General features: G+C 75.2%; 40 protein-coding genes and 1 pseudogene. 19 read left to right on the forward strand and 22 right to left on the reverse strand.

Translation table 11 applies throughout. From position 1 onward, the window contains the following. Positions 1-69: 69 nt before the first annotated feature. Positions 70-1,437 carry a dipeptidase gene (locus ABZ885_RS07110; protein ID WP_360184298.1) on the reverse strand — a complete coding sequence of 456 codons (1,368 nt, stop codon included), beginning with the start codon at positions 1,435-1,437 and terminating at the stop codon, positions 70-72. 301 nt (positions 1,438-1,738) lie between these two features. Between ABZ885_RS07110 and ABZ885_RS07115 the strand changes: the two genes are divergently transcribed. Next, the gene (locus ABZ885_RS07115; protein WP_360184393.1) at positions 1,739-2,887 is read left to right on the forward strand and encodes a geranylgeranyl reductase family protein; all 1,149 of its coding nucleotides are present in this window, start codon (positions 1,739-1,741) and stop codon (positions 2,885-2,887) included. 126 nt (positions 2,888-3,013) lie between these two features. Here ABZ885_RS07115 and ABZ885_RS07120 read toward each other — a convergent pair whose 3' ends face one another. Together ABZ885_RS07120 and ABZ885_RS07125 are read right to left on the reverse strand one after the other, a co-directional pair. Further along, positions 3,014-5,344, reverse strand: coding sequence for a glycosyl hydrolase family 18 protein (locus ABZ885_RS07120; RefSeq protein ID WP_360184300.1), 2,331 nt, complete (start codon positions 5,342-5,344; stop codon positions 3,014-3,016). A 244-nt stretch (positions 5,345-5,588) separates the two neighbouring features. Continuing rightward, positions 5,589-6,581, reverse strand: a complete 993-nt coding sequence (locus ABZ885_RS07125) for a helix-turn-helix domain-containing protein (RefSeq protein WP_360184302.1) — start codon at positions 6,579-6,581, stop codon at positions 5,589-5,591. Between the two features lie 85 nt (positions 6,582-6,666). Here ABZ885_RS07125 and ABZ885_RS07130 point away from each other — a divergent pair, with 85 nt between their 5' ends. Then, on the forward strand, positions 6,667-8,139 hold the full coding sequence (locus ABZ885_RS07130; protein WP_360184305.1) for an MFS transporter: 1,473 nt from the start codon (positions 6,667-6,669) through the stop codon (positions 8,137-8,139). Positions 8,140-8,150: 11 nt separating this feature from the next. Here the strand turns inward: ABZ885_RS07130 and ABZ885_RS07135 are convergent, their stop codons facing one another. Beyond that, positions 8,151-8,591 carry a RidA family protein gene (locus ABZ885_RS07135; RefSeq protein WP_360184307.1) on the reverse strand — a complete coding sequence of 147 codons (441 nt, stop codon included), beginning with the start codon at positions 8,589-8,591 and terminating at the stop codon, positions 8,151-8,153. 73 nt (positions 8,592-8,664) lie between these two features. Continuing rightward, on the reverse strand, positions 8,665-9,462 hold the full coding sequence (locus ABZ885_RS07140; RefSeq protein WP_360184310.1) for an ATP-grasp domain-containing protein: 798 nt from the start codon (positions 9,460-9,462) through the stop codon (positions 8,665-8,667). A 237-nt stretch (positions 9,463-9,699) separates the two neighbouring features. Here ABZ885_RS07140 and ABZ885_RS07145 point away from each other — a divergent pair, with 237 nt between their 5' ends. Then, positions 9,700-10,473, forward strand: a complete 774-nt coding sequence (locus tag ABZ885_RS07145) for an enoyl-CoA hydratase family protein (RefSeq protein ID WP_360184313.1) — start codon at positions 9,700-9,702, stop codon at positions 10,471-10,473. 46 nt (positions 10,474-10,519) lie between these two features. On the opposite strand, the gene ABZ885_RS07150 is transcribed toward ABZ885_RS07145, so the two are convergent. Then, positions 10,520-11,293 carry a maleylpyruvate isomerase family mycothiol-dependent enzyme gene (locus tag ABZ885_RS07150; protein WP_360184316.1) on the reverse strand — a complete coding sequence of 258 codons (774 nt, stop codon included), beginning with the start codon at positions 11,291-11,293 and terminating at the stop codon, positions 10,520-10,522. 190 nt (positions 11,294-11,483) lie between these two features. Here ABZ885_RS07150 and ABZ885_RS07155 point away from each other — a divergent pair, with 190 nt between their 5' ends. Beyond that, a complete protein-coding gene (locus ABZ885_RS07155; RefSeq protein ID WP_360184319.1) occupies positions 11,484-12,242 on the forward strand; it encodes a DapH/DapD/GlmU-related protein in 759 nt (252 codons plus the stop codon). 46 nt (positions 12,243-12,288) lie between these two features. On the opposite strand, the gene ABZ885_RS07160 is transcribed toward ABZ885_RS07155, so the two are convergent. Together ABZ885_RS07160 and ABZ885_RS07165 are read right to left on the reverse strand one after the other, a co-directional pair. Then, positions 12,289-12,741, reverse strand: a complete 453-nt coding sequence (locus ABZ885_RS07160) for a hypothetical protein (protein WP_360184322.1) — start codon at positions 12,739-12,741, stop codon at positions 12,289-12,291. A gap of 52 nt (positions 12,742-12,793) precedes the next feature. Continuing rightward, positions 12,794-14,011: a helix-turn-helix domain-containing protein gene (locus tag ABZ885_RS07165; protein WP_360184324.1), complete on the reverse strand. Its 1,218-nt coding sequence runs from the start codon at positions 14,009-14,011 to the stop codon at positions 12,794-12,796. Between the two features lie 174 nt (positions 14,012-14,185). Here ABZ885_RS07165 and ABZ885_RS07170 point away from each other — a divergent pair, with 174 nt between their 5' ends. Next, entirely contained in the window at positions 14,186-15,154 is a 969-nt protein-coding gene (locus tag ABZ885_RS07170; RefSeq protein ID WP_360184326.1) for an alpha/beta fold hydrolase, read from the forward strand. 127 nt (positions 15,155-15,281) lie between these two features. Here ABZ885_RS07170 and ABZ885_RS07175 read toward each other — a convergent pair whose 3' ends face one another. The 3 genes from ABZ885_RS07175 to ABZ885_RS07185 all read right to left on the reverse strand — a co-directional run bounded on the left by ABZ885_RS07175 (position 15,282) and on the right by ABZ885_RS07185 (position 17,629). Further along, positions 15,282-15,899: a HutD family protein gene (locus tag ABZ885_RS07175; protein WP_360184329.1), complete on the reverse strand. Its 618-nt coding sequence runs from the start codon at positions 15,897-15,899 to the stop codon at positions 15,282-15,284. Positions 15,900-15,930: 31 nt separating this feature from the next. Continuing rightward, complete coding sequence (locus tag ABZ885_RS07180; protein ID WP_360184332.1) at positions 15,931-16,056, reverse strand: hypothetical protein; 126 nt, start codon at positions 16,054-16,056, stop codon at positions 15,931-15,933. Positions 16,057-16,396: 340 nt separating this feature from the next. Beyond that, a complete protein-coding gene (locus ABZ885_RS07185) occupies positions 16,397-17,629 on the reverse strand; it encodes an MFS transporter (protein ID WP_360184334.1) in 1,233 nt (410 codons plus the stop codon). 161 nt (positions 17,630-17,790) lie between these two features. On the opposite strand from ABZ885_RS07185, the gene ABZ885_RS07190 reads away from it, so the two are divergent. Further along, positions 17,791-18,969, forward strand: coding sequence for an ROK family protein (locus ABZ885_RS07190; protein WP_360184396.1), 1,179 nt, complete (start codon positions 17,791-17,793; stop codon positions 18,967-18,969). 150 nt (positions 18,970-19,119) lie between these two features. Then, a complete protein-coding gene (locus tag ABZ885_RS07195; RefSeq protein WP_360184337.1) occupies positions 19,120-20,238 on the forward strand; it encodes a PLP-dependent cysteine synthase family protein in 1,119 nt (372 codons plus the stop codon). Positions 20,239-20,397: 159 nt separating this feature from the next. Here the strand turns inward: ABZ885_RS07195 and ABZ885_RS07200 are convergent, their stop codons facing one another. Continuing rightward, entirely contained in the window at positions 20,398-20,844 is a 447-nt protein-coding gene (locus tag ABZ885_RS07200) for a DUF4267 domain-containing protein (protein WP_360184339.1), read from the reverse strand. 164 nt (positions 20,845-21,008) lie between these two features. Here ABZ885_RS07200 and ABZ885_RS07205 point away from each other — a divergent pair, with 164 nt between their 5' ends. Continuing rightward, the gene (locus ABZ885_RS07205) at positions 21,009-21,599 is read left to right on the forward strand and encodes a TetR/AcrR family transcriptional regulator (RefSeq protein ID WP_360184340.1); all 591 of its coding nucleotides are present in this window, start codon (positions 21,009-21,011) and stop codon (positions 21,597-21,599) included. On the opposite strand, the gene ABZ885_RS07210 is transcribed toward ABZ885_RS07205, so the two are convergent. From ABZ885_RS07210 to ABZ885_RS07235, 6 genes and pseudogenes are all read right to left on the reverse strand, one after another. After that, on the reverse strand, positions 21,555-21,917 hold the full coding sequence (locus ABZ885_RS07210) for a DUF6191 domain-containing protein (protein WP_360184343.1): 363 nt from the start codon (positions 21,915-21,917) through the stop codon (positions 21,555-21,557). The two genes, ABZ885_RS07205 and ABZ885_RS07210, sit on opposite strands and share 45 nt — an antisense overlap. Positions 21,918-21,987: 70 nt before the next feature. After that, positions 21,988-24,417, reverse strand: a complete 2,430-nt coding sequence (locus ABZ885_RS07215; protein WP_360184346.1) for a right-handed parallel beta-helix repeat-containing protein — start codon at positions 24,415-24,417, stop codon at positions 21,988-21,990. A gap of 272 nt (positions 24,418-24,689) precedes the next feature. Beyond that, positions 24,690-25,568, reverse strand: a complete 879-nt coding sequence (locus ABZ885_RS07220; RefSeq protein ID WP_360184349.1) for an MOSC N-terminal beta barrel domain-containing protein — start codon at positions 25,566-25,568, stop codon at positions 24,690-24,692. 754 nt (positions 25,569-26,322) lie between these two features. Further along, a pseudogene (locus ABZ885_RS07225) lies at positions 26,323-26,598 on the reverse strand (DUF6643 family protein); the annotation flags it as partial. A 394-nt stretch (positions 26,599-26,992) separates the two neighbouring features. Beyond that, on the reverse strand, positions 26,993-27,454 hold the full coding sequence (mscL, locus tag ABZ885_RS07230; protein ID WP_360184351.1) for a large conductance mechanosensitive channel protein MscL: 462 nt from the start codon (positions 27,452-27,454) through the stop codon (positions 26,993-26,995). Between the two features lie 194 nt (positions 27,455-27,648). Beyond that, positions 27,649-28,779, reverse strand: a complete 1,131-nt coding sequence (locus ABZ885_RS07235) for a glycosyltransferase family 4 protein (RefSeq protein ID WP_360184354.1) — start codon at positions 28,777-28,779, stop codon at positions 27,649-27,651. 432 nt (positions 28,780-29,211) lie between these two features. Between ABZ885_RS07235 and ABZ885_RS07240 the strand changes: the two genes are divergently transcribed. Beyond that, positions 29,212-30,114 (forward strand): slipin family protein, encoded by a 903-nt coding sequence (locus tag ABZ885_RS07240; RefSeq protein ID WP_360184357.1) that lies wholly within the window; start codon positions 29,212-29,214, stop codon positions 30,112-30,114. A gap of 198 nt (positions 30,115-30,312) precedes the next feature. After that, positions 30,313-30,996 (forward strand): thiol:disulfide interchange protein DsbA/DsbL, encoded by a 684-nt coding sequence (locus ABZ885_RS07245; protein WP_360184359.1) that lies wholly within the window; start codon positions 30,313-30,315, stop codon positions 30,994-30,996. A gap of 312 nt (positions 30,997-31,308) precedes the next feature. Here ABZ885_RS07245 and ABZ885_RS07250 read toward each other — a convergent pair whose 3' ends face one another. Both ABZ885_RS07250 and ABZ885_RS07255 read right to left on the reverse strand, forming a co-directional pair. Next, on the reverse strand, positions 31,309-32,058 hold the full coding sequence (locus ABZ885_RS07250; protein WP_360184362.1) for a class I SAM-dependent methyltransferase: 750 nt from the start codon (positions 32,056-32,058) through the stop codon (positions 31,309-31,311). Positions 32,059-32,082: 24 nt separating this feature from the next. Beyond that, the gene (locus ABZ885_RS07255) at positions 32,083-33,222 is read right to left on the reverse strand and encodes a glycosyltransferase (RefSeq protein ID WP_360184364.1); all 1,140 of its coding nucleotides are present in this window, start codon (positions 33,220-33,222) and stop codon (positions 32,083-32,085) included. 57 nt (positions 33,223-33,279) lie between these two features. Here ABZ885_RS07255 and ABZ885_RS07260 point away from each other — a divergent pair, with 57 nt between their 5' ends. Continuing rightward, positions 33,280-34,056: an aspartate/glutamate racemase family protein gene (locus tag ABZ885_RS07260; RefSeq protein ID WP_360184366.1), complete on the forward strand. Its 777-nt coding sequence runs from the start codon at positions 33,280-33,282 to the stop codon at positions 34,054-34,056. Positions 34,057-34,363: 307 nt separating this feature from the next. On the opposite strand, the gene ABZ885_RS07265 is transcribed toward ABZ885_RS07260, so the two are convergent. Next, positions 34,364-35,368 (reverse strand): polysaccharide deacetylase family protein, encoded by a 1,005-nt coding sequence (locus ABZ885_RS07265; protein ID WP_360184369.1) that lies wholly within the window; start codon positions 35,366-35,368, stop codon positions 34,364-34,366. Positions 35,369-35,872: 504 nt separating this feature from the next. Between ABZ885_RS07265 and ABZ885_RS07270 the strand changes: the two genes are divergently transcribed. The 6 genes from ABZ885_RS07270 (at position 35,873) to ABZ885_RS07295 (ending at position 40,203) form a co-directional block, all read left to right on the forward strand. Continuing rightward, complete coding sequence (locus ABZ885_RS07270; RefSeq protein ID WP_360184371.1) at positions 35,873-36,145, forward strand: hypothetical protein; 273 nt, start codon at positions 35,873-35,875, stop codon at positions 36,143-36,145. A gap of 258 nt (positions 36,146-36,403) precedes the next feature. After that, positions 36,404-36,604 (forward strand): hypothetical protein, encoded by a 201-nt coding sequence (locus ABZ885_RS07275; RefSeq protein ID WP_360184374.1) that lies wholly within the window; start codon positions 36,404-36,406, stop codon positions 36,602-36,604. Between the two features lie 127 nt (positions 36,605-36,731). Next, on the forward strand, positions 36,732-37,880 hold the full coding sequence (locus tag ABZ885_RS07280; protein ID WP_360184377.1) for a glycosyltransferase: 1,149 nt from the start codon (positions 36,732-36,734) through the stop codon (positions 37,878-37,880). 400 nt (positions 37,881-38,280) lie between these two features. Further along, positions 38,281-38,472, forward strand: coding sequence for a hypothetical protein (locus tag ABZ885_RS07285; RefSeq protein WP_360184379.1), 192 nt, complete (start codon positions 38,281-38,283; stop codon positions 38,470-38,472). Between the two features lie 121 nt (positions 38,473-38,593). Beyond that, on the forward strand, positions 38,594-39,082 hold the full coding sequence (locus tag ABZ885_RS07290; RefSeq protein WP_360184382.1) for an NUDIX domain-containing protein: 489 nt from the start codon (positions 38,594-38,596) through the stop codon (positions 39,080-39,082). Beyond that, positions 39,079-40,203 carry a lipase gene (locus ABZ885_RS07295; protein WP_360184385.1) on the forward strand — a complete coding sequence of 375 codons (1,125 nt, stop codon included), beginning with the start codon at positions 39,079-39,081 and terminating at the stop codon, positions 40,201-40,203. The genes ABZ885_RS07290 and ABZ885_RS07295 overlap by 4 nt, the downstream gene beginning before the upstream one ends. A 465-nt stretch (positions 40,204-40,668) precedes the next feature. On the opposite strand, the gene ABZ885_RS07300 is transcribed toward ABZ885_RS07295, so the two are convergent. Further along, positions 40,669-41,208, reverse strand: a complete 540-nt coding sequence (locus tag ABZ885_RS07300) for a PTS fructose transporter subunit IIA (protein WP_360184388.1) — start codon at positions 41,206-41,208, stop codon at positions 40,669-40,671. 414 nt (positions 41,209-41,622) lie between these two features. On the opposite strand from ABZ885_RS07300, the gene ABZ885_RS07305 reads away from it, so the two are divergent. Next, entirely contained in the window at positions 41,623-41,844 is a 222-nt protein-coding gene (locus tag ABZ885_RS07305; RefSeq protein ID WP_360184399.1) for a DUF397 domain-containing protein, read from the forward strand. Between the two features lie 774 nt (positions 41,845-42,618). Continuing rightward, positions 42,619-43,113: a hypothetical protein gene (locus tag ABZ885_RS07310; protein WP_360184390.1), complete on the forward strand. Its 495-nt coding sequence runs from the start codon at positions 42,619-42,621 to the stop codon at positions 43,111-43,113. Positions 43,114-43,343: the final 230 nt, after the last annotated feature.

The raw sequence follows: 43,343 nt of genomic DNA on the forward strand, positions 1-43,343 counted from the left end.
GACTGTGCCTTGGGGGGCGGGGGGGGGGGGGGGGGGGGGGGGCCGCCCCCCCCCCCCCCCCGCGGCGCGTCAGGCCTTGCGCAGCTCCGCGTAGCGGCGCAGGAAGAGCGCCTCGGTCAGCGCCATCCGCTCCAGCTCCAGCGGGTCGACGCTCTCGTTGACCGCGTGGATCTGGGTGGTCGGCTCCTCGACGCCGATCAGCACGATCTCGGCCTGCGGGTAGAGGGTCTGCAGCGTGTTGCAGAGCGGGATCGAGCCGCCCTCGCCGGAGGCGACCATCGGGACGCCGAAGGCCTCGGCCATCGCCTCGCCCATCGCCTCGTACGCCGGGCCGGAGGTGTCCGCGCTGAACGGGGCGCCGTTGCCGTGCCGCTCGATCCGGACCTGCGCACCGAACGGCACCCGGCCCTCCAGGTGGGCTACCAGCGCGTCCTGCGCGGCGTCGGTGTCGGTGCCCGGCGGCACCCGCAGGCTGACCAGCGCCTTGGCGGCGGCCTGGACGGAGGAGGTGGCGCCGATCACCGGCGGGGCGTCGATGCCGAGCACGGTGACGGACGGGCGGGCCCAGAGCCGGTCGGCGACGGTGCCGGTGCCGGTCAGCGCGACCCCGTCCAGCACCTTGGCGTCGGCCCGGAACTGCTCGTCGGTGTACTGCACGCCGGGCCAGGTCTGGTCGTTGGCCAGCCCGGCCACCGCGACGTCGCCGTGCTCGTCGTGCAGCGAGGCCAGCATCTTCACCAGGGCCTGCAGGGCGTCCGGGGCGGCGCCGCCGAAGGCCCCCGAGTGCAGGTTGCCGGCCAGCGTGGTGACCGCCACCTCGACCACGGTCATGCCGCGCAGCGAGGCGGTGACGGTGGGCAGGCCGGCTGCGAAGTTGCCGGTGTCGCCGATGACGATGGCGTCGGCGGCGAGCAGCTCGGGGTGCGCCTCGGCGTACCGCTCCAGGCCGCCGGTGCCCTGCTCCTCCGAGCCCTCCACGATGATCTTCAGGCCGACGGGGTACGCGTCGCCGTACACCTCGCGCAGCGCCCGAAGGGCCGTCAGGTGCATCAGGATGTTGCCCTTGCAGTCCGCCGCGCCGCGCCCGTACCAGCGGCCGTCGCGCTCGGTCAGCTCGAACGCGGGGCTGAGCCAGGCGTCCTCGTCGAGCGGGGGCTGCACGTCGTAGTGCGAGTAGAGCAGGACGGTCGGCGCGCCGGCCGGGCCGGGCAGCTCGGCGTACACGGACTGGGTGCCGTCCGGGGTGTCCAGCAGCTGCACGTTCGTCAGGCCCTCGGCGGCGAAGGCGTCGGCCACCCACCGGGCGGCCTTGCGGCACTCCTCGACCGGGAACTGGCGCGGGTCGGCGACCGACGGGAAGGCGACCAGCTCGGCGAGGTCGGTGCGGGCCCGGTCCATCAGGGACCGGACGGCGTCGGCCAGGGGCTGCTGCGGCATGCGGGTGCTCCGGGGGACTGGCGTCCGTCCGGCGGGGTGACCCGGACGGACGGTGTCGGGTTGGGGTACCGCCGATCATAGGCCGAGCCCGAACGGTCGGCTGCGGGTGCGGGCGGATGTTCGGGGTGCCGCGACGGACGCCGGGTCACCCGGCCGCATAGGATTGCTCGACGTGACTGACTCCGGAAGCTCCGATCCCCGTAGCCCGCTCGACGCCGCGGCGTCCGGACAGCCGTCCGGGCCGCAGCCTGACCAGGCGGCGGCCGGCCCCGACCGCCTTGACGGCGTCTGGGACGTCGTCGTGGTCGGCGCCGGACCGGCCGGGGCGTCGGCCGCGCACGCCGCCGCGACGCAGGGCCGCCGCGTGCTGCTGCTCGACAAGGCCGAACACCCCCGGTACAAGACCTGCGGCGGCGGCATCATCGGCCCGTCCCGGGACAGCCTGCCGCCGGACTTCCGGCTGCCGCTGCAGGACCGGGTGCACGCCGTCACCTTCGCGTACGGCGGCCGGTTCACCCGGACGCGGCGTTCGAAGCGGATGCTGTTCGGGCTGGTCAACCGGGACGAGTTCGACCTGCGCCTGGTGCAGGCGGCCAAGCAGGCGGGCGCGGTGCTGGTCACCGGAGTGACCGTCACCGGGGTGGAGCAGCGCGGCGGCGACCACCGCACGGCCGTCGTCACCGCCTCCGACGGGCGCAGCTTCGAGGCCCGCGCGGTGGTCGGCGCGGACGGCAGCGCCAGCCGGATCGGCCGGCACGTCGGGGTCTCCTTCGACCAGATCGACCTCGGCCTGGAGGCGGAGATCCCCGTCCCGGCCTCGGTCGCGGCCGACTGGGCGGGCCGGATCCACCTCGACTGGGGCCCGCTGCCCGGCAGTTACGGCTGGGTCTTCCCGAAGACGGAGTCCAGCAGCCTCACCGTCGGGGTGATCTCGGCCCGCGGTGACGGCGAGCGGACCAAGCAGTACCTGGCCGACTACATCCAGCAGCTGGGGCTGGCCGGGTTCCCGCCGAGCGTGGAGTCCGGGCACCTGACCCGCTGCCGGGCCGAGGACTCGCCGCTCTCCCGCGGCCGGGTGCTGGTGGCCGGCGACGCGGCCGGCCTGCTGGAGCCGTGGACCCGCGAGGGCATCTCGTACGCGCTGCGCTCGGGCCGGCTGGCCGGCGAGTGGGCGGTCAAGGTGGCCGAGGCGGGCAGCGCGGCGGAGGTGCGGCGCGAGGCGCTGAACTACGCCTTCGCCATCAAGGCCGGGCTGGGTGTGGAGATGCGGGCCGGCAAGCAGATGCTGGCGGCCTTCGAGCGCCGGCCGTACCTGTTCCACGCCGCGGTCTGCCTGGTGGCGCCGGCCTGGCGGGCCTTCGCCCGGACCACCCAGGGGCACACCACCTTCGCGCAGGTGATGCGGCAGTACCGGTCGGCGCGGAGGCTGGCCGCGCTCGCCTCGCGCTGAGGCCGGCCGCGCTCGCCCCGCGCTGGGGCGGCTCCGGGCGGCCCGCGCTGGGGCCGGCCCGGGCGGACCTCCGGGGGCGGGCGCGGGATGCGCCCGCCCCCGGGGTGGTTCAGCCGGCCCGGGGGCTCACCCGAGGCCGGTGTCGAGCGCCGTGATCAGCGTGCCGTCCGGGGTGTCGCCGGTCATCTCCCAGATCATCGCGCCGAGCAGGTTCCTGGACTTCAGATAGGCCGCCTTCCGGCCGATCGACCAGGCGTCGTCGAAGGTCCACCACTGCCCGCCCGCGCCGGTGTAGCCGTACGCCGCGACCGACTGGGTGTCGTGCCGGACGGTGAGCCCGGGGAAGGCGGTGAGGAGGTTGTGGTACCCGCGGGTGCCGGCCTCCTCGGCGAACTGGCCGGGCGCCGCGCCGGTCGCGGTCTGCCACTCGCCCGCCGCGCCGCCGTCCGCCACGCCCTGCCAGCCGCGCCCGTAGAACGGGATGCCGATGGTGAGCTTGCGCGGGTTGACCCCGGCGTCGAGGTAGGCCCGGACGGCCGTGTCGACGCTGAAGTGGTCCGGGTACGGGTCCTGGGCGTCCGGGTAGAGGTTGGCCTGGTGGCCGGTGCGGCCGGGCTCCCACGAGTTGTCGCTGCCGGCGCCGTGGAAGTCGTAGCCCTGGACGTTGGCGATGTCCAGGGAGCCGAAGATCTTCGAGAGGTCCCAGCCCTGGCCGATCTTGACCGGGTCGGCCGGGGTGAAGGCGGTCAGCAGCCGGTGCGGGCCGCCGAGCGCGTCCAGCTGCTTGCGGAACTCGGCCAGCAGCAGGGTCAGGTCGGCCTTGTCGGCGGTGCTGTGGTGGTTGCCGGCGTGGCCGTCGGCGGAGCCGGGCCACTCCCAGTCGAGGTCGATGCCGTCGAAGATGCCGGCCGCCACGCCGTCGCCGCCGGCGCCGTTGTAGAGCGGCAGGTTGCCCTTGATCCAGACGTCGATGCAGGACCTGACGAACTTCTGCCGGGAGGCGTCGGTGGCGGCCGCGTCGGAGAAGTGCTTGGAGTACGTCCAGCCGCCGAGCGAGACGACCACCTTCAGGTGCGGGTACTTGGCCTTGAGCTTCTTCAACTGGTTGAAGTTGCCGCGCAGTTTCCCCCAGCCGTCGTCGGCCGTGCCGTCCACCGACTGGGCGGCGCTCATCGGGCGGGCGTAGTCGGCGTCCGCGTCGCCCGCGCCGGTGCCCTGGTCCGGGTCCTGCGGGTCGGCGGTGGTGCCCTTGGTGACGCCGGCCAGGCAGGTCAGGTTGACCGGGTCGATGTTCTCGAAGGCGTAGTTGATCACGTCGAGCTTGGCCGCGCTGCCCGAGGTGTCGAGGTTCTTCACGAAGTACTGGCGGCCGTAGATGCCCCACTGGGTGAAGTAGCCCACCCGGGCGTACTGTCCGGCGCCGACCAGGTCCGCGGTGGTGACGGCGAGCGGCGCCGAGGCGGGAGAGGTGTTGTCGGCGCCGTCCCGGGCCTTGACGGTGAAGGTGTAGCCGGTGGACGGGGACAGGCCGTCGACGGTCGCGGCCAGGGTGCCGCCGGTCACCGACCGCACCAGCGCGGCGCCCTGGTAGACGTCGTACGCGGCCACCCGCCGGTTGTCGGTGGCGGCGTTCCAGGCGAGCGTCACGTCGGTGGAGTTCACCGTCGTGGCGCGCAGGCCGGTGGGTGCGGTGGGCGGGACGGGGTCGGTCGCCGGGTCGACGGTGGCGGCGGTGACGGGCGGGCTCGGCGGGCCGGTGGTGCCCCGGGTGTCCCTGGCCCGGACGGTCAGGGTGTACGTGGTGGCCGGGGTGAGCCCGGTGACGACGGTGGCGGTGGTCGTGCTGGTGCCCAGCACGGTGGCGCCGTTCAGCACCTCGTAGGAGGCGACCGGGAAGTCCCCGCCGGCGGCGGCCGGCCAGGTCAGCGCGAGGCTGTGCGCGGTCGACTCGGTGACCGTCGGGGTGCCGGGCGCGGACGGCGGCACGTCCGGACTCCCGTCGCACTTGTCGCCGTTGACCCGGCAGCCGGCCGGTGTGCCGGTCGGGCCGTTGGCCACGAACCAGAAGCTGTAGGGCTCGGTGGTGCCGTGCGCGGGGACGTTCGCGTTGTAGAACGCGTTGGTGGCGGTGACGTGGCGGCCGTTGACCGTCGCGGTGCCGTTGTAGCTGCTCTGGACCGTCACGCCGGCCGGCAGGTCGAACTCCAGCGTCCAGCCGGAGACGGCGGCGGCGTTGTCGTTGCGGACGACGTAGGTGCCCTTCCACCAGGAGCCGTTGTCGGCGGTGGTGAAGGCGGCGGTGAGCCGGCCGGCGGCGTTCGCCGGGGCGGCCAGGGCGGTGAGCGCGGTCAGCGGGAGGAGCAGGACGGCGAGCAGCGTCAGCAGTCTGCTGCGCGGCCGCGGGCGGCGGGCCGGGCGGCGGGCCCGCAGGCGCGCGGGCCGGGGTCGGACGGACATGGTTCTCCCTGCGGCGGTGGGGGTTGGACAGGGTGGTGCAGAACCGTGCGGGTGGTGCGCGGCCGGTGGGGTACGGCCGGTCGGTGCCCGCGCCGTCGGGAGACGGGGGCCACGGGCACTGTAGGAGGACTGGACCAATGCGTCAACAGGTCTGTACCAGTGGGGAGTTGGTGCCGCCGGACGTGCTCGGTCCCGGCGTGGACCGCGGGACGCGCTCGGGCCTGGTGCGCGCCGCTGGACGCGCTCAGCCCCGGCGCGGGCCGCCGGTGAGCTCGTCGCCGAGCGGGCTGCGGCTGTAGAGCACCGAGCGGCCGTTCCGGGCGCGCGTCACCAGCCCGGTCTCGTGCAGCACCGCCAGGTGCTGGCTGACCGCGCCCGGAGTGACGCCCAGCCGGTAGGCCAGCTCGGTGGTCGAGGCCGGTTCGGCCAGCAGGGCCAGCAGCCGGGCCTTCGGCGCGCCGAGCAGTAGTTCCAGGGCGCGCCGGGTCACCGGTGCCGCCGGACCGGCCATTCCGCCCTGCCCGCGGGCCGGATAACTGATCTGCGGCGGGCGGTCGTTGCTGATCATCGTGATCGCGCCGCGGGCGAAGAAGGTCGGCGCCAGCACCAGCCCGCGCCCGTCCACGGTGATGTCGCCGTCCTGCCCCGACCAGCGGCGGTTGATCGCCAGCACCCCGTCCTCCCAGTGCAACCGGTGGTCCAGGTCGGCGAAGAGCGCCGCCGCGCCGTACTGGGAGAGCACCCGCGCCCGGTACACCAGGTCCGCCTCCAGCACCGTGCGGGCCTGCGGCCACCAGCCCGGCGCGAGGCAGACCTCCCAGTACTCCTCCAGCGCGTCGGCGATCCGGGCCAGCAGCCGGGCCGGATCGGCGAGCCCGGCGGCCAGTAGGGCGGGCAGCGGCTGCCCGTGCGGCAGGAAGGTCTGCTCGAGTTCGGGGCGCAGCTGCTCGGGCGGCAGGGCCCGGACCACGGCCAGCTCGGTGCGGAAGTCGGCGGACGGGGTGACCGGGCGGGGCGTCAGGAAGTCCGGGATCCAGCGGTTGGCGGCGACCAGCGAGAGCAGCAGTGCGGAGTCCAGGCGCTCGAAGTCCGGGCGCAGCCGCTCGAAGGCGGGGGACTGCAGCGGGTAGAAGCCCGGGTGGGTCCACATCCGCAGGCTGAGCGCGGCCTCCTGGATCGGCGAGCAGGCGAACCAGGTGGTGGCGAGGTCGGCCAGGGACAGCCTGAACCTGTGCACGTCCCACCCCCCGCTCTGCTCGGACCTTTGAGGCAGAGCCTAAATCAGTACTGCGGGAGCGAACGGAGGCGGTGGGATCGTGGGCATGACCAGCTCACCGGCGGAGACCTCCGCACCCGACTCCGGCCTGCCCGGCCACGGACCGACCGGCCCGGGACGGCCCGGCGACAGACCGGACGGCAGCGGACCGGGCGGCACGGGATCGGCCGGCAGCGGACCGGCCGGCAGCGGACCGGTCGGCCCCGGACCGGACGGCGCGGAACGGCGCGGCTCCGGGTGGGCCGCGCGGCTGCTGCACCCCGATCCGGTGGTCCGCCGGCTGGCGACGCTGACGCTCGTCAACACCGCGGGCAGCGGCCTCTCGCTCAGCGTGAACGTGCTCTTCTTCACCCGCGTGCTCGGGCTGAGCGCCGCCCAGCTCGGGGTCGGCCTCACCGTCGCCGGGCTCTGCGGGGTGATCGCCAGCGTGCCGGCCGGGCGGGCCGCCGACCGGTGGGGAGCCCGGCCGGTCCTGGTGACGCTGGTCGCGGTCAACGGCGTGGGCACCGCCTGCTACGCCCTGGTGCACGGCTACCCCGCCTTCCTGGCGCTGGCCTGCGTGGTCTGCGCGGTCGACCGGGGCGCGGCCGCCGTGCGCAACGCGCTCTACGCCGAGGTGCTGCCCGCCGACCGCCGGGTGGCCGGCCGGGCCTACCTGCGGGTGGTCACCAACGTCGGCATCTGCCTCGGCACGGCGCTCGGCGCGATCGCGCTCCAGGTGGACAGCCGGCCCGCGTACCTGACGGCGATCCTGGGTGACGCCGTGTCGTTCGCGGTGGTCGCCGTGCTGTTCCACCGGCTGCGCGTCCCGGCGGCCGAGCGGCCGGCTGCGGCCCCGGCGGAGGACGGCGGAACCGGTGGGACCGGTGCACGGGCGGCCGGGGAGCGGGCGAAGGGGGCGCGGCGGCGCAACCCCGCGCTGCGGGACGGACCCTTCCTGGTGGTGACGGCGCTGAACGCGCTGCTCTGCCTGCAGTTCGCGATGCTCGAGGTCGGCGTGCCGCTCTGGGTCGTCCAGCAGACCCACGCACCCCGGATCACCGTCGCCGGCACCCTGATCGTCAACACCGTGCTGGTGATCGCGCTGCAGGTCCGGGCCACCCGGGGCACCGAGGACCCGGCCACCGCCGCCCGGGTCTGCGGCCGGGCCGGCCTGATCCTGGCCGCCTCCACCCTGGTGATCGCCCTCGCCCACGGCCTGCCGCCGCTCGTTGCCGCGGCCGCGGTGCTCGGCGGCGTCGCGCTGCAGGCGCTCGGCGAGGTGTTCGCCCAGGCCGGCGGCTGGGCGCTCAGCTACGACCTGGCCGGCGAGCGCGACCACGGCGCCTACCAGGGCGTCTACAACGCCGGAGCCTCCGCCGCGCTGATGATCGGACCGGCCGTGGTCAGCACCGCCGTCGTCGGCTTCGGCCTGCTCGGCTGGGCCGCCCTCGGCGCACTGCTCGCGGCGGCCGGGCTCGCCATGCGCCCCGCCGTCCGGTGGGGCCGGCGGCGGCGGGGCGCCCTGGCACAGGCCTGAGACACGCCTGGCTAGGAGGCGTCGCGGCCCGCGGTCGGGCGCTCGTCGGGGACCACGGCGAGCGCCTCGATCTCGATCAGCACCTCGGGCAGGAACAGCGCCGCGACCTGCATCGCCGAACTGGCCGGCAGCGGCGTGCTGCCGAAGTGCTCGTCCCGGGCCTCGCGCACGGCCGGCATGAACGCCATGTCGGTGACGAAGTACGTCAGCTTGACGACGTCGGAGAACCCGGCCCCGGCGGCGGCCAGACAGCGGCTCAGGTTCTCGAAGACCTGACGCGCCTGCGCCTTCGGGTCGCCGGCCCCGACCAGCCGCCGCTGCTCGTCGAACGCGACCTGGCCGGAGACGGCGACCAGCCGGCCGGTGCCGCTGACGACCTGGGTGTACCCGGTCCCGGGAGCGACCCCGGGCGGCTCGGCGATGTGGGTGAGGTGCGGGGTGTGAGAGGTCATGCCGTCCATCGTGGCCGACGGGTGATCAGCACACCAGCGGTTTCCGGACAGTCCGGCCCGGGCCGGTGCGCGCTCAGCGGACCACCTCGGGCAGGGCACGGCAGTACCGGCGGTCGCCCTCGCCCAGTACGGCCGCCGGACCGCCCGCCCGCAGCACCACGTCCAGCACCGCATCCGGGTCGCAGGCGTAACCGCCGCTGGCCCAGGCGGAGTTGGCCTCGACCACCGCCCAGCGGCCGTCGTCCACCGGGCCGACGTCGATCACGGTGGCGCTCGGCAGTGTCCCGGCCGCGGCGGCCAGCACCTCGGCCGCGAAGGCGGCCACCTCGGCACGGTGGGGGTCCTCGGCGAGCGGCGCGACGTCCAGGTCACCGTCCACCGCGTAGCGCGAGGCGGTCCGCACCTCCCCGTCCAGCACGAACAGCCGGTACTCGCGGTGGAACCGGACCACCTCGCTGGCCAGCACCGGGGTGTCGTCCTCCAGCGCGTCCGGGCCCGGCAGACCGGAGCCGTCCGGGTACACCTTGGCCGGGAACAGCTTGTCGCCCGGCGGCTTCAGGAACATCGGGCGGCGCAGCGCCCGCGCCTCGGCCAGCGTGGTGAGCGAGACGGCCCGGCCGGTCAGCTCCCGCGGCAGCCGGGCCAGCCACTCGTCGCCCGGCTGCAGCAGGGCCAGGCCGAACGCGCCGCCGACCGCGTCGCCGAACAGCGGCCCGCCGTACACGTGCACGGACGCGCCGAGCAGCTCCTCCGGCGCCTGCCAGGCCGCCGCGGTGTGCACGCGCAGCCCGCGGCGGCCCGCCGCGGTCCGCAGCTGCAGGCCGGTGTCGTTGATCCGGGGCGAGAGGAGGAGGACGGCGTCGGTGGTCATGGGCACCGATGATGCCGTGCCCGGTGCCGTGCCGACCAGCGGGTTTCGCCGCCCGCCACTCGGCCCCCCGCCGGCCGGGCCCGACCGGCCCCCGGCGGGGCCGGGCACGGATTTCCGTGCCGGGTGGCTCTGGCCGAGCGGCGGGTGGGCATGTCAGAGTCGTCCGGGCGCCGTCCCCGCCGGGACCGGCGCCGCCGCAGTCCGACCCACCCTCAGCCGGAAAGCAGGCCCGCACCGATGACCCGCGAAGTGCCCCTCGTCCGCGTCACCACCACCGACGCCGTCACCACCCTGACCCTCGACTCGCCGCACAACCGCAACGCGCTCTCCACCCGGCTGATGGCCGAGCTGACGGCCGGCCTCGCCGCCGCCGCGGCCGACCCGGAGGTCCGCGCCGTGGTGCTCGGCCACGCCGGCAAGGTGTTCTGCGCGGGCGCGGACCTCTCCGAGGCGACCGGCGCGGACCCGACCGTCGGCCCGCGCGGCCTGGTCGACCTCCAGCGGGCCATCGTCGACTGCGCCAAGCCGGTCATCGCCGTGATCGACGGGCACGTCCGGGCCGGCGGCCTCGGCCTGGTCGGCGCGGCCGACCTCGCGCTCGCCGGGCCGGCCGCCACCTTCGCGTTCACCGAGGTCCGGCTCGGCCTCGCCCCCGCCGTCATCTCGCTGCCGCTGCGCCCCAAGCTGGACCCCCGCGCGGCCTCCCGCTACTACCTGACCGGCGAGGTCTTCGGCGCCGCCGAGGCCGCTCGGATCGGCCTGATCACCGAGGCGACGGACTCGGCGGAGTCCACCGGCACCGCGCTCAAGGGCCTGCTGGACGCGCTGCGCCAGGGCTCGCCGCAGGGCCTCGCGCAGTCCAAGCGACTGGCCAACGCCGAGGTGGTGCGCTCCTTCGAGCGGGACGCCGACGAGCTGGTCGAGCTGTCCGCCCGGCTGTTCGGCTCGGACGAGGCCCAGCAGGGCATGCGTGCGTTCCTGGAGAAGCGGCCCGCGCCCTGGGCACGCTGAGCGGCCCGGTCGGCTGAGCGGCCGGTGCAGGTATGGCGGCGGGCGGTCAGCTCGCTCCGCTCCAGCGGACGGCGGCCGTCTCCCGCCACAGCTCCAGCAGCGACCGGTCACCGCTGAGGTCCACCCGCTCGGCCGGCCGCCGGTTCCACAGCAGCAGGTAGAGGTCACGGGCCGGGCCGGCGACCGTGAGGTCGGCCCGCACGCCGTCCGCCGCCGGCGTGGTCACCGTGAGCGGCTCCCGGCTGACGGTCAGCAGCCAGGAGCCCGGACCGTCGGCCGCCCGCAGCAGCACGGTGCGCGGCTGCTCGCTGCGCAGCTCCGCCCGGCCGCGTGCCATGAACCCGCACAGCAGCTCGTCGATGCCGTCCAGGGCCAGCGCGGTGGTCACGCGCGGGCCCTCGGCCCCGGCGGCCGCGTCGGCGTCGAAGCGGTGCACGGCCGTCTCGTGCGCCTGGCGGCGGGCCCAGAACGCCAGCGGGCTCGGGGCCGGCAGGAAGCTCCAGCAGCCGAGGTCGGCCGGCGCCCCGGCGAGCGCCGCCACCAGCGCGGCGTGGCCGGTGCGGAACCAGTCGACCAGGGCGTCGTCCGACGGCGTCGGCCCCCAGGCCGCGCGCTGCCCGTCGTCGTCCAGCGGCGCCGCGAGCCCGTCCCGGACGTGGGCGGTGGCCCAGCGGTGGACCCGGCCGGTGTGCAGCACGAGGTCGCGCAGCCGCCACTCCGGGCAGGTGGGGACGGGCGCGGCGAGGTCGGTGCGGGCGGCGGCGTCGGCGAGGAGCCCGCCCTCGCGGCGTAGGGCGTCGATGTGTTCGGTGATCTTCATGGTCGACGAGTCTGGCACCGCCCGCGGATTTCGGACCCGGTGGGTTCCGGGCGGGTGCGGGCGGGCGGGCGCGGTGGGTTCCGGGCGGGTGTCGGCTCGGGCGTGCGTCCGGCGGGTGTGGCGTCGGCCTGGTGTGATGTTGGCCGCCTCGCGGGTGGCGGCGGGTGTACGGGCCGGTAACGTGGCCGCCATGTCGATCACCCGTTCCCTGTTCTCCGCTGCCCGGTCCGGCGGCCGCCGAGCCGCCGGCCGCCTCGTCCACCGGGGCTGGCAGTGGGTGCAGCAGGTCGGCGCGGTGTCCAGCGAGAGCCCCGGCCCGTACCGGTTCGGCGAACTGGGCGCCGGGACGAAGCTGAGCTTCCCGCTGGGCGCGGTCTTCAACGAGCAGTGGATCACCATCGGCCCGTTCTCGATCATCGGTGAGCGGGTCACCATCAGCGCCGGCTTCCTGCCCGGCCTCGACCTCGGGCCCGAGCCGATCGTCCGGATCGGCGGCGGCTGCGTGATCGGCCGCGACAGCCACATCGTCGGCCACCAGTCGATCGTCCTCGGCGACGACGTGTGGACCGGCCCCGGCGTCTACATATCCGACCAGGCGCACGAGTACCGGGCCACCGACCTCCCGATCGGCAAGCAGTGGCCGCGCAACGAGCCCGTCGAGATCGGCGCCGGCAGCTGGATCGGCACCGGGGCGGTGATCCTGCCCGGCGCGCGGCTCGGCCGCAACGTGGTGGTCGCGGCCGGCTCGGTGGTGCGCGGCGAGGTGCCTGACCACTGCGTTGTCGCCGGCGCCCCGGCGAAGATCGTCCGCCGCTGGACCGCCGACGAGGGCTGGCAGCCGCCCTTCCGGTACGACGCGCCCAGCCCGCTCCCGGACGACATCACCGCCGAGCAGCTGCGCGCCCTGGCCGGCTGGGACCTGCGCCTGCCGGGCGAGTCCGGGGCCTGAGGCCCGTAGGGGCGGTCGGCCGTCGGCGCGGGGAGGCCGTCGGGATTCAGAGCGCGATCGGGCGGTGGCCGAGGGCCGCGTCGACGAGCTGCTCCGCCGTCGCCCCCGCGAGTGCGGCCGGGGGATGGAAGAGCAGCCCGACGACCGCGGGGTGCGGCACGTTGGCCTCCAGCAGCCGCAGGTGGAAGTGGTGTTCGGGATCAACGGCCAGGATCCGGCGGACCAGCTCGGCCAGCTCCTCCCGGGTGATGTCGGACAGCCCCTGGGCCGGCCGGGCGGCCTCCCGGGCGAAGCCCGCCACGCTGCGGCCGCCGTCGTACTCGGCGAAGTCGGGGGCCGTGTAGGCGTGGCCGGTGGCCGCGTTGAAGGCCGTGATCGCCGCCGGTGCCCCGGGGGAGCCCGTGCGGACGAGTTCGCCGATCCGGTCGATCTCGCGGCACAGTGCGTCCAGCCGGGCGGGGCTCACCGGCGGGGGTGACAGTTCTGCCCTGAGTTCCATGGCCGGGATGGTGTTCAGCCGGTACCGACATGCCTCCCGGAGCCGGCGGGCGTCAGGCCGGTTCCTGGGTGCGGGCGGCGTCGTGGGCGGCGATGGCGGCGGTGATGCGGAGCAGGTCGGCGGGCCGGGTGGGGTCGAGGCCGGTGAGAACGGCGATGCGGCGCAGGCGGTAGTCGACGGTGTTCGGGTGCAGGTGGAGCGCGTGGGCGGTGTGGCGGCGGTTGAGGCCGCCCGCGAGGTGGGTGCGGAGGGTGGTGAGCAGGTCGCCGGCGTCCGCCAGCGGCTCGATCAGGGAGGCGAGTCCGGGCCGGGCACGGCTGGGCCGGCTGAGCTGGTACTCCAGCAGCACGTCGTCGAGGCGGTGCAGTCCGGGCGGGCGGCCGAAGGCCTGGGCAACCTCCAGCACCTCGTGGGCGAGCGCGGCCGCGTCCGGCACCCCGGCGGGGGCGGCCGCCGCGGCACCGGCCCGGACGGCGGCGCCCGCGGCACGGGCCGTGCGGTGCACGGTGTCGGCGAGCCGCTGCCAGGTGGCGGCGGGGACGCCGTCCGGCCGGCAGTCCAGCGGGACGAGCGCCACCCCGCCGGAGGCGGAGAGCGAGCCGAGCACCGACTGCCGGGTGCGGTGGTCGAGTTCGGCACGGAGCCGGCGCAGTTTGCGGTGGCCGGCCACCGTGCGGTCGACGCCGGGCGCCTGCTCGTCGGGGTGGTCGGCGACGGCGAGGCGGAGCACCGCGTACGCGGGTGGCAGCCGCAGTCCGGCGCGGGCGGCGTGCTCCTCGGCGGGGGTGCCGTCGAGGAGCGCGGTGAGCAGGGCGTGCCGGGCGGCGTGCCGTTCGTCGGCGAGGCTGCGGCGCCCCTCGACGTAGCCGGCCCCGGCCGTGGTGGTGGCCTGGCGGAGCTGGTCGAGCAGCAGCCGGTTCAGGACGAGCAGGTCGGCCGCGTCGCCGTCGCGGGCGTGCCGGGTGACCAGCTCCCAGCAGACCTCCATGCCGAGGTGGTGGGCGAGCAGGACGGCGTCGAGCGGCACGCCCTCCTCGGCGCGGCGGGCGGCGGCCTCCCGGACATCGGTGAACTCGGCCTCGGGGGCGGGGAGTCCGGTGCGGACGGCCTGGGCGAGGGCGCGGATCCGGCGCTCGGTGACCTGGGCGAGCTCGCCGGTGACCTGCTCGCGCGGCAGCCGGCGGTAGGTCGGCACCCGGGCCAGCAGGGCGGCGATGACGGACTCGGTCAACTCCGGTACGGCGCCGAGCAGTCGCTGGTCGGCGGGCACGCCGCCTATTACCGGGATCCGCCAACCGGGGGTGTGTGCAGGTGGGTTGTGACCGGTCACAGAAAACACCGTCCAGGTCTGGGGGACACCCAAGGGCCGGGCCGGAGGGGCGGCCGCATGATGGAGGCACTCGGGTTACCTGTTGGTAACAAACTTCCGCCATGGAGGCAACAGTTGAGAACCCCACTTCTCCGCTGCGCCGCAAGACCGGTACGCCGCCGGCTGATCGGCGCCCTCGGTTCGGCCCTGCTCGCCGGGGCCCTGCTCGCGGGCGGCCCGGCCGGTGCCGCGTACGCGGCCGACGGCGCGGACGCGACCCCCACCGCGTCCGCCCCGGCGGCCCAACTCCCGCCGGACGGTGACCAGGTGGCCTCGCCGCCCGGGGCCAACGACTGGTCCTGCCGGCCCACGGCCGCCCACCCCGACCCGGTGGTCCTGGTGCACGGCACCTTCGCCAACCGCTACGAGAACTGGCTGGCGCTCTCACCGCTGCTGAAGAGCGAGGGCTACTGCGTCTTCGCCCTCGACTACGGCATGGTGCCGGGCATCACCTCCTCCGGCAGCGGCCTGCTGCTGCCGATCGGCGGGCTCGGACCGATCGACGAGTCGGCCGCCCAACTCGGCCGCTTCGTGGACCTGGTGCGGACGGCGACCGGCGCGGCCAAGGTCGACCTGGTCGGCCACTCGCAGGGCGGCATGCTCCCGAACTACTACCTGAAGTTCCTCGGGGGCGCGGCCAAGGTCGGCAGGGTCGTCGGACTGGCGCCGTCCAACCACGGGACCACGCTCGACGGCATCACCAACCTGGCGCCGTACTTCCCCGGGGTGGCGGACCTGATCTACACCGCCTGCAAGGCCTGCCGGGACCAGGCGGTCGGCTCCGCGTTCAACCAGAAGATGGCCACCCTGCCGGACACCGTGCCGGGCGTGCGCTACACGGTGATCGCGACCGTGTACGACGAGGTGGTCACGCCGTACCGCACCCAGTTCCTCAGCGGTCCGAACGTGGACAACGTGGTGCTGCAGGACCACTGCCCGGTCTCGCTCGCCGAGCACGTGGCGATCGCCTTCTCGCCGACCGGGCTGCACCTGGTCACCAACGCGCTCGACCCCGCGCACGCGACGCCGGTGTACTGCGGCTGACCCGAGCCCGCTCGCGGTAGCCGGCCCCGCGCGGCTGCGGAGCGTTGCTGCCGAAGCGTTGCTGCAGAAGGGTTGAGAGGGTTGCTGCACAGGAAGTCGCCCGTCCGACTTCCTGTGCAGCGGTGCGTCAGCGGAAGGTGACGACGGCGGTCACGCCGTCGGGCCGCAGCCGGTACGGGCCGCCGGGGCCGTCCAGGAGGGCGGCGTCGAAGCGGTCGAGCGTCGTAGCGGCGGATGCGGCCGTGCGGGCGGATGCGGCCGTGTCGGGGTCGGCGGCGCCGGTGAGTTCGGCGGCGCCGGCGAGGCAGAGCACGAGGACCGTACCTCCGGCCGGGACGTCCACGGTCCGGGGTGCGGTGGCCAGGGCGAGGTCGGCGGTCGTGCGGCCGCGCCGGGTCATCACGTTGAAGTCGACCACCGGGCCGCCGAGCAGCCGGCAGTCCGTGGCCGCGTCGCCGGAGAACGCGAACGGGCGGAACGGCTCGTCGATGCGGTGCTCGGCCCCGTCGACGGTCAGCGCCATGCCGGCGCCGTCCACCACGGTGATCACCCGGTCGATCCCGGCGAACACCGAGAACGGCCCCTCGGAGGCCACGTCCGCGAGGCTGACCCGCCAGTCGAAGGCGTCCAGCCCCGCCCCGGCCGGGGACCCGGCCACCTCCCTGGTCACCCCGCCCCCGTTGAGCCACGGAGTGGCCGGCCGCTCGGCCGCCCGCAGTACCTGGATCCGCCCACTGGTCGTCATGGCGGCATCCTGCCACGGGAGCGTGCGGCGGTCAGCGCAGGTCGACCTCGACCCGGTGCTCGCGGAGGATCTCCAGCACGGTGGGGAAGCGGGCGAGGCGGGCCCGGTGAGTGCGGAGTGCGACCAGCGGAGGGTGAACGGGGTGCCGGCGCCCCAACGGCCGTACAGGCAGTCGTCCAGCGCGTCGAGGTTCCAGCCGCGTTCCGGGTGGGGCGTCGGTGAGCCCGGCCGGCCGGGCCGAGCGAACGCCAGAGGCCGGGCAGCGGACGGAACAGGCCGGTGGCGTCCCGGGCGTACGCCCAGAGTTCGTCGTCGTCCTCGCCGATCAGGCGGTACCGGGCTCCGCGTCCACGGCGTCTGCGTAGGGCGGGGTGGTGGGAGGTTCGACGGGATTTCCAGCGGCGACGGCCGGGGCCGTCGCCGCTGCGCCCGTGCGGACGAGTGGTCGTACGCCGCGCACGGTGCGGCGGGCGAACGGACGGCAGATCGCCGTCCCCTCAACGCCCCCGGGCGGTGAGGGGGAGCAGGGCGGCGACGCCGGCGGCCGCGGCGACGGTGGTGAGGGCGAGTGGGAGGCTCGCGGCGTCGGCGAGGAAGCCGATCACGGGCGGGCCGATCAGCATGCCGCCGTAGCCGAGGGTGGAGGCGAGGGCGACGCCCTGCGGGCCGCCGGCGGCGCCGGCCCGGGCGATGGCGAGCGGGAACAGGTTGGCCAGGCCGAGCCCGACCAGCACGAGGCCGGCCAGGGCGAGCGGCACCGCGGGCGCGAGCGCGGCGAGCAGCATGCCGGCCGCGGCGGTGAGGCCGCCGAGGAGCATCAGCCGGGTCTGTCCGAGCCGGATGGAGAGCCAGGTGCCGGCGACCCGGCCGCTGGTCATCGCGAAGGCGTACGCCGCGTACCCGGCGGCGGCCGCGCCGGCCGTGGCGTGGACGTCGTCGGTGAGGTGCAGGGTGGTCCAGTCGGCGATGGCGCCCTCACCGTACGCGGTGCAGAAGGCGGTGAGGCCGAGCAGCAGCACGAGCAGCCGGGCGTGCGGCAGCCGGGCCGTCCCCGAGGGCGGGGCGGCGGTGCGGTCCGGCACGACCGCCGGCGCCGCCGGCCCCCGGAGCAGGACGACGCCCGCGACCACGGTGACGCCCAGTCCGATCAGGCCGCCGAGGGCGAGCGCCCAGGCGGTGGTGAGGGTGGTGGCGAGGAGGCCGCCGGCGCCCGCACCGAGCAGGCCGCCGAGGCTGTACCCGGCGTGGAAGCTGGGCATCACCGGGCGCCGCAGCTGGGCGACCAGGTCGACGGCGGCGCTGTTCATGGCGACGTTGGCCCCGCCGTACCCCGCGCCGAAGAGCAGCAGGACGCCGCCGAGCGCCGCCACCGAGTGGGTGTGCGCGGGCAGCGGGACGGCGAGGCTGAGCAGGGCGAGCGAGCCGACGGTCACCGGCCGCGAGCCGTAGCGCAGGCAGAGCCGGCCGACCATCGGCATGGTGGCGACGGCGCCGGCCGAGACGCAGAGCAGCGCCAGGCCGAGCGCGCTGTGCGAGGCGCTGACCTGGCTGCGGATGTCCGGGATCCGGACGACCCAGGCGGCGAAGAGGAAGCCGTCGACGGCGAAGAAGGCGGTGAGCGCGAGGCGGGCGGCGCTCCAGGGAGTGTCGGGGACGGCGGGTGTGCTGCGAGACTGGGTGGACGGCCGGTCGGCGTGGGCATGGGAACGGATTTTGTTTCGAAGCGGCACAAAGTCACAATAGGGGCGTGCAGCTCACTCCCTCAAGTCCGAAGCCCGCCGGCCCGCAGGCCCCCGGCCGGAAGCCCGCCGGCCCGCGGCCCGGCGTCGAGGCCGACCACGACGCGCAGCGCGACTCCGCCCGCCGCGCGGCCCCCGACCGCGGCCGGACGCTGCTCGGTCCCGCGCTCTCCCTGATCCACACCGGCCAGACCCCGACCCGCTCCGCGCTCACCCGCGCGCTGGACGTCACCCGGGCCACCGCCGGCGCGGTCACCGCGGAGCTGGAGGCGCTCGGCCTGATCACCGTCGACTCCCGCCCGGCGGGCGGCGGCCGCGGCCGGCCCTCGCACCGGCTGGCCATCGATCCCGAAGGCCCGGTGGTGATCGCCGGCCAGATCCACGCCGACGGGCTGAGCGTCGCCCTGGCCGGCCTGGGCGGACTGCTCGACCCCCCGGTGCACCGCCCGCTGCCCGCCGCCACCGATCCGGTCCGGATGCTGCGCGCCGTCGCCGAGGCCGGTGCCGAGCTGGCCCGCCACAGCAGCCGCCGCTGCCTCGGTGCCGCGCTCGCCCTGCCCAACCCGGTCACCGAACCGGACGGCGCCGCGCTCGCCGCCCTGCACTTCGCCTGGCCCAGTGGGACCCCCGTCGCGGACCTGTACGACGTCGAGGTCGGCCGTGCCGACAACGGGCCGCGTGCACTCGACCCGCTGCCCACCGCCATCGCCAACGACGCCAACCTGGCCGCGCTCGCCGAGTACCGGCACGGCGCCGGCCGCGGCGCCCGCCACCTGCTGCTGGTCACCTCCGGCCACCGGGGCGTCGGCGGTGCACTGGTGATCGACGGCCGGCTGCACACCGGCAGCGCCGGGCTCGCCCTGGAGGTCGGCCACCTCACCGTGGACCCGCAGGGCCGGCCCTGCCAGTGCGGCAACCGGGGCTGCCTCAACGCCGAGACCGACCCGGACGCGCTGTTCGCCGCCGCCGGGCTCACCCCCGACCCGGACCGGCCGCTGCTCGACCAGGCCCGCGAACTCTGCCTCGCCGCCTCCACCGACGAGCGGGCCAGGACCGCCGTCGGGCACGTCGTCGACCGGCTCGGCCTGGGGCTGGCCGGCGTGGCCAACATCCTCAACCCCGACCGGGTGGTGCTCAGCGGCCTCCACCGCGACCTGCTGGAGGCCGCGCCCGACCGGCTGCGCGCGGTGGTCGCCGAGCGCTGCCTCTGGGGGCGCAGCGGCCGGGTGCCGATCGTGGGCGCCGAGCTGGGCCACAGCGCGCTGACCGGGGCGGCGGAGCTGGCCTGGCGGCCGTACCTCGCGGACCCGCAGTCGGTCGCGGTGGGCTGAGCGGGGTGCCTGGGGCGGTGCCCGGCGGCGGGTGGGGGAGTCGGTGCCGGGGGCGCGATAAGCGGAACCTGGGGCTGCGAAAACCGTCACTTATCGTGACTCTCCTACACTCGTAGTGAGCAGCAGGGGGGTCGAGCGAGGAGAGTGACCATGGGCGCCCAGCCGAGTGCCGAGCGGACCGACGACGTGGACCGCTCCGACGCGGCCTACCGCAGCTGGCTCAAGGAGGCGGTGCGCAAGGTCCAGGCCGACGCCAACCGCTCCGCCGACACCCACCTGCTCCGCTTCCCGCTCCCCGCCGACTGGGGCATCGACCTCTACCTCAAGGACGAGTCGACCCACCCGACCGGCTCGCTCAAGCACCGGCTGGCCCGCTCGCTCTTCCTGTACGGGCTCTGCAACGGCTGGATCCGCCCCGGCAAGCCGGTGATCGAGGCGTCCAGCGGCTCCACCGCCGTCTCCGAGGCGTACTTCGCGCAGCTCGTCGGCGTGCCGTTCATCGCCGTGATGGCCAAGTCCACCAGCCAGGCGAAGATCGACCTGATCCAGTTCCACGGCGGCGAGTGCCACCTGGTCGAGCGCTCGGACGAGGTGTACGAGGCCTCCGCCCGGCTCGCCGAGGAGACCGGCGGCCACTACATGGACCAGTTCACCTACGCCGAGCGGGCCACCGACTGGCGCGGCAACAACAACATCGCCGAGTCGATGTTCGCCCAGCTGCGCCTGGAGCCGCATCCGGAGCCGGCCTGGATCGTGGCCACCGCCGGGACGGGCGGCACCTCGGCGACCATCGCCCGGTACGTGCACTACATGCAGTACGACACCCGGATCTGTGTCGCCGACCCGGAGAACTCCTGCTTCTTCGACGGCTGGGTCGGGCACGACCCGGACGCGGTCTGCGAGAGCGGCTCGCGGATCGAGGGGATCGGCCGGCCGCGGATGGAGCCGAGCTTCGTGCCCGGGGCGATCGACCGGATGATGAAGGTCCCGGACGCCGCCTCGATCGCCGCCGTGCGGGTGCTGGAGGACGTGCTCGGCAAGAAGGCCGGCGCCTCCACCGGGACGGGCCTGTGGGGTGCGCTGAAGATCGTCGCCCAGATGCGGGCGGCGGGGGAACGCGGCAGCGTGGTCACCCTGATCTGCGACCCGGGCGACCGCTATCTGGACAAGTACTACTCGGACGACTGGCTGGCCGGCGAGCGGATCGACATCGCGCCGTACCGGGCCCGGCTGGAGTCCTTCCTGGCCGGCGGCGCCTGGTCGGGCTGACGCCGGGAGCCCGGAGGCCGGGAGCCCGGAGGCCGGGAGCCCGGAGGCCGGCCGGCTGTCCGGGCCCGGGCCCCGGGCGCCTTCCGGGCCGGGGCGTTGTGGATCGGGGCTGTTGCGGATCGGCGGTGGTGCGGACCGGGGCCGTTCCGGACGGGCCGTTCAGGCGGCGGGCCGGCGCTCGGTGAGGATCAGGAGGCCGGTCAGTGCGACCACGACGGCCGTGGCGCCGTGGATGCCGTAGGCGGCGGCCGCCCGTCCGTGGTGGCTCAGGATGTTGACCGCGTCGTCCAGCGGGACGAGCGCGTCGACCAGGAGCAGCAGGCCGACGGCGCGGCGGTGGCCGGCGGCCAGCAGCACGAGGACGGCGATGCCGGAGGCGAGGTCGCGGATGCCCTTGGTGTCGAAGAAGGCGGCGGCGCCGCCGTGCGGCCACTCGGGCAGACCGAACGCCGAGGCCATGCTGTCCGGGGTGAACATGTAGCCGATCCCGACGTAGCCGATGCCGAGGGCGAGCAGGACGGCGAGGACGGTGGCCGTCCGCGCGCGCAGGGTGTGGGCGCGGCTGCCGGTGGCGGTGGTGGCGGTGGTGGCGGTGGTGCTGGACATGGTGGATCCCCCTTGTGGTGAACCGGTGCGGTCTGGACACCGGTGCCGTGCGCACGGGTGTGCTGAACGCGGCTTGCGCCGCACCGTTTGCTAGCGCCGCTAGGAACTGAAACGACGTTAGCGCGGTCATTGCTTCGTTGTCTAGCGCTGCTAGGATTCCTTCCATGTCCATCCAGGAGCGCCGCGAGCGCGAACGCGCCGAACGGCATCAGCTGATCATCAGGACCGCCCGCGAGCTGGCCGAGGCCGAGGGCTGGGAGGCGGTGACGACCCGCCGGCTGGCCGAGCGGATCGAGTACAGCCAGCCCGTGCTCTACAGCCACTTCGCCAACAAGGACGCGATCGTGGCCGCCGTCGCCCTGGAGGGCTTCTCGGTGCTGGCCGCCGAGCTGCGGGCGGTGGTCCGCAAGGCCGACGGCCCGGTCGAGGCCTTCACCGCGGTGGCGGACGCCTACCTCGCCTTCGGGGCGGCCAGCCCGGCGCTCTACGACGCGATGTTCACCCTCGCGACGGACCTGCCGTTCGGACTGCCGGACTCACCCGCCCCGCTGAAGCAGGCCTTCGCCGCACTGGCCGGCCCGATCGCCGAGGTCGCCGGCGCGGAGGACCCGGAGCCCTTCGCCGAAATGGTCTGGGCGGCCCTGCACGGGCTGGTCACCCTCGCGCGGAGCGGCCGCCTGCGCCCGGACTACGCACAGCAGCGGCTGGCGCTACTGGTCGAGCGGATGCTCGGGGACGAGGCCCGGGCGTACTGACGGCCGGCGCAGCACCGCCGTGCCGGCGGCGAGGTCGACGCCGGTCCGCTTCGGTGCGCCGTCGTGCTCGTCGTCCCGCAGCACCAGCTCGATCCGGCGCTGCTCCAACTGCACGCGCTTGCCCGGGTAGAGCAGCGCGTGCAGTTCCTCGGTGGCGGTCGCGCCCGCCCGGCCGGCCTCCGGGTGCAGGCCCGGCCGGGAGCCCGCCGGTCCCGGCCGGGCGAGCAGCCGACGGGCGACGCCGCCGAGGAAGAACACCACGACCAGAGCGGCCGGCACCAACAGCCCGCCCGCCGCGCCACCGAGAAGCATGCCCATACCGCCTCAACGGACGCCGGCCGTCAGCGGGTTCCCCGCCGGTCGGGCCGAGGGCGTCACGCCGAGGGCGTCACGGCAGCCGGGCGCCCGGCAGGTCGGCGGGCACGAGCAACTGGAGCTCCTCGGTGGACGGTTCGGCCAGCTGGGCGACCCGCATCGCGTGCCGCTCGACCATCGTCTCGAAGACCTGCCGCGCGGTGCGCCCGTTGCCGAAGTTGGGCCCGCGCTCCAGCGAGGCGAAGTGCTCCAGCAGCGCGCCCTCGGTGGCCTCGGCCAGCGCGTACTCGTGCTCGGCGCACTGGGCGCGGGCGATCTCCAGCAGCTCGTCCGCGGTGTAGTCGGAGAACGTGACGGTGCGTGAGAAACGGGACGAGACACCGGGGTTGGCGGAGAGGAAGCGTTCCATCTCGGCGGTGTAGCCGGCCACGATGACGACGACCTCGTCCCGGTGGTCCTCCATCAGCTTGACCAGGGTGTCGATCGCCTCCCGCCCGAAGTCGCGGGCGCCGTCCTCGGGCGCGAGCGCGTACGCCTCGTCGATGAAGAGGACCCCGCCGCGGGCCCGGTCGAAGGCGGCGGCGGTGCGGATCGCGGTGGAGCCGATGTGCTCGCCGACCAGGTCGACCCGGGCCACTTCGACCAGGTGGCCGCGCTGCAGCACCCCGAGCGAGGCCAGGATCTCGCCGTAGAGCCGGGCGACGGTGGTCTTGCCGGTGCCGGGGGCGCCGGTGAAGACCAGGTGGCGGCGGAGCGAGGGGGCCTTGAGCCCGGCCTGGCGGCGGCGCCGGCCGACCGAGATCAGGTCGATCAGCGTGCGGACCTCCTGCTTGACGGTGGCCAGGCCGACCAGCGCGTCGAGTTCGGCGAGCGCCTCGTCGGCGGGCCGGCAGTCCGGGATCGGCCCGATCGCCGCCGTGGCCGGTGCGGCGGCGGCCGCCACCGCCACCGCGGCGGCGGTCAGCGGCACCGGGGGCGTGCTCGGCCGGGCGGCGCGCGGGGCGGGCAGCTCGGGCGCGGCGGTGGCCGGCACCACGTCGTCCGAGGTGCAGGCCTCGACCACCGGTCCGGGCTCGGAGAACTCGAACCCGGCCCGTTCGTTCTGCTCCGCGCGGCAGCGGGTCAGCACGGTGCGGCAGCCGTCGATGATGTGGAAGCCGAAACCCTTGCCGTGCGAGACCCGGCAGTCCTCGAAGGTGCCGCGGCCCTGCGCGGAGACGTACACCCCGGCGTCCGAGCTGGCCCGGACGGTGCAGTCGCGCACCACCGGGTCGGCGCCCTTGGTGACGATCACCCCGGTGGCCACGTCGGAGATCTCGCAGTCGGTGAGCAGCCCGCCGCTGCCGTGGTCGCGGAACCAGAGCCCGGTGCCGGCCTCCTGGACGCGGCAGCGGCTGAGGGTCACCCCGGCGCCGCCGCTGACCGAGACGGCGGAGCTGCGGATCCGGCTGAACGAGCAGCCCTCGGCGGTGGCGGCGGAGTCGCGGTCGAGGACGAAGAGCGCGTCCGGCAGGTCGTGCAGCGAGCAGTCGGTGAGGGTGAGCCGGGCGCCGTCGCTGACCCAGAGCGCCGGGTACTCGCCGGAGGAGCCGTGCAGTTCGCAGGACTCGGCGGTGGCCTCGGTGCCCTGGTCCCAGACCGAGAGTGCGCCGCGCCCGAAGTCCCGCACGGTGCTGTTGACGAGGCTGAGCCGGGCCCGGCCGCGCAGGTCGGCGCCGTTCTCCGGCAGGTCGTGCACCCGGCAGCCGGTCAGCACCAGTTCGGCCTCGCCGTCCAGGGTCAGGCCGTTGCCGGTGACGCGGTGGATGTCGCAGTCGACCAGCCGCCCGCCGGCCTGCGCCTCGGCCTGTACGCCGCTGCCGCGGATCTCGTAGATCTCGCAGCCGGTCAGTTCGGCGGCGCTGCCCGGGTCGGTGAGCAGCACGCCGGCGCCGGACGCGTGGTGGATCCGACAGCGTTCGAGGGCGGCGGTGGCGCCGGCGAGGACGGCCAGCCCGGCCTGCCCGGCGGCGGTGACCTCACAGTCGTCGAAGGCGGCCGCGGTGCCCTCGCCGCGCAGCCGCAGGCCCAGTCCGGCCGGGTTGGCGACCACGCAGCCGCGCAGGGTGGGCCGGGCACCGCCGGAGACCTCCAGGCCGGTGGCCGAGCGGGTCTCCACCCGGCAGCCGCTGAGCGCGGGGGTCGCGTCCGGGCCGGTGACCAGCACGGCCGGGACGGAGCTGTCGCTGCCCTCGATCACCAGGTCGCGGACGACGGCCGCGGCGGTGACGGTCAGCGGCACGCCGCTCGGCGGGTCGATCCGGACCGTGCCGGGGCCGTGCGCCGGGACGACGGTGACCGGCTTGTCCAGCACCACGTTCTCCCGGTAGGTGCCCGGTCGCAGGGTCACCGTGTCGCCCGGTTCGGCGGCCGCGAGGGCCTCCGCGAGGGTGTCGTACTCGCCGGCGCGGCGCCGCCAGCGGGATGCGCTGTCCTGGGTGACCCGGACCCTGTGCTCAGCCATGACGGTCTGTCGTCCCCACCTTCGTCGAGCCGGCGATCAACGGGCCGTACGCGCGGGGGTGCGCGGGCCGTCCGCCCACCGTAGCGCGCCCGCGCGGGTGGTCCGGCCGCCCGGCGGCGGGCGGGGCCGGGGACCGTTTCGTCTTCACCACAAGCTTCAACGAGCGCGCACAGTCGCAGTTCCGGACGCGGCGCCGCCGGGTGGGGCCGCCGGTGCCGCGTCGGCCCGTGCCGCTCCGCCGGTGCTGCGTCCGCCTGCGCCGCTCCGCCGGTTCAGACGAGTTCGCCGGCCGGCCAGTGCGCGCCGTCCTCCAGCACCTCGACCTCGTCGCCGACGCGGAGCGTCCCGAGCACGTCGCCCTCGGCCCCGGCCGGGCGCTCGGGGATCAGGTTCTGCCCGAACGCGGCCTTCTTCAGCAGCCGGTGGTGCTTGGCGAGGGTGCGCAGCGGCTCCTTGCCGCGCCGCTCGCCGGTCTCCTGGTCGGTGGTGGTGATCACGCACCGACCGCAGGGCTTGACCACCCGGAAGGTCAGCTCGCCGATCCGGATCCGGCGCCAGCCGTCCTCGGCCCACGGCTCGGCGCCGTCGACCACCACGTTGGGGCGGAAACGTTCCATCGGCAGGGTCTCGTGGCCCTGCGGGTTCTCCTCGGCGATCAGCTCGTTGAGCCGGGCCAGCGAGGAGGTGGAGGCGAGCAGCAGCGGGAACCCGTCGGCCATCGAGACGGTGTCGCCGGGCGCGGAGAAGTCCGGGTCGGCCGGCCGGGCGCGCGGGTCGTCCAGGTGCACCAGGCGGTAGTCGCCGAGGTGTTCGGCGATCCAGAGGTGGGCCTCCTTGGCCGCTTCGGCGGCGCGGAAGCGGGTGCCCCAGACCTCGACGTCGACGAGCGGGTCGCCGGCGGCGACGGAAGGTGCCGGGACGGCCGTGCGGGAGCCGTCGGGCGCGGTGAGGGTGAGCGTGCCGTCGTCGGCGAGCTCGGCGCGGATCTGGCCGAGTGCGGCGTTCTCACGCTGGCTGACGAACCGTCCGGTGGCGTCGGCCAGCATCCAGCGGCGGTCGCCGTGCAGGCCCCACGGTTCGACCCGCGCGTCGGCGGGGCTCAGGCGGTACATCGACTTGACGGGATAGAGGTGGAGTCCGGTGAGCAGCATGATCCCATCCTGCCAGGCGGTGCGCATGTGCCGGCACCCCGTCCTCCCGGCGGTACCGGGCCCGTACGCGCACGGACCGCCCGGACGCCGTGGGGGCGGTCCGGGCGGTCCGTGGATGACCCGTTTCTCCGTACGCCCGGCGCGGGGGCGCCGGGTGGTGCTCAGGTGGTGCGGGTTCGGGCCGGATGGGGCCGGCCCGGGGTGTTCAGTAGGCCTGGCCCTGCGGCTGGTAGCCCTGCTGGAACTGGCCGGGCTCGCCGTACCCGCCCGGACGCTGCGGCTGCATCGGGCGGACCGGCGCGACGGGGGAGACGGCCGGGCGCAGGTGGGTGCCGCCGAAGCTCTGGTCGCCCTGGCCGGGGAATCCGGCGCCGGACGGGGAGCCCCCGGCGAAGGACTGCTGGCCGCCGAACGACTGCTGCCCGCCGAAGCTCTGCGGGCCGCCGTTGGCCTGGCCGGCCGGCTGCTGGCCGCCGAAGGAGGCCGGGCCGCCCAGCGGCTGCGCGCCGAAGGTCTGCTGGCCGCCCTGTCCGGCGCCGACGAAGGTGTTCTGCCCGCCGAAGCTCTGGCCGCCGGAGGGCTGGTAGCCGCCGGTGGCCTGGGCGAAGCCCGGGGCGGGGGCCTGTGCCCGCGGGGCGGCGAGGTACGGCTGCGGGCCGCCGTAGCCGGGGACGGGCGGCTGGGGCGCGGCGGCGTACGCCGGCGCGGGCTGCGCCGGGATGTACGCGGTGGCGGGGCCGGCGGAGGGACCGCTGCTCGGGCCGGGGCCCAGGGCGAGACGGGCGGGCGGCAGCGCGGGGAGGTTGCTGCCGGGGGTGTCGTACCCACCGCCGTACCGGTTGTTGTCGTAGGACTGGCCGAGGCCGGATCCGTAACCGGTGGACAGCGCCGGCGGCAGGGCGGCCGGCACGTTGATGGGCGCGATCTGCGGGACACCGCGTTCTGCGACGAGGGAGTCGTAGATGGGCGTGCCGGAGGAAAAGGACGGAGAGGGGTAGCCGACTCCGTCGTAGGAGCGGGGCGAGGTCATGGGGCATACGGTAAGCCCACAATGCGGCTGCTGAGGAGAGTGGGAGGCCGAGCAGTTCGAGTGTTTACACAGTCTTCGCTCGCACAAAGGTTTCGAAAGTCGTAAGAACGGACATTTTGACGGCGAGTTCAGGCCAGCTCCGGGCCGGGTGCCGGGCTCGAACGGCACCCGGACGGGACCACCGAAGGCTGGTGCGGTGACGGGCCGGTGGACGGTCCGGGGCCCGGCGAAGAAACTTTTGCGGGCGGGGCGTGCGCTGGCGCATTCGAGCCCCCGTCGGCGGACCGGCGGGGGCTCGTGAATGTTTCGGGGATAAATTTCCCGTGAGCGCAGGTCAGGGGCCCGAAGTGCGGCTCTCGGAGCGCCGCTGCGCGGGCCCCGGCAGGTGCGGGCCTCAGCGGGCCTCGACGGGCCGGGGCGACGCGGCGGTCTGCGCCGGGAAGCCCGGCCGGCCGGCCACCTCGGAGGTGCAGAAGGAGCAGCGCACCGCGGCCGCCGGGATCGGGCTCAGGCACTCCGGGCAGTCCGCCTTGGCGGCCGGCGCGGGCTTGGCGCCGTCGAGCCGCGCCTGCAGCTTGCCGACCGGCACCACCACGACGAAGTAGATGACCGCGGCCACCAGCACGAAGCCGATCAGCGCGTTCACGAACACGCCGTACGGGAACCGGGTGCCGGCCACCGAGAAGGTCTTCTGGGTGAAGTCGCCGACCGCACCGGTCGCGACCCCGACGAGCGGGGTGAGGAAGGCGGTCACGAACCCGGTGACGACGGCGGTGAAGGCGGCACCGATGACGATGCCGACCGCGAGGTCGACGACGTTTCCGCGCAGCAGGAAGCTGCGGAATCCCTTGAGCACCGGGTGACTCCAAATCCGTTCGGGGGAGGGTGGGATGGGACCGCGGGCCCCGGCCGGACATCCTGCCGACCGGCGGTACCCGCGGTCCAACCGCGTTCACCCGAACCGCGTAACCGGGTCCCGGCCCGGCCGGACGGCGCGCAGGCGCTCCGCGTACGGCCGGATCCGGGCCCCGCGGCGGCGGGCGGCTCCCGTCAGACCCGGCGCAGCCGCAGCGAGCGCTCGTAGAACTCCACCATCCGGCCGGACACCTGGTGCAGCGTGAACGCCGTCAGGAACCGGGCGCGCGCCGCCTTCGCCCGCATCCGGGCCGCGGACCGGTCCTCCAGCGTGTCGGTGAGCGCCGCCGCGAGCTCGGCCGGCCGCTCCGGCGGCACCAGCCGCGCGTAGTCCTCCGAACCGACCGTTTCCCGCAGGGCCGGCACGTCCGCGCAGACCAGCGGCACGCCGACGCCCATCCCCTCCATCGCCGCGCTGCCGAACCCCTCCCAGCGGGACGGCACGGCCAACGCGTCCGAGGCGGCCATCAGGTCGAAGACGTCGTCGCGCGGCCCGAGGAGGCGCACGCTTCCGGCGGCCCGGGCGAGCGCGGTCAGCCGCGGCGTCTCGCCGCCCTCGCCGCCGGCCAGCAGCAGCACCGCCTCCGGCGCGGCGCGCAGCACCCCGGGCCAGGCCTCCAGCAGCACGTCCAGGCCCTTCCGGTACTCGTGGCGCGCCGCCGCGAGCACCACGGGGACGTCCTGCGGCAGGCCGAGCGCGGCCCGGACGGCGGCCCGCCGGTCCGGCGTGACGGTGCCCAGCACCTCCGGGTCGCGCCCGCGCGGGACGACGTCGATCCGCTCCCGCGGCACCCGGAGCCGCTGCGCCATCGCGCCGGCCACGTACCGGCTCAGCGCGTGGAAGCGCCGGGTGCCCTGGGCGGTGGCGGCGTCCACGGCCTGCGCGGCGCGCACCTTCCACGGGCCGGCGCCGCGCGCGCCGAGGTGCCCGGGGCCGTACGCCGGGTCCACCAGGCTGGAGACCACCGGCGTCCGGGCCGCGAAGGCGGCGGCCCGGCCGAGCACGTCGGACTCGTACAGCGTGGTGTGGACGAGGTCGGGCCGGCGCTCCCGGACCATGCGGCGCAGTGCGGCGGCGGTCCGCGCCCGGGTGGCCCGGCCCACGCCGAACACGTCGGCCCCGGCGCCGGTCAGCTCCGGCTGGAACCCGCCGGGCGATTCCCTGAGGTACGCGACGTCCAACCTGACGCCGGCCCGCACCAGTTGGGGGGCCATCGCCACCAGCCCCTGCGCGGCCCCACCGGCCCGGCCCACGTCGTCGATCACATAGAGCACATGCACAGGCCCCCGCCCTCCCGGGCGCGGCTGGCCTCCCGTGCCGGCCGGCGCCCTGACTGCCGCTCAGCATCGCAGGTGGCGCCCGCCGCCCGCCAGCGGAATCGGACACGAGCTGCCCCGCCCCCGGGGCGGCCGGGGGAGCGCGGCGGGGCGCGTACCCCGGCGCAGCCGGCGGGGGCGGGGCCTGGCTGCCTGCCTTCCTGCCTGCCCGCCGACGCCCGGCAGGCCCTCTTCACCGAGGTCCGGTCCCGGAGCCGGCCGGCGCCCGGCCCCGTACCGGCGCCAACAACCCGTCAAGATCCGCCCTCCCCCTGGGAACCGGCGCGGCACAGGCGCATACTTCCCTGCGCGGTTGCACCCGTACGACGGAGCCAGCAGGGACTCCGCCCGGGTGCACCGGCACGGGGAAAGGTCACCGACATGGTGGTACTCGCGGGCCTCGCGGCCCTGGGAATCCTTTGGCTCGCCACCGGGGTGCGGGTGGTGCAGCAGTACGAGCGGGGCGTGGTCTTCCGGCTGGGCCGGGTGCACGGACAGGTGCGCCAGCCCGGCCCCACCCTGCTGCTCCCGCTCGTCGACCGGATGCGCAAGGTGAACGTGCAGGTCATCACCATGCCGGTGCCCGCGCAGGAGGGCATCACCCGGGACAACGTCTCGGTGCGGGTCGACGCGGTCGTCTACTTCCGGGTGATGGACCCGGTGCTCGCCACCGTCGACGTGCAGAACTACACCTTCGCCATGTCGCAGGTCGCGCAGACCTCGCTGCGCTCGATCATCGGCAAGAGCGAGCTCGACGACCTGCTGTCCGGCCGGGAGAACCTGCACCGCGGCCTGGAACTGATGCTGGAGACGCCGGCCGTCGGCTGGGGCGTGCAGATCGACCGGGTCGAGATCAAGGACGTGGCGCTGCCCGACTCGATGAAGCGCTCGATGGCCCGGCAGGCCGAGGCCGACCGCGAGCGGCGCGCCCGCATCATCACCGCCGACGGCGAGTACCAGGCGGCCGAGAAGCTCGCCCAGGCGGCGGCGATGATGGACAGCTCGCCGTCGGCGCTCCAGCTGCGCCTGCTCCAGACGGTCGTCGAGGTGGCGGCGGAGAAGAACTCCACGCTGGTGCTGCCGTTCCCGGTCGAACTGCTCCGCTTCTTCGAGGGCGCCACGCCGAAGGGCGGCACCGCCCCGGCGGCGGGCGCCGGCCAGGCGGCGACCGCTCCGCAATCCACCGAGTCGGCCGGGGAACCGCCCGCGCTCGCCAAGGCCGCGCCCGCCGCCGCGTCCGCGGTGATCCCGCCGCGCCCGGAGCACGCGCCGCGCGCCGAGTGACGCAGCGCCGGGTCCGCCTCCCGGCCCGGGGCCTCCCGCCCCGGGCCGAGATCGCGGTCGTGGCCGCGCCGGGTAGTGGTGGCCGGGTGGTCGTTGCCGGGGTGGGTCGTTGTCGGGCTGCGCCGATCGGGCGAATCCCGGCGCGGCCGCCCCGGGGCGAGTAGCCGATGACGGTCCGTCATGGCCACACTGCCCGTTGTGAATTCGCTGCTGAGGTCCACCGTCCTGCTCGCCGTCGCCGCCGGGATCGCCGCAACCCCCGTCCAGGCCGGCGCAGCCACCGCCCAACCGTCCACCGAGGCCCCCCAGTCCGTCCGCCTCGACCACGTCCTGCCGGTGCAGGAGAACACCCGCACCGAGGCGGTCGAGTTCTTCTGGTACGACTGCGGCCACTCCCAGCAACTGGAGCAGCCGCTCCAGGCCTGGGCCGAGAAGCACCGCGCCGACGTCGAGCTGCGCCGGGTGCCCGCGATCTGGCCGGGCAGCCGCGAGGAGGCCGTGCAACGCGGGCACGCGCACCTCTACTACACGCTGGAGCGCCTCGGCCTGGTCGAGCGCCTGCAGACCAGCGCCTTCCGCGCGATCCACTCCAACGACCAGGACCTCACCACCGAGGACACCGCCACCGACTGGGCGCTGCACCAGGGCGTCGACCCGAACGCGTTCCGGGACGCCTACCGCTCCGACGAGGTGCGCCGGGCCGTCGACGACGCCGCCCAGCAGTTCATCCGGTACCGGATCAACGAACTGCCCACCGTGATCGTCCAGGACGACGCCCGCACCACGCCGACCAAGGCCGGCGGCGTCGAGGCGATGCCCGCGGCCATGGACCAGATGGTGGCGCAGGAGCAGCAGCGCCACCCCCGTCAGGCCCGGGACTGACCACGGGCCCGATCCCGCCGGCCGGGGAACCGAACCCCGGCGTGGCGGGGGCCCACTCCTCGGTACCGGCGCGCAGCTCCTCGGCGAGCGCGACGGCCACCACCGGACGACAGCCGCTCCGGGGTTCGCGTGAACCGGTCCGCGCGCCGGCCGACGCGATCCGCATGCCCGCGGCAAGGGTGCGGTCCGGCGGCTGGACGACCCGAGGGCGCGGCTCGTCGTCGTCGGCACCGGCCCGGCTCTGGAGCGGCTGCGGCAGTGGGGGCGGCCACCGCGTGACCGCCCCCACCGGCCGGTGGTACCGGCTCCCGGTTACCGGCTGCGACGCAGCAGGTAGGTGACGAAGCCGAGCGTGCCCCGGTAGCCGTGCAGCCACTCCGAACGGTGCCGGTCCGCGGCCTCGCGCGCCGCTGCCGCGTCCGGGTGCTCCGGGTGGTCCAGCGCCCAGGCCGCCAGCGAACCCGTCCAGGAGAACTCGTAGTCGTCCCACTCCTGGAGGCTGCTGACGTACCCGTACACCGGCGTCCAGCCGTCCGCGATCACCCGGTCGGTGGTGGTCGCCAGGTCGGCGTAGTCGTCCCCGGTGGCGCCCAGGCCGTCCAGCGCCGCCCGGTCGGGCTCGCGCTCCCAGAAGCCCTCGCCCACCAGCACCGCACCACCGGGCGTCAGGTGCTCGCGGGCGGCCGCCAGGGTCGGCAGCAGGCCGCCGAAGGCGTGCGTCGCGCCGACGTTCAGCACCAGGTCGAACGGCTCGGTGGCCTTGAACTCCCGGGCGTCCAGGTGGTGCAGGCCGAGCCGCCGCTCCAGGCCGAGGGCCGTGGCCGTCTCCCGGGCCCGGGTCAGTGCCGCGGCGTCGAGGTCCACCCCGACCGCCCGCCAGCTCGGCCGCGCCGCCAGCGCCCGGACCAGCCAGCCGCCCTCGCCGCAGCCGAGGTCCAGGGCCCGGCCGGCCTCGGTGTGTGCGGTCGCCCGGGACAGCAGCCGGGCCACCGACTCGTCGGTGACCGGTGCCGCGATCGGGTGGTGGGCATGGGCGAGGCGCGAGATCGTCTGACGGTCCATTCGGACAGTGTGGACCAGCCGGGCTCAGTACGTCCGGCCTTTCCACGCGGCCCCGCGGCCGCGCCAGTGCTGCACCGCCGAGTCCACCGTCATCAGCAGGTACAGCGCCGCCGTGAACGGCAGCAGCAGCGCGGCCGCCGCCGGCTGCCGGTAGTAGCGCAGCATCGGCACGAACGTCCCGGCCATCAGCGCCCAGGCCGCGCCGCCCGCCGCGGCCACCGGCCAGCGCGCGGCGGCCAGGCCGGCCACCGTCGCCACCGGCGGCACCAGGTACACCAGCGCCAGACCGGCCACCGTCCCGGCCAGCAACGGCACCGAGTGCCGCAGCTGGGCGTACGCGCTGCGGGAGACCATCCGCCAGAGCTGCGCCAGACGCGGGTACGGGCGGACGCTGTCCACCTGCTCGGCCAGCCCCAGCCAGGTCCGGCCGCCGGCCGCCTTCACCGCCCGGGCCAGCGACACGTCGTCGATCACCGCACCCCGGATCGCCGCCACCCCGCCGATCCGCTCCAGCGTCTCCCGCCGCACCAGCGAGCAGCCGCCCGCCGCCGCGGCCGTCCGGGCACCGGGCCGGTTGCTGCGGCGGAACGGGTACAGCTGGGCGAAGAAGTAGACGAAGGCCGGCACGACCAGCCGCTCCCAGCCGGTCTCCACCCGGAGCCGGGCCATCTGCGAGACCAGGTCCAGCCGGTTACTCTCGGCGGCGGCCACCAGCTCGGCCAGCGAGTCCGGGCCGTGCGCGATGTCCGCGTCGGTGAGCAGCAGGTACTCGGCGTCCGGACCGGCCAGCTCCACGCCGTGCCGCAGCGCCCACAGCTTGCCGGTCCAGCCCGGCGGCAGCGGGGGAGGGGTGGTGACGGTCAGCTCCAGGCCGTCGGGCGTGGCGAGCGCGGCCGCGAGCGCGCCGGTGCCGTCCGAGCTGTGGTCGTCCACCAGCACCACCCGGGCCCGCCCGGGGTACTTCTGCGCCAGCAGGGACGGCAGGCTCACCGGCAGCACCTCGGCCTCGTCCCGGGCCGGCACCACGACGACGACCTGCGGCCAGCGGGTCGGCGGACGGCGGACGGGGAGCCGGACGTCGGTGCGCCAGAACAGCCCGTGGCAGCAGGCCAGCCAGAGCCAGACCAGCAGGGAGAGCACGGTGATCCACAGCAGGACGGTCACCCGGGCAGTCTGCCGCACCCCGGGCCGGGGGCGGGGCATCGACTAAAGTCTTGCCCTGTGAAGATCGCACTGATGGACTCGGGAATCGGCCTGCTGGCCGCCGCTGCCGCCCTGCGGAGTCTCCGGCCGGACGTCGACCTGGTGCTCTCCTCCAACCCCGTCTCCATGCCCTGGGGCCCGCGCACGCCCGAGGAGGTCACCGAACTCGCCCTGGGCTGCGCGCGGGCGGCGGCCGCACTCGAACCGGACGCCCTGGTCGTCGCCTGCAACACGGCCTCGGTCCACGCGCTCGCCACCCTGCGCGCCGAGCTCGAGCCCGCGCTGCCGGTCATCGGGACCGTGCCGGCGATCAAGCCGGCCGCCGCGCTCGGCGGACCGGTCGCCATCTGGGCCACCCCGGCCACCACGGGGAGCGACTACCAGCGCGGGCTGATCCGCGACTTCGCCGGCCCGGCCGCCGTCACCGAGGTCGCGTGCCCCGGCCTGGCGGACGCCGTCGAGCACGGCGACGACGCGGCCATCGACGCGGCCATCGCCGACGCGGCCGCCCGGACGCCGGCCGGCACGGCGGCCATCGTCCTCGGCTGCACCCACTACGAGCTGGTCGGCGACCGCATCCGCGAGGCCGTCGCCCCCGTCGCCGCCCCGCACCTCACCCTGCACGGCTCCGCCGACGCGGTCGCCGCCCAGGCCCTGCGGCGCGTCGCCGACCCCGGCCGCACGGGCGACGCCACCCTCACCGTCCTCCACGCCGGCACCCCCGCGGCGTTCCCGCCCGCAGCCCTCCTCTACCCCCAGGGCCGCACCCTCCCCACCCCCACCCCAGCCGCCTGACCCACCCCCTGCCGCCCGAGGTGGGTCGGTAGGGCTTCGCTCTCAGTGCCTGCACGCGCGGTGCCCGCGTAGGAAGTCGGCGGGGCCGACTTCTGGTGCGTGGGCGGGCTGGTGTCCCGGGAGCGGCTGGCCTCTCTCGGCGGGCACTGCTGCGGTGGCCTCGCGCGCGTAGGAAGTCGGACTGGCCGACTTCTGGCGCCCGGCCCTGGGGGCTGCAGTGTGGTGGGAGTCGGAGCAGCCGCGCCGACCCGTGCCGCGTAGGAAGTCGGGCTGGCCGACTCCCTACGCGGGGTAAGCAGGGGGCGGTTCAGGCGACGGCTTGGCCGCGCCAGCGGCGGTAGGCGGGTTCGAGGCCGGACAGGATGGTGTCGAAGCGGCGGGAGCTGGTGGTGGAATCCACCTGGAGGCGGCTGATCTGCAGGGGGTGGTCGGGGAGCCGGGGGCCGAGCCGGTGGTCGGAGAGGAAGCCGAGACCGTACCCGAGCTCCTGGAGGACCGCCTCCGCGCGCGGGTCGTGGCCGCCGTCGGGGTAGGCGAAGGCGACCGGTGGTTCGCCGAGCCAGCGGGTGAGGGCCTCGTGGGCGCCGGTGATCTCGGCGCGCACGGTGGCGTCGTCGCAGCGGCCGAGGCAGGGGTGCCCCTGGGTGTGGTTGCCGATGGCGACGCCGCCCTCGCGCAGGGCGATCAGGTCGGCCGGGGTGAGCTGCTCCTGCCGGGGCGGCCGGCGGTCGGCGCTGACCCGGAGCTCGTGGAGGCTGCGCCGGCGATCGGGGTCGGGCATCGCCTTCAGGCGTCGCAGCAGCTGTGAGGGGTGTCCGCAGTCGAGCGAGCGGGCGCGCCCGCCGTGACGGGCGAGGAAGTCGGCCTCGTGCCACCAGAACGGCTTCTCGGTGCCGATGAGCTCGGAGATCACGAACGCGGCCGCCGGGATGCCCCGGTCGTTGAGGGCGGGCAGGGCGTGGGTCAGGACGCTGCGGTCGGCATCGTCGAAGGTGACGAGCACGCTGCGGGCGGGCAGCGGGCGGCGTTCCTTGACGGCGCGCTGGACGGCGGTGAGCGACACGGGGGTGGCGAGTCTTCGCAGCCGGTCGAGCTGGGCGCCGAACGAGCGCGGGTCGGTGACGCCGTGGTACGCGAGCACGGCGAGCCGCTGCGCGGCCCTGGCCCGGAACAGCGGCTGGACGGGGGCGAAGCGCAGCCAGTCACCCCGCGCGTCGGCCCGGCAGGGGTCGGGTGCTGTGGCGCGCTGCCCGGAGGTGGCCGGGGGAGCGGGCTGGGGGGCCGCCACCGGACGGGCTGCGGGCTGGAGCATGGCGGGCTGGCGAACGGCAGGCGGGCGAACGGCGGGCTGCAAGGCGGCCGGCTGCCCGACGGCCGCCTGCGACAACGCGCGCACGTTCACGCTCGGCAGGGGGCGGACCATGGAACTGGTCCGCCGAGCCCTGCTGGTCGACGTGGTGGACTGGGACTGCGGCACGGTTCCCCCTCGGTCGCCGGTGCGGCGTGGCGGTACCGCCGGAGGACGGAGCCCGGCCTCCGACTCCAGGGCACGGCGGCTCCGCCCCCTGGGTTATTCCTGTCCTCGGTGGGGACTCCCCACCCGCACCGAGGACGGCTCCTGGATCGCTCAATGTAGTGGAGACCCATACACCCCGTAGATGGTTGTACCGGACGAGCGAGGATTTTTCGCAGGCCGGAACCTGCCACCGCCCGGCGTGCGCCGGAGTGTTTCCGGCGCCGTTCCGGTCGCGTAGGGTGGCGGCCATATCACTCCCCGCGGGCTGCCTCCGCGGCTGTGCCGGGGTACCTTGGGCTCATGGCAGATGCGGACCGTGATCCCTTTCACTTGCACGGCGCGACCCGGATGGCGCGCGCGTGGAGTGGTGGCGCGCTGGTCACCCACCAGATTCCGCTAGCGGTGGTCGGCTTGGCCTGCCTTGCGATCGGCATCGTGGTCGCCGTGGCGGTTCCGGACAGTGACGGTCCGGCGTGGGCGATGGCGGTGGCCGGCTGCCTCGCGGCCGGGGTGCTGCTGCTGGGCCGGATCGCGTTCGCCGTGCTGCGGGCCCGGCGTGGCGCGACGCTCTGATCCTTTTCGGGAAGGAATGCGGTAAAGCCGGAAAGGGCGGCCGCCACCTGAACGGTTGATCGATTCACATCAGTCGGATCGGCCGGTTTTTCAGTCCGCCTGCCAATTCCTTCTCGCTTCTTTCACAATTCCAGGGCACCTGCCCACAGTTCCCCTTACTGTGAATTCCGTGCGGCCGCCAACCGGGTCGGACGGACGGCCATCTGGGCCTGCGCCGACAGGGTGCCGCCGCGGGTGGCGGAGCGCGGAGGGGGAACGATGAGCGGCACCGCCGGGCCGTCGGATACCCGGGTGGCGGGGGCGACGGGGGTGACCGGAGAGGCCGGTGTGACGGCGGCGACCGGTGTGACGGGCGAGGCCGGAAGCCGCGCGCCCGGCGTCGGCCCGGTGCGGCTGGTGCCGGAGCGCGTCTACGCCGGGATCGTGGCGGCGGCCAAGGCGGTGGACGCCCGTGCCTGACAGCCCGCCGCCCGAGCATCACCTGCCCTCCGAGCGTCGACGGCCCGGCGACCGGCAGCCCGGCGGTCGGACGCCCCCGGTTTCGTTGCCGCCGCGCCTGCGCGGCCCCCGCGGCCGCCGGCTGCGGGTGGCTCACCTGACCACCGCCGACGCGAGCCTCCACCTCCTCCTCGCCACCGAGCTCAGGGTGGACCTGGAGGCCGGCTTCGAGACCTACGGCATCAGCGCACCCGGCCCGTACGTCCCCGGCCTGGAGATGATCGGCGTCCGGCACGAGCCGCTGCACGCGCTCACCCGGGCCCGGCAGCAGCCACGCGCCGACGCTGCGGCCGCACGCGAACTCCTCGCCGTGCTGAACCGGATCCGCCCGGACGTGCTGCACACCCACGACCCCGAGACCGGCGTGCTCGGCCGGGTACTCGGCCGCCTCGCCCGCGTCCCCGTGGTCGTCAACACCTGCCACGGCCTCCGGAGGCAGGCCCACGAACCCTTCGCCAAGCGGGCGTTGGTGCTGGGAGCCGAGGCCTTCGCGGCCCGCTTCTCGCACGCCGAGCTGTACCGGAACGGTGAGGACCGCCGCACCCTGTCCTGGGCCGTCCCGGCCCACCGGTCCCGCGTGGTCGGCGACGGCGTGGACCTCACCCGGTTCGCCGCCGACCCTCGGGACCGGGCCCGCATCCGTGCCCGGATGCGCGCCGAACTCGGCGTCGGACCTGACGAGTTGCTGGTCGGCGGGGTCGGCGGGGTCGGCCGCCGGGTCGCCGGGAAGGGCATCGGCGAGTTCGCCGAGTCGGCCCGGGCGCTGGCCGGCAAGGCCCGGTTCGTCTGGATCGGCCCGGAGGACCCCGAGCACCCGGGCGGTCCGGACGCCCACGGCACCGCGTCCGGCGTCGAGTTCACCGGCCCGCACAGCGACCTGCCGGCCGTCTACGCGGCACTCGACGTCTTCGTGCTCCCCTCCTCCCGGGAGGGGTCCTCCCGTTCGGCCATGGAGGCCGCGGCCGGCGGGCTCCCGATGGTGCTCGGCGACGTCCCCGGCTGCCGCGAGATCGGCACCCACGACGAGCACCTGCTCCTCGCCCCGCCCGGGGACGCCCGGGCCCTCACCGCCGCGCTGGACCGGCTTCTCACCGAGCCCGGCCTGCGCGAGCGGCTCGGCGCCGCAGCCCGTCGCCGCGCCGCGGCGCACTTCGACCAGCGCGCCGTCGCCGGGGTCTCCCTGGAGACCTATGCGGCCGTGGCCCGCGCCAGGGCCCTGCCCTGGACGGTCGACTGAGCCCGGGCCCGGGCCCACCAGCACCGCATCGGAAGCCGCTCGGCCCGGTGGCCAGGACCGGGTGGTGCGGCAAGGGGTTCGTGATCCGCAGCTGCGGCACCTCGTCCGCGTCCGGGAACCGCCTGTCCCGCATCGTGCGGAATCCGGGACGTCGGTGGTGCCGGGCAGGCGCGGGCGACTTCGAGCACCTGTTCGATGTTGGCTTCGATGAGCTGCACCGACGGGTCGGAGCAGGCGAAGCAACATGGCTGGAGGACGGCTTCTTCCAGCTGGACGAGCTGTACTGCCGCCGGCCGACGCCGGGCGGTGACCGGGAACTGTGGGAGCTGCCCGTGTTCGGGGGCGGCACACTCCGGACCCCACCGGCGGCCCGGGCCATGTGGCCCTCGATCCGCCGGACGTGGCGCGCACGGCAACCCACCTGAGCGGGGTGTCGTTCACGGACCTGTGGCAGACGTGGACGCGACGTCCGTCGTCCGAGCCGGACGAGGAACTGCGGGAGCGCCTGGCTCGGGACCATGTGGACCTGCGCGCCTTCTACGGAAGGTCGGCGGAGCAGGGCTGGGCGGTGGCCGAGCACTTCTCCTTCTGACTCCCGATCGGGGTCGACGTGGGGGCGCCAGGGCAGTCGCGACCACCACCGCCGCGACCACGGTGAAGCCCGCGACCGGCGCCCCGACCGGCGCCCCGAGCGGCCGGATAGGCTGCGGGGTATGGCCATTCCCACCTTCCTCGCCGAACTCCGTGCCCTCGTCGGCACCCGCAAGCTCTGGTTGAGCGCCGCCGTCGCCGTCGTCGTCGACGACCAGGACCGGGTGCTGCTCGCCCAGCGGGCGGACGACGGCCGCTGGGCGCTGCCCGGCGGGATCCTCGAACCGGGCGAGCAGCCCGCCGACGGCGTGGTGCGCGAGTGCCTCGAGGAGACCGGCGTCGAGGTCGTCCCCGAGGTGCTCGCCTCGGTGAGCGTCACGCCCGATGTCGTCTACCCGAACGGCGACGTGACGCAGTACCTGGTGCTGGTCTTCCGCTGTCGCATGGTCGGCGGCGAGGCCAGGATCAACGATGACGAGTCGCTCGCCGTCGGCTGGTTCGGCCTGGACGAGCTGCCGCCGATGATCGAGCAGGAGCACGCGTGGCTGCGTCAGGGCCGCGAGGCCCAGGGTGGGACCTTCTTCGACTGGGACGGAAAGGAACACGCGTGACCGGCGGTCTGTTAGCCGAAGTCCCGCTGGCGGACGGGCCGGTGGAGTTCCGCGGTGCCCTGCACCTGGAGCGCACCGCGGCCGGCCTGCGGCCCTGGCGGCTGCCCGACTGGACGGCCGTCCAGTTCCCGGACGACGGGCTGCGCCGGGTGGTCATGATGCCCTCCGGCGTGCGGCTGGCGTTCCGGACGGCGGCCACGGTGCTCGAACTCGCGCTGCACGCCGAACCGGACCCCCTGTACCCGGGTGCGGTCGAGCTGTGGCTGGACGGCGTCCGGGCCGACCGGGCCGCGATTCCCGCGGCCGGTGGGCCCGTCGTGCTGCGATTCACCACGCCGACGGCGGACCACGGGACGGAACACGAGGCGGAGCTCTGGCTGCCGCAGTGGACCTCCGTCGAACTGGCCGCCCTGCGCGCGGACGCACCGGTCCACCCGCCGCGTCCGACCGGCCGGCGGCGCTGGCTGCACCACGGCAGTTCGGTCAGCCAGGTCCCGGAGGCCGACTCGGCCGCCGACACCTGGCCGTGGATCGCCGCCCGGCAGGCCGGCGTGGACCTGCTCAACCTCTCGCTGGCGGGCAACGCCCACCTGGACCCGTTCACCGCCCGGACCCTCCGCGACCAGCCGGCCGACGTGATCAGCCTCAAGCTCGGCATCAACGTGGTCACCAAGGCGGCGTTCCGCCTGCGCGCCTTCGTCCCGGCCGTGCACGGCTTCCTGGACACCGTCCGGGACGGCCATCCGGACACCCCGCTGCTGGTGGTCTCCCCGATCCTCAGCCCGCCGTTCGAGCGGACGCCGGGGCCGGCCGGGTTCGAGGAGGCCGGGACCGGGGCCCGGTTCGCGGCGACCGGCGACCCGGCGGACGTCAAGGCCGGGGCGCTCAGCCTGGAGGTGGTCCGGACCGAGCTGGCCCGGATCGTCGCCGTCCGGGCCGCCACCGACCCGCACCTGCACTACTTGGACGGTCTCGCGCTGCTCGGCCCGGACGACGCCGACCGGCTCGCCGACCTGCTGCACCCGGACCCGGCCGGGCACCGGCTGATCGGCGAACGCTTCGCCGGGCTGGCCTTCGGCCCGGGTGGCCCGTTCGCCACGACGGCGCAGGCGCAGGCCTGAGACGAGCGGCGGAGCGGTGCCGCCGGGCCCGAGCAGTGACGAGGGCTCAGGACGTCCGGAACCCTGCCCGGCCGGCTGCAGCGGGCCGCGTCCGGCATCTCCAGGGGGCCGGTGGCGTTGACGCGGTGGCCGGCCGGTCGGTGCTTCGCCTCGTTCGGCAGGGCCGGTTCGAGGATGCTGCCCTCGCACAGCGCAGCAAAGCACACCACGGCGTCGGTGCCGGTCGGACCGGCGTCGCCACCGCTCGGCAGGGCGCCCAGGCCCCGGACCTGGTCCTCGGGGCGGGCCGGGAGGGCCCGGACGAGGTTGGCTCCGGGGGTCCCGCCCGCCGGTGACGCCCACGCGCATGGCTGAGGTTCCCCCTCCGACCGTCCGGCCGTTCGGCCGGGTTCTGCGCCGATGGTAGCCGGGCGGTCACCCGCTGTGGAGGGGAACGCCGAGAAGTGCCGGTCGGGCGGCGCCGGTTCAGTCCTTGTGCTGGCGGTAGGCCTCCTCAGCGGCGTCCAGCACCGCCGCCAGGTCGCCCCCCGCGGTGGCGGTGGCGACGGCGGCGACGGCGCCCTCCACGAACGGGGCGTCCGCGAACCGTACCGGGAACGGCAGGCCGTGCTCGTCCGCGTTGGCGAGCAGGGCGCGGACGGTGGTCACCGCACCGCCCAGGTCGGCGAGGATCACCACGCCGTGACCCTGGTCGACCCGGCGGGTGGCGGCCGCGACCAGCACCGCGCTGATGCCCGGGCCGGAGACCAGGTCGCCGCCGGTCCCGGCGACCGGGGCGGGGGACTCGGTGCCGGTCAGCGCGAGGGCCAGGGCCCGGACCGCCACGGCCAGCTCCTGGCTGTGCGAGACCAGCACGATCCCGACCCGCCCGTGCGTGGGCGGCCGGCCCGGCGTCGGCCGGGGCAGCGGGGTGCGGGAGGGCGGGGTGCGGGGCGCCGGAGGATGGGCCGAGGGGGCGTCGGAGATGGGGATGACATCGGCGCGGGTGCCGTCCCGGCGGCTCATCGGCTGCTCCTCGGGGCGTTCGGTGGGGTTTCCCACACTCTGGCAGCTCGCCCGCCGCCCGCCCGCGCGGGACACGCTCAGCGAGGCGCGCCGTGCGGCGGCCGCGGGATGCAGCGACCGAGCGTCAGGCGGCCACGGGTGAACCGGCCGAGCGTCAGGAGTGCCTAGCACAGACCCGGCGCCCCGCGGGGCCGGTCGCGGGCCGCCGGTCCCGGGCGGAGGGAGTCCTCGGCAACCCGCTGACCGGTGCCACGGCGGTGACTAGGCTGGCACCGTTGGACCGTCGGGAGGAGACCAGTAGTGGCAGCCAACATCGGGACTGACGTGGATTCGGCCGTGGGCTCGGCCGTGGACCTGGCCACGGAGCCGGTCGTCGAGGGGGCCGGGGCGGCCTCCGGGAGCGCCGCCGGTGTGATGCCGGCGCTCGCGCCGAACGGGAAGCCGAAGGTCGACTTCACCGGTGCCACCTGGCTCTGCAGCAGCCAGGGCGTCGGGGACGTCCAGATCGCCTTCGTGGACGGCTACATCGGCATGCGGGACGGCCGTCAGGAGGACGGCCCGGTCCTGGTCTTCACGCCGGGGGAGTGGCGCGCCTTCGTGCTCGGCGCCCGGGACGGCGAGTTCGACCTCACCTGAGAGGTCCTCAGCAGCCCCCGGAGGAAGCAGCCTCCGGGGGAGCGGTCTCCGGGGCGAGCGGCCTCCGGAGGAGCCGTCGGACGGGTCCCGGGCCGGGGCCCGTCCCCTCCCGCGCATCGGGTGTGCATCGGTCGGATTTCTTTTGAGCGTACCCGGTCATTATTTCTGTTGACTGTTAGACAAACGCAGCTCAGAGTATGAGCACAGGCAGACGCCGTGCCCACCGCCCCCACGCGGCCAGACACGGCGCCTGCTGTGCAGCCCGGCAGTGCTGCCAGGCCTGCCTCCCAGAAATCCCCTGCGCACCGGGGTGCGTCGGCCGGTCCCGACCCTGCGAGAGGGCCGGCAGTCGCCGGGAGGCTGGCACCGGAACCGAGAGCGACTCGGTGGCCGGTACCGGGTGCTCGGGACCCGCACGCCCCCACGCGGCGGCGTCCCGAGCAGATCCGCGGGAGCGACGGGCCGGGGCCCCGCGGACCTTGCTTGTGTGGAACTGTTGGCTTGTGTGTTGTGCTCGCTGTGCTGTGCGGTGTGCGACGACGAAGCTGGGTGCTCGGCTGTTCGGCACGACATGTGCACAGTGAGGGATACGCGTGTAGGGCCGCGTTGCGACATGCCGTCCCCCCGAAGGGTGAAACCCAGAACGGCTGTCGTGCTGAACCGAACGTAGCCCGGACGGTTGCTCAGAGTCAACATTGGTCTCTGAGCGTGGATCTCCGTCCGGCGCCCCACCCACCCCGCGAGCGTGGTGTGCCGGGCACGTACGATGTTCCCATGTCTTTTCTCCGCCGTCGCTCCGGACAGCCCGCCGGCCCGGACTTCGACGTGCTCGCGATGGACCCGGGCGACTGGCCCGGCGACTTCGGTGCGGCCATGATGACCGGCCCGGACGGCTCCTGCCAGGGGATTTTCCTGCGCTACGACCTGTTCGGCGGCAGAGGCCCGGCGATGTTCATCGGCAACCTCCCCGAGGGCTCGCCGGCCCGCGACACCGGGGACGAGGTGCCCTTCGAGGTCCGGCAACTGCTCGCGGCGCTCGAGAACGACGAACCGGTCGAGTTCGTCTCGGCCGAGGACTTTCCGGTCATGCTCGGGGACGACCTGCTGATCGTGAAGAAGGTCAAGGTCAGCGAGGGTCGGGTGTTCTGTTCCCAGTTCGGGCGCAGCGACGGCGTCCAGGTCACCATCGCCTCCTGGGACCGACCGATTTCGGACGACCTCTACCAGTTGCTCAAGCCGCTTCCGGCGGACATGTTCCAGCAGAGCTGACGGGCGCCCCGGCGGCTCCCGCCCGGGGCCGGTTCCGTGCCCCGGGCGGCCCTTGACGGTTGCGATCACCGCTTCGTACAGTCGCGACCATGTCGTGCCGTCTCCCGCTGCTGACCTGCCGCAGCCGTCCGGACCTGCGACGCGCCGCCGACGCGGCGTGTCCGGGCCGCTGAGGGGGACTCGTCCCCGAGGCGGCGGGCAGCCGGCCGAGCGGCCGGCGCCGGTCCGGG

The sequence above is a fragment of the Kitasatospora sp. NPDC047058 genome, from assembly GCF_040643935.1.
GTDB lineage: Bacteria > Actinomycetota > Actinomycetes > Streptomycetales > Streptomycetaceae > Kitasatospora.

Excerpts from the sequence above, each read along its gene's own strand:
- ABZ885_RS07110 (WP_360184298.1), bottom strand. The coding sequence starts at position 1,437 with ATGCCGCAGCAGCCCCTGGCCGACGCCGTCCGGTCCCTGATGGACCGG.
- ABZ885_RS07120 (WP_360184300.1), bottom strand. The coding sequence starts at position 5,344 with ATGTCCGTCCGACCCCGGCCCGCGCGCCTGCGGGCCCGCCGCCCGGCC.
- ABZ885_RS07130 (WP_360184305.1), top strand. The coding sequence starts at position 6,667 with ATGACCAGCTCACCGGCGGAGACCTCCGCACCCGACTCCGGCCTGCCC.
- ABZ885_RS07135 (WP_360184307.1), bottom strand. The coding sequence starts at position 8,591 with ATGACCTCTCACACCCCGCACCTCACCCACATCGCCGAGCCGCCCGGG.
- ABZ885_RS07140 (WP_360184310.1), bottom strand. The coding sequence starts at position 9,462 with ATGACCACCGACGCCGTCCTCCTCCTCTCGCCCCGGATCAACGACACC.
- ABZ885_RS07145 (WP_360184313.1), top strand. The coding sequence starts at position 9,700 with ATGACCCGCGAAGTGCCCCTCGTCCGCGTCACCACCACCGACGCCGTC.
- ABZ885_RS07150 (WP_360184316.1), bottom strand. The coding sequence starts at position 11,293 with ATGAAGATCACCGAACACATCGACGCCCTACGCCGCGAGGGCGGGCTC.
- ABZ885_RS07155 (WP_360184319.1), top strand. The coding sequence starts at position 11,484 with ATGTCGATCACCCGTTCCCTGTTCTCCGCTGCCCGGTCCGGCGGCCGC.
- ABZ885_RS07160 (WP_360184322.1), bottom strand. The coding sequence starts at position 12,741 with ATGGAACTCAGGGCAGAACTGTCACCCCCGCCGGTGAGCCCCGCCCGG.
- ABZ885_RS07175 (WP_360184329.1), bottom strand. The coding sequence starts at position 15,899 with ATGACGACCAGTGGGCGGATCCAGGTACTGCGGGCGGCCGAGCGGCCG.
- ABZ885_RS07195 (WP_360184337.1), top strand. The coding sequence starts at position 19,120 with ATGGGCGCCCAGCCGAGTGCCGAGCGGACCGACGACGTGGACCGCTCC.
- ABZ885_RS07200 (WP_360184339.1), bottom strand. The coding sequence starts at position 20,844 with ATGTCCAGCACCACCGCCACCACCGCCACCACCGCCACCGGCAGCCGC.
- ABZ885_RS07205 (WP_360184340.1), top strand. The coding sequence starts at position 21,009 with ATGTCCATCCAGGAGCGCCGCGAGCGCGAACGCGCCGAACGGCATCAG.
- ABZ885_RS07210 (WP_360184343.1), bottom strand. The coding sequence starts at position 21,917 with ATGGGCATGCTTCTCGGTGGCGCGGCGGGCGGGCTGTTGGTGCCGGCC.
- ABZ885_RS07215 (WP_360184346.1), bottom strand. The coding sequence starts at position 24,417 with ATGGCTGAGCACAGGGTCCGGGTCACCCAGGACAGCGCATCCCGCTGG.
- ABZ885_RS07220 (WP_360184349.1), bottom strand. The coding sequence starts at position 25,568 with ATGCTGCTCACCGGACTCCACCTCTATCCCGTCAAGTCGATGTACCGC.
- ABZ885_RS07240 (WP_360184357.1), top strand. The coding sequence starts at position 29,212 with ATGGTGGTACTCGCGGGCCTCGCGGCCCTGGGAATCCTTTGGCTCGCC.
- ABZ885_RS07250 (WP_360184362.1), bottom strand. The coding sequence starts at position 32,058 with ATGGACCGTCAGACGATCTCGCGCCTCGCCCATGCCCACCACCCGATC.
- ABZ885_RS07265 (WP_360184369.1), bottom strand. The coding sequence starts at position 35,368 with ATGCTCCAGCCCGCAGCCCGTCCGGTGGCGGCCCCCCAGCCCGCTCCC.
- ABZ885_RS07270 (WP_360184371.1), top strand. The coding sequence starts at position 35,873 with ATGGCAGATGCGGACCGTGATCCCTTTCACTTGCACGGCGCGACCCGG.
- ABZ885_RS07275 (WP_360184374.1), top strand. The coding sequence starts at position 36,404 with ATGAGCGGCACCGCCGGGCCGTCGGATACCCGGGTGGCGGGGGCGACG.
- ABZ885_RS07290 (WP_360184382.1), top strand. The coding sequence starts at position 38,594 with ATGGCCATTCCCACCTTCCTCGCCGAACTCCGTGCCCTCGTCGGCACC.
- ABZ885_RS07300 (WP_360184388.1), bottom strand. The coding sequence starts at position 41,208 with ATGAGCCGCCGGGACGGCACCCGCGCCGATGTCATCCCCATCTCCGAC.
- ABZ885_RS07305 (WP_360184399.1), top strand. The coding sequence starts at position 41,623 with ATGCCGGCGCTCGCGCCGAACGGGAAGCCGAAGGTCGACTTCACCGGT.
- ABZ885_RS07310 (WP_360184390.1), top strand. The coding sequence starts at position 42,619 with ATGTCTTTTCTCCGCCGTCGCTCCGGACAGCCCGCCGGCCCGGACTTC.